The sequence below is a fragment of the Staphylococcus sp. EG-SA-15 genome, assembly GCF_017151895.1.
Lineage (GTDB): Bacteria > Bacillota > Bacilli > Staphylococcales > Staphylococcaceae > Staphylococcus > Staphylococcus aureus.
Genome location: NZ_JACVZN010000011.1, coordinates 13,555 through 71,225, shown reverse-complemented (window position 1 = coordinate 71,225; position 57,671 = coordinate 13,555). Strand labels below are relative to the sequence as shown.

Sequence of the window (57,671 nt, the reverse complement as noted above, 5' to 3'; positions counted from 1 at the left end):
AATGCATCTCTTTTGATATCTTTGAAATTCTCATTTAATTTACTTTGAATCCATTTTTTTATTTCTTCTTCAGACATTTGCTCTATTTTTTTAAGCCTTGCATGCTTTTTTAGAGTTTTAGTTAACTTTTTTCTTTCATCAAGTTTATTTTGATATATCTCAAAGACAATCAAATTTTCGCCATCATATTTTTCAATAAATTCTATTAATTGATTTACATTATGAGCCATATCTTTTGGCGCTTTTTCACCTGTAAATATATATGCATTTTTAACCAAAATTGCTTTTTTATCTGAAAAGAAAGGCAATGTTAATGTTTCTTCAACAATTGGTGCAATCTCTGTTTCGTATAAATTATATTTCACAAAGTTAAAGTCATCTCTATCACTTTTCAAAAATTGTGATATAATTTCTGCACTTTGTTTTTCAACCAATTCAGGCACATCTCCATAAATAGCTACAATATTGTCGCTCATTCATTACATCCTTTCATTCGTTTGACACATCAATAGATTATATCATGTTTCTGTATCTATAAACCACTTGCATTTCCATAAGAGTTTGAATCAACTTTTAAATTATCATCTAAGTCAATTGTAACTTGACCGTTTTGTTGACTATTGTAAATGCGACTGCGAATCCTTTGCAATCGTTTAACAACTTCTATATTAGGAAGATGATACATATTGTTCTTCCCAGAAGAAATCAAACTTATTTTAGGCTTAATCATCTCTATAAATTCTTTAGAACTACTTGTCTTGCTCCCATGATGACCTACTTTTAAAATATCAATCTCCGGCAAGTTATATTTTTTTAGTAGTAAAGATTCATTATTTTTACTAGCATCGCCCATTAATAAAACTTTTTTATTTTGATATGTAATCATAGTAATAATCGAATACTCATTTTTATCTCGGCTATTTGGAATAAAACTATCAAAAAATAGAAAACTACTATCTCCAAGTTTAAAACTACTAACTTGTCTTACATCTATAAGTTTAATGTTGTACTTATGGCTTAATTTCGATAATAACATCAATGTATTACTACTATATCCCTTATTGTATATCACTATATGTTTAATTTTAATATGACTAATAATATATTCCACTTCACCAATATGGTCATTGTGTGGATGTGTTAAAATTAGATACTCTAATTCATTTATCCCTCTTTCATTTAGCGTTGGTAAAATATGATATTTAGAAATTGAATAACTAGGTTGTTTAGTATCATCAATCACTTTCCCACCTGTATCAATCAAGACATTTTGGTTCTTACCGCCTTCATATAAAATACTGTCTCCCTGCCCCACATTTAACATTGTAATTTTGTGATGTGAATTTGTTGGAAACGTTATTAATAATGTCAGAATAATTATAGTCCAAAACGTAACCAATATATATTTACGTTTAGCCAATAACCAAAATATGTAATAAACAGAAATTATAAATATTATAAATATCCAATCATTAAACTTGGGAACAGAAAAATGTGATTGCTTAATTCTTGTGAATAGGTCTAGTAACCAGTCATGAAAATTAAAACTTAGGTCAACCAAGTAATTTAGCGGCGTTAATCCCACAATAAAATGACTTGTAATAAAGAATAAAATAGATAGCGGAAACAATATAATCGAATAGTACGGTACAAAAATCAAATTAGATAAAAATCCCACCCATTGAAGTTGATGAAAGTTTGGAATGGCAACGATAAATGAAGCTAATTGTGCAATAAACGTAATTATGAATAATGATTGTAACTTTGACAATTGCTGTAAAAAAGGAAAAAGTAGCATAATAAAAAATGAAATGATGAATGAAAATTGAAATCCAATATCATAAACAACTAGTGGATTTAAAATAAACATAATTATAAATGCAAATGCTAATAGCTGAATACCCTTTATTTTAATTTGCTTAGTAATAAGCAGTACAAGAGTTGTCATTATTATAGCTCTTACAGCACTAGGTGCATAATTTGTGTATTGAGCAAATAAAGCTAATACAATGATTGTAATTCCTTTAATGACAAATAAAGGTAAATTTAATCGTTTTAAAGGTTTGTAAATTAAGAATACAATTGCAGCTATATGCGAGCCACTAACTGCCAGCAAATGATATATACCTATCTCTTTAACACGTTCCTTAAATTGCTCATTAATTTCTTTTACGTCACCAGTAATCAATGCCATAATACGATCCGGAAACTTAATACCCGAATCATAAATTCGATTCATTATAAACTGTTTATGTTTCTCAATTAAATTAGACCGGTTCGATTCTAGGCAGCTTTGTACAACTATACTTTGTAATTTAAGAGTTACAAACTTATTGTCATTAACTTTGAATTGTCCTTTAACAATACAATTACGACTTTCAATTTTCTTTAAATCAAAATTCTTTTTATTTGTTAAAAAGAAAGGATATATTTCATTTTTTAAACTCAACCTACCTTTATATGTGTCACTACCTTGACGTTGAATTTGGATTACTTGAGCACGCTCATTAAACTGAGAATTACGTTCAATATAATTGATATAATTAAATATTGCTTGTTGTGAATAATGTAAATACCATGAGGAGAAAATGATTAAAAAGAGAGAAATAGGGGCATAAACGATTTTATTTTTACGATAAGTAATATACAAAAGTAAAATGAAAAGAAATGTAGAGAGCACTTTGCTAGAATTCCAAAGCACTCCTACAATCATTGATAACGCGACATACAGCAAAACATTAACCTTTAGTCAGATATTTAGCAACATATTCTGGTGAAAATGGAATTTTTTTAAATTCAATACCAGATTGTTTGAGTAATTTAGTTGCATATTCATGGTTATGATAATCTTCTGCATAGTAGATACGCTTTATACCTGCTTGAATAATTGACTTTGTACAATTTAGGCATGGAAAATGAGTAACATAGATTGTTGCACCTTCAGTAGATACACCTTGTTTTGCACATTGTAATAAAGCATTCATTTCTGCATGTATCGTTCTGATACAATGTCCATCTTCAATTAAACATCCTTCATCTATACAATGCACCTCGCCAGCTACAGAGCCATTATACCCACCAGCAATAATACGATTATCCTTAACAATCGTTGCACCTACAGATAATCTTTGACAAGTTGAACGTAATGCTAGCAAATGACTTTGTGCCATAAAATATTCTTCCCATTTGATTCTTTCCAAGATGTTCACCTTCCATACTTAAAATTTAGTAACATTTTCTAATAATATAAGATTAATCACAAAAAATAAAATTTGCAATTAAAATAATCCATTATGTCGTGAAATAAGATTTCAGTTTATCAAAAGTTTTACTTCCAAAACCTTTTACTTTTTTCAAATCGTCAATTTCTTGAAATGCACCTTGTTGGTTGCGATATTCAACAATTGCATTAGCTTTAGCTTGCCCTACTCCAGGAACAGACATCAATTCTGATACAGATGCCGTATTTAAATTTACTTTAGTATTATTTGTGTTCCCATTTTTTACGTGCACACTGTTTACTTCAATTTGTGGTTCAACATTCTTTTGTCCTTTATGAGGTATGAAAATCATTTTTTGATCTGTTAATTTTTCAGACAAATTAATTCGACTTACATCTGCATCATCCAATAATTGTGCTTTATCAAGTAAATCAACTACTCTATCCTTAGATGTCATTTTATAAACATTAGGATGTTTAACAGCACCTTTTACATCGACATATACAGGACCTTTATTTTTGGAATTATCTCCATCTTTGACCTGGACATCTTCTAATTTGGACAAACTATTATTTTCACTAGTGCTTTGTTTCAGAGCAGTATCTTTATTTTCAAAATTTCTTGAAGTATAATCATCTTGTCTCCAGAATATAAAACCAATTAATACCATAATTAAAACAACAGCACTTATAATATATAACTTCCATTGAGTTAAAAAATCTTTATAGCGTAATAAAAATTGATACAATAAAACCACTCCTCAACTTTATACACGTCTGAGCGAGTGGTTTTACTTTTATTTTTTCGCAATGAAAAACAATCTTTCTGCATCTTCATTATGTTCATCTATATTAAAATCAGTAAATGTTTCAACATGTTTAAAACCAACTTGAGCTAACCAAGACAAATATGTCTTTTCATCAAATGTTCTCTGAAAATGAGACTCATCAAATCTTGAATATGTTTCATCTTCATGTCGAATGAAAAATGTCATATCATGATAAACACTTAAAGGTAAATCTCCTTGCACAGCATCCCATGCTAAAAAAATGTCCCCTTTATCATCAATATAACTTTGATTATTAAACAAAGTCATCATTTTATAAACAGTATGTACATCAAAAATAAATACACCTGAATCAGTCAGATGATGATAAACATTGATGAATGTTTCAATCACTGCAGTTTCATCTTGCAAATAATTTAGAGAGTCACAAAAAATAGTGATGATATCAAATTGTTGTTGCAAATCAAAAGATGTCATATCTCCTTCAAGCCAATTTACATTTGCTGATTTTTGAGCTGCAACAGTCAACATATCAACACTTAAATCCATACCAGTAACATTACCTAAAGCTTCTAATTGAACTGTTAAACTACCAGTACCGCATCCAATATCTAAAATATTTGATTCATCTTTGCAGTGATTTTTTACAATTTCAAACCATTTTTCATATGGTTGATCTTGAGTCAATTGATCGTACACTAGGCTCATTTCTGCATATTGCGACATAATTAATACGCAACCTGACTATATGATTCTAATGGTGCATCTTGATATAACTTTTCAATATTATAATAATTTCTTTCGTCTTTATGGAAAACATGTACCACAACATCAGCTAAGTCAATTAATATCCAACGCGCTTCATTGTATCCTTCCATACGTTTTACTTCTATATTTTGTTCATTGGCTACTTCTTTCACCGCTCTAGCAATCGCTTGAACTTGTCGTTCATTATTTCCGTGCGTTACAACAAAATAATCTGTCATATCGCTGATACCTTTCATTTCTAAAGAAATCGTATCTTCGCCTTTTTTATTGTCAATTGCATCCACAGCAATTGCTAATAATTCTTGTGAATTCATTTAATCATCCTTTATTCTTTCGTCACTATAGTTATAATAATTTAAACAGTCAATCGTCTTATTATATACCGTAATATCTTTCTGTATTAAAAATAGTACTGTGCGTTTAGAAATTTCATAAATTGTCTTATCTAAACTACCTTGATTGTATGCCATATCTCGAATATCATCAACTCCTGGGATTGTTCTTCCAGGTTCGATGTAATCTGCAATAAAAATCAGTTTTTCAGTTTTTGTCATTTGTTGACGTCCAGTAGTATGGTATTTGATAGCCATTAATACTTCCTCATCATTGATACCATATTCATGTTCCATGATTGCTGCACACACAGGGCCATGCAATATTTCACTACCATAACTCAGTAGATCATTACCTAATTCGTATTGTCGAACAATTTGATACATTTTACCTAAATCATCATATTTACAGAAATCATGTAATACACCTGCTAATTCTACTTTACTAGTGTCTCCATCATAAATTTCTGCCAATTTAATCGCTGTTTCTGCAACTCTTAAAGAATGATTATAACGTTTCTCTGGCAGTTTCTCTTTTGCAAGCCGTTTTGCTTTTTCAATGTTCATATAATCCTTCCCCCTTAATATAGTTTTCAACGGATTTAGGAACAAGAACTTGGATAGATTTCCCTTCACTAACTCTTTGTCGAATCATTGTCGAACTTATATCTACCCTAGGTATCTGAATTGCAATCATAGCATTTTCAACATTTTGACTATTTTTGTCTCGATTTACAACTACAAAAGTAACCATTTCTTTTAAGTATTCAATTTGATACCATTTCTCTAGTTGGTTATACTGATCCGTCCCAATAACAAAGTACAACTCACTGTCTTTGTGTTGCTCCTTGAATGCCTTGATCGTGTCATAGGTATAACTTTGACCACCACGTTTAATTTCATCGTCACAAATATCTCCAAAACCAAGCTCGTCGATAATCATCTGTATCATTGTTAATCTGTGCTGAACGTCTATAAAATCATGGTGCTTTTTCAATGGAGACATAAAACTAGGTAAAAAATAAAATTCATCTGGCTGTAATTCATGAAATACTTCGCTAGCTACTATCATATGTGCAGTATGGATAGGGTTAAACTGACCGCCGTAAAGTACTATCTTTTTCATTATTATGGCAATTCAATTTCTTTATTATCTTTAGATTCTCTATAAATCACTATCATAGATCCAATCACTTGCACTAATTCACTACGCGTAGCTTCGCTTAATGTTTCAGCTAATTCTTTTTTATCATCAAAGTTATTTTGTAGTACATGTACTTTAATCAATTCTCTGTTTTCTAACGTATCATCTATTTGTTTAATCATATTTTCGTTGATACCGCCTTTTCCAATTTGAAAAATCGGATCAATATTGTGTGCTAAACTTCTTAAGTATCTTTTTTGTTTGCCAGTAAGCATATGTTATTCTCCTTTTAATTGTTGTAAAACTGCTGTTTTCATAGAATTAATATCAGCATCTTTATTAGTCCAAATTTTAAAGCTTTCCGCACCCTGGTAAACAAACATATCTAAGCCATTATAAATATGGTTTCCCTTGCGCTCTGCTTCCTCTAAAATAGGTGTTTTATACGGTATATAAACAATATCACTCATTAAAGTATTGGGAGAAAGATGCTTTAAATTAATAATACTTTCGTTATTTCCAGCCATACCCGCTGGTGTTGTATTAATAACGATATCGAATTCAGCTAAATACTTTTCAGCATCTGCTAATGAAATTTGGTTTATATTTAAATTCCAAGATTCAAAACGAGCCATCGTTCTATTCGCAACAGTTAATTTGGGCTTTACAAATTTTGCTAATTCATAAGCAATACCTTTACTTGCACCACCTGCGCCCAAAATTAAAATGTATGCATTTTCTAAATCTGGATAAACGCTGTGCAATCCTTTAACATAACCAATACCATCTGTATTATACCCTATCCACTTGCCATCTTTTATCAAAACAGTGTTAACTGCACCTGCATTAATCGCTTGTTCATCAACATAATCTAAATACGGTATGATACGTTCTTTATGAGGAATTGTGATATTAAAGCCTTCTAATTCTTTTTTCGAAATAATTTCTTTAATTAAATGAAAATCTTCAATTGGAATATTTAAAGCTTCATAAGTATCATCTAATCCTAAAGAATTAAAATTTGCTCTATGCATAACGGGCGACAAGGAATGTGAAATAGGATTTCCGATAACTGCAAATTTCATTTTTTTAATCACCTTATAAAATAGAATTTCTTAATACAACATCAACATTTTTAGGAACACGAACGATTACTTTAGCCCCTGGTCCTATAGTTATAAAGCCTAGACCAGAGATCATAACATCGCGTTTCTCTTTGCCTGTTTCAAGTCTAACAGCCTTTACCTCATTAAGATCAAAATTTTGTGGATTTCCAGGTGGCGTTAATAAATCACCAAGTTGATTACGCCATAAATCATTAGCCTTCTCCGTTTTAGTACGATGTATATTCAAGTCATTAGAAAAGAAACAAACTAACGGACGTTTACCACCTGATACATAATCTATGCGCGCTAGACCGCCGAAGAATAATGTCTGCGCCTCATTTAATTGATATACGCGTTGTTTTATTTCTTTCTTAGGCATAATAATTTTCAATTCTTTTTCACTAACTAAATGCGTCATTTGGTGATCTTGAATAATACCTGGTGTATCATACATAAATGATGTTTCATCTAAAGGAATATCTATCATATCTAAAGTTGTTCCAGGGAATCTTGAAGTTGTTACTACATCTTTTTCACCAACACTAGCTTCAATCAGTTTATTAATCAATGTAGATTTCCCAACATTCGTTGTCCCTACAATATACACATCTTCATTTTCTCGAATATTCGCAATTGATGATAATAAGTCGTCTATGCCCCAGCCTTTTTCAGCTGAAATTAATACGACATCGTCAGCTTCCAAACCATATTTTCTTGCTGTTCGTTTTAACCATTCTTTAACTCGACGTTTATTAATTTGTTTCGGCAATAAATCCAATTTATTTGCTGCTAAAATGATTTTTTTGTTTCCGACAATACGTTTAACTGCATTAATAAATGATCCTTCAAAGTCAAATACATCCACGACATTGACGACAATACCCTTTTTATCCGCAAGTCCTGATAATAATTTTAAAAAGTCTTCACTTTCTAATCCTACATCTTGAACTTCGTTATAATTTTTCAAGCGGAAACAACGTCTGCAAATCACGTCATCACGAAACATATTATGCTCTGGTACAAAACCAGGTTTATTTTTATCTTCAGATTGAAGTGGCGCACCACAACCGATACATTTTAAAATGTCAGACAATCAATTTTCCTCCCATGTGATATAACCTTTTTTACTGAAATGACGTAATAATCGTCTTTCAATTAATCTATTAAACTTAGTAATAAAGCCATCAGTTCGTTTAACTGGAACAACCATAATTGTATATAGACCTCGACGATTACCACCAAATACATCAGTAAGCATTTGGTCACCTATAACAACAGTTTGATCTGGTCTGATATTCATCTTAGTTATTGCTTTATCAAACGCTTTCCCCATTGGCTTTCTCGCTTTAAAAATAAAATCGATGTCTAAATGCTGACTAAAACTAGCAACACGAGACTCATTATTATTAGACACGATTGTAATAGTGATTCCTTTTTCATTAGCTTCCTTAAACCATGCTTTAACACGTTCTGTAGGTTCTTTAACATCCCAACCTACTAGCGTATTATCTAAATCTGTAATAATACCTTTAACGCCTTTGTCCACTAACTTGTCTAAATCAATTTGAAATATTGATTGAACATATGAATTCGGCATAAAAAACTTGCGAACTAAACCCATTTAACTCACCTTTACCTTTTTATAATTGAGACACTAATGCTTTAACAGTTTGACTTGATGATACAGCTGCTTTTTCTAAAAATGCTTCGAAGCTCATTTCCGCTTCTCCATTTGCTAAGTCTGAAACTGCACGAACTACAACAAATGGTACATTAAATTGATAACATGTTTGTGCAATTGCAGTTGCTTCCATTTCAACCGCCATCGCATTTGGAAATGCTTTTTTAATTTTTTGGCGTTGTTCAACACTACCGATAAAGCTATCACCACTTACAATTAAGCCTACTTTAGCTGTTAATTGTTGTTGTTGTACAACTTGAGATACTTTTTCTATTAAAGGTTTACTTGATTGAAATGCTACCGGCATCTGTGGTATTTGTCCATATTCATAACCAAATGCTGTTGCGTCTGCATCATGATATTTTACATCATCACTTATAAGAACGTCACCTACATTTAAACTTTCATCTAAAGCTCCAGCAGAACCTGTATTAATAATGACGTCCGGTTTAAACTTATTAATTAATAATGTCGTAGAAATTGCAGCATTAACTTTTCCAATGCCACTTTGGGTAATCACTACTTCTCTATCTTTTAAAATGCCAGTATAAAATTTAACATGTGCAACTGAAATTTCGCTTAATTGTGTTAATTTATTTTTTAATATTGTTACTTCTTCTTCCATGGCACCAATTATACCAATCATCTTTTGATTCACCTCTTTTAAAAAATCCTAGCATTTGTTATTTTATCACATTTTAATCACTACAACGACAAGTATCATGATTTTCATTACTGTATAAAACTTTTGCTTTATTTTTATAAAAAGCTCTCTCAATAACTTGGTATCATAAATAATTATTTTTGAACTCATAACAGTGAATTCGATGCTTCTAATTTGTCTATTTTTCAAAAACTAATCATATCAATTACATCAACCAATCGTGTCAAGAAACTTTATTAAATAACAGGAAAATGATATGTTTAAAATAATAATGATGAAATAAGAGGATTTTACAATGGCTGAAAATAATCAAAATAGTCTCGTAACAAAGATAGCTACATACGGCAGTTTTATTGCAATTGCGTCGTTTGTCATTTTATTTATAAGTATATTTTTAAAGTTTTCATTTAATATCGAGTTTACAGCAACAATTATGAACATATGTCGCTACACTCTAATTCTAGGATTTATACTTATGTCCTTACCTGATGTTGTTGATAAAAACATCAAGAAAATTATATTCGATGCATTTATTATCATCGTCTTTATCTTCTTTTTACTATAGTAGTTTTATTTTGTAATTACACAGTTAATCATATTTGTTTCGTATCGAATTCCTGTGTGCATTAAAGATAATTCTAATAGAAAACAGCAGTAAGACTTTTCTAAGTGTTAGCATCCTTACTGCTGTTTTTATTTGTAACAACATAATGACAGGTACTTTATATTTCACTGTCAAAGATTATTAATGATTAACTTAATTAAATTATGATTTGAATAAATAGATATCTAAATGCAATTTGTCACTATTGATAGTTTTATTATCAGCATACATTTTTAATACCTCACGACCATACTCACCATTTAAATTATAAAAATCATATTCTACATTTTGTTCATCATCATAATGATATTTAACATACCCTTTAACAATGTCGCCACCTTGTTCGTACAACTTATACTTCTCATTCAAATAATTTCTTAATTGAACATCTAATTCTTGAATGGTAACAATTTTCTTTTTCGTTTTTACTGCTGTTAATTCTATTTCTGCTTGATGTCCGTCAATCCATAAATTACAAGGTATATTCTTATAATCATCGTACTTATTATTGTCACTTAAAGTAACACCACCATAACTACATTGCGTTTTATTGGTTGCTCCCCCATGACATCCGTATCCATAATTTCCAGCAAATATATCGATATCCTTATTTATAAATTTCTTTGAAAGTGCCTCATTTTCAAATTCAACTTTAAAATCCTTTTTCCAATCATCATTTACGAACATGTCATGAAATAACAAATCATGCTTCAACAGTCTATCGTTTGTGTTTTTATTTTCAAGCTGATTTGGATTGATGAATGACATCTTAGCATTACTTAGACGCTTTGAATCAAACTTACTTTTATGATGTAAGTCTGAATATTCGATTGCACTTGCTGAATTTGTAAAAATTCCTTCTAACAATAATATTAAAATAAATCCTGTTAAATATTTAACTTCAAACTCCCCCAAAACAATTATTAATTTACATTTGAGAGCGAGACATAAATGATAAAGAACCGCTTATGGTTTATTATGTAGTGGTTCTTGAGCCTACAATTTTGATTATGTATCACGTTCATAATACTTTCCAATTTGAAATACCCTGTTCGCAATTATTAGTTGAGTTATATCAACCAATACAGTGTAAACATAAAAATTCCAAACCGTTTAACAGTATATCAGAAAAAATGATAATCATTTCTTTTATTTTTATTAAATTTCATAATGATTCATATAATATTCGCATTAAAACATCACAATACTGATACACAACAAAAAGAGCAGTACATTTGTCATGCACCACTCTCAACAAATATATTTTTCAATGAAGCAATTACGCGATCTTACAAATACTATAAGTATAGCTGAATCACATATTATATTTATTTTATAATCGAATTTAGAAATTCATCACTTATCTCATAAATTGTTGGTCTACTTTTAATTTTAACTAAGTAGTTATCATATTTTTTAATTGTATTATTAATTTTTACTCTTCCTACTCCCAATATGTTTTCTAAATCAATTAATGTTAATCTATTTCTTTTATTTCCAAACAATTTATCCATTGAAAGGAGATACAAAAATTCATAATCTATCTGTTTATAATGACTAGTTAAATAAAGCGTTAATTTTTCAGTCGCATCCATTTTTGGTATTAACTCATCAAGTATTCTTTCTTGTCCTGCTATCAATAGCTCAAGCATTGTGTCAATAAATTCCGTCAAATCACCACAATTCAAATAATTTGAAGCAGTCATAAACGCCTTGTAATATTTCGATTTATTTCTATTTATAACATATGAAAATGTCAAAGCAGTATAATTATCATAATAATCACTCAAGAGCTTGGCAATTATAAATCTTCCAACTCTACCATTGCCATCATAAAAAGGATGTATATATTCAAACAGATAATGACTAGCCATGATTTTGAACGGCTGAGGCGCATCAAAATATTTTAAAAATGTTAGCATTTCACCTATATATTCAACAATTTTGGTTTCAGGTTGTAACCCAACATGTATATATTTATTCGTTGACCCATCATGCACACCGACAAAATTTTTACGAAATAGCTCTCCATCTAACTTATCTTGTTCGTTAATTTCATTTGAAACTAATTTATCATAAATCGCTCTAATGTCTCTTACATTATCAACTTTAATTTTTTTATTAAGTTCTATCTCTTTATATTGATCCACGAGGCCTCTGAACTTAAGAAATTCTGATGCTTGGTTATTTAACGCATGTGCAATCTCTTGTTTAGTACTAAATACATTTTCAATTTCATTAGTACTTTGTAATTCATCGATTAATAAATCATTAAAATATTGTTCTCTAGCTGCATATGGTAAAGAATTAAGTGCTCTATCAATTTTTCTACTATTAATTGATATTAATTCTTGTTTTTTTGATAGATTTTTAGTCACCATAAAGAATAGAGGATATTCCAAATCATTAACTTTTTTTCCATTTTCCATAGGTATGATATTAATATTAGTATTGAAAGAAGCTAAAGAATTAAATCTTTTAGTATACTCTTCCTTCATTTTACTTTCATTGTGTTCATGAAAAATACTTTTTAAAGTTCTGTAACCCATTTGCAGCCTCCTCTACTCATTTAAAATGTATTTTTTGTCCAATAAATCCATTTTCATTAGATTAGCTAAATATTATCACTTTTTTTCTTTAAAAACTATATAAATATCTATTTATCCAAACAACAGAAACAGAAGTTTCATCATAACAAAAAAAGAGCAGTACACTTGTCATGCACCACTCTCAACAAATATATCTAATTATGCTTTATAAATGAATCACCGGAAATCAAAATACATCTTGCCTAATACTAACAACATTTACAGTAATGCTATTAGTCGAAATGTCTTTTAAAATAACTGAAGTACTTCTTTGAATGAGAATATACCTGTCAATATTGTAACAAGTACTGCAACGATACCAAAGATGAACATCCAATTTGGGTGTTTATAATCACCAACAATTGATTTCTTTTTACTTGCAATCAAAATTGCACCTAACGTAATAGGTAAAATCCATCCATTTATCGCGCCTGCTATAATTAAAAGGCTGATTGGTTTTCCAATAAATAAGAAAATCATTGTTGAAATAACGATAAACACAATCACAATTAAATTACTTCTTTCGTTAAGTGATTTATGAAGTGTTTTTAAAAATGTTGCGCTTGTGTATGCTGAGCCAATTACTGATGACATAGCTGCAGCAAATAACACAATACCAAAAATATTCTTTCCAATTGGTCCAATTGCGTGTTCAAAAACTGACGCTGGTGGATTTTCAGAACTTAGTGTCACACCTGTTACAACAACTCCTAATACCGCTAGGAATAGTAACGTTCTCATAATACCTGTAGTTAAAATACCAGCAATTGCTGATTGATTTACAAATGGTAAATATTGCTTACCTTTAATGCCAGAGTCTAATATACGATGTGCACCTGCAAAGGTAATATAACCACCTACAGTTCCACCAACTAACGTAATGATTGGCAAGACTAATTTCATTGGATGTTCTGGCGCAAATGTATGCACAAAAGCATCACCATAAGGTGGATTAGAAACAAACATCACATATGCCACAACTAAAATCATCACAATACCAAGAATCATTGAAACAACGTCCATAATTTTTTGGCCACTTTTACTTACAAAGATTAATATTGCAAAGATTGCAGTAATAGCTGCGCCCCATTTTACATCTAATCCAAAAATTGCATTTAAACCTAAACCGGCACCAGCAATATTACCAATATTAAAAGCTAGACCACCAAATGCAATCAATATTGAGATAACAGTACCAAGCCCAGGAACAACTTTATTTGATATTTCTTGACCTCTTAAACCAGTTACAACTAATATGCGCCATATATTAATTTGTGCACCAATGTCAATGATGATAGACAGTAATATGGCAAATGCGAAACTTGCAAAAAATTGTGATGTAAATACTGCTGTTTGCGTTAAAAATGCTGGCCCAATTGCAGAAGTTGCCATCAAAAATACAGAACCTAATAATAACCTTTTATGATTTTTTGTGAATTCAAAGTCACTTTCTTTTTTAAGCTTTAAATTTCTCCCCATTTTTTAGCCCCCTATAAGGATTGAATATCAATGCCTTCTTTCATTAAAATTTCTCTAATTTTCGAAACAAATAATAATGCATGTTCTCCATCACCATGCACACAAATTGTATCTGCTTGTAACGTTACTTCCTTATTGTTTTTTGAAATAACTTTATTTTCCTTCACCATCTTTAAAACCTGCTTAAGTGCTTCGTCAGTATCAGTAATCACAGCATCACTTTCTTTTCTACTAACGAGCTGCCCATCATCTTCGTATCGTCTATCAGCAAACACTTCAGAAGCTGTAATTAATCCGACATTCTTTGCTTCTGAAATTAGATATGAATTTGCTAATCCTACTAACACTAGTGATGGATCAAAGTCATAAACAGCTTGTGCTATAACGCTTGCTATTTCTCTGTCTTTTGCACCCATCTGATACAACGCACCATGCGGTTTAACATGATTAATTTTAACTTGATGAATGCGACAAAACCCTTGTAATGCACCTAATTGATAAATCATCAAATTATAAATCTCGTCGTTAGAGATATCTATATTTCGTCTGCCAAAGCCTTTCAAATCAGGTAAACCAGGATGTGCACCTACTGCAACATTATGTGCTTTGGCAAGTTTTACCGTTTCATTCATTACATTTTCATCACCAGCGTGAAAACCACAAGCAACATTCGCACTTGTAATTAACGGAATAATTTGATGATCACCACCAAAGGAATAATTTCCAAATGCTTCGCCTAAATCACAATTCAAATCAACTCGCATTATAATTCCACCCCTTTAACAATTTGATGTTTTTCTAAAAATTTAATATCAACATCTTTTGCATCTCCATCACGATATAGTGGATAATTTAAAACTGCATATAAAAAATCGGCAGTTGTAGAAAATCCATCTATCACCATTTCATCTAAGGTGGCTTTCAACTTATCAATTGCTGAAGCTCTATCATGAGATTTTACAATTACTTTAGCTACTAAAGAATCATAATATGGTGAAACTTGATAACCGTGATATAGTAAAGAATCGACTCGCACATTAAAGCCTTGAGGTAAATGTAACGCTGTCACTTTACCTGGTGTTGGTTGAAATTTCTTTTCAGGATTTTCGGCATTTATTCTCGCTTCTATCACATGACCATTAAATTGAATATCGCTTTGTGAAAAAGGTAAATGATTATGTTCCAATAAATACAATTGTGCTGCAACCAAATCACGTTCTGCTCGCATCTCTGTAACAGTATGTTCAACTTGTATTCGAGCATTCATTTCAATAAAGTAATGTGCGGTATCAGTTACTAAAAATTCAATCGTACCTGCACTTCTATAATTTGCTGCACGTGCAACTTTAACAGCATCGTTACATATTTGTTGTCGTCTTTCTTCAGTTAATGCTGCACAAGGAGATTCTTCGATTAATTTTTGATTTTTACGTTGTACAGAACAATCACGTTCCCCTAAATGTACAAAATTATCCTGCCCATCTCCCATAACTTGAACTTCAACATGTTTTGCAACAGGTATAAAAGCCTCAACATAAACACGATCATCATCAAAGTATTTTTTTCCTTCACTTTTAGCTTCTTTAAATGCCTTTTCTAAATCTTCAGCTTTCTTTACAATACGTATACCTTTACCACCACCGCCACTGGCAGCTTTGATAACAACTGGATAACCGATGTCTTTGGCAAGCTTCTCAATTTCAGACACATGGTTCACAGCACCATTTGATCCTGGAATCACAGGAACACCTGCATGATGAACTGTTTGTCTTGCTGTTATTTTATCCCCCATCATTTCCATCGTTTTTTTAGTAGGCCCTATAAACGCTATGCCTTGTTCCTCAACGGTTTGAGCAAATTTTGTTGATTCTGATAAAAAGCCATATCCTGGGTGAATTGCATTAGCACCAGTGATTTGTGCAGCAGATATGATGCGGTCAATATTTAAATAACTATCTAAAGCATTAGCTTCCCCAATACATATAGCTTGATCTGCTAAATGTACATGCAAGCTTTGCTCGTCCCCTTTTGCATAAACTGCTACAGTTTCAATCCCATATTCTCTGCAAGCTCTTATAATCCTTACAGCAATTTCACCTCTGTTCGCAATTAAACAACGAAGCATTTACTTACCCCCTTTACTTAATACGTACCAAAACTTGGTCGTATTCAACATTTGTGCCATGATCAGCTACTATTTCAGTAATTTCTCCAGCAACATCTGTTGTTACCTCGTTTAATACTTTCATCGCTTCAACATATCCTATAATATCTCCCTTGTTAACTTTGTCACCGACATTCACAATTGGTTCATTTAATTCTTTACTATCTTGTAAAAAGAATGTACCTACCATTGGTGATTTAATGTCATGATAATCATTTGTCGAAACATCGGAGTTATCATTCGCTTTTGAAGCTGTCAAATCATTATTGTTCATACTTTGATTTGATTGATTACTGTGTGCAGCCAAATGATTCGAGTCAGTGAAGTCAATTTCTATTTCATCTTCAAAATTTTTATATTTAAATTTCTTAACATCATTTTCCTTCACTAATTTGATTATTTGTTCGATTTTTTCAATATTCATTTTACAAATCCCCTTTTAAAATTGTTGCTAATTTTTTCGAAGTATGTCGCAAGCTAGATGTTTCAAAAATTGGAGTCTTTTGATGACTCTTAAGAATTTCATTAAACAGAGACATTTGTTCCCGATTCTTATCTACAGCTTCTTGGAATGATATCCATTTAAATTGAATTGTATCTTGTGGTTTCATCTGTGCTAACTTTGGCAGATCAAATTTGCATACAGTTGCAATTTTGGTATAACCACCTATCGTTTGTTTATCATTAAGCAGAATAATAGGTTGACCATCATTTGGTACTTGAACACTACCAAGAGCAACCGGTTCAGAAATGATATCTGCTTGATTAATTGGTGCAACGCTGTCACCTTCCAAACGATAGCCCATACGGTCTGATTGTTCAGTAATTAAATATGGATGATTTACAATTTTCGCTCTAGCCTCTTCAGAAAATGCCTCGAATTGAGGTCCTTGAAGAATGTGTATAATATTATTTTCTGGCAATAAATCGTCCTGTAAATGAATAGTCTTTCCAATGTTTTCTTTAAAGTCATTATTTATTTTCACTGTTATTACATCATTAGCTAATAACTTTCTACCTTTGAATCCTCCTATACTGCTTCGGGTATGTGTTGCATAACTTTCAGCAATAGAAGGTACGTTGATAGAATGACCAAAAGTAAGATAACCGCGTGCACCTTTGGTTATAGCACCTATTTTTAAAATGTCACCTTTCTCAGCTAATATGACAGAATTCATTGATATAGTTTTATTATTTAGCGAAGCATTAATACTACCACCGGTTATAACAAATGTATTTTGCGTATTAAATTGAATGGTAGGACCAATCAAAGTATATTCAATCGCTGGACCATCATTGTTAATTAATGACTGCGCAACCTTAAAACTAAATTGATCCATGGCACCTGCGCCTGAAAATCCAATATGTTCATAACCTTTTCTTCCTAGATCTTGTACCGTTGAAAAGAGACCTGGTTGTAAAATCTTAATTGACATTTTCAATCACCACCCAGTCATCAACATTAAAGTTGCCATCTGATATATCTCTTTCGATTTGTATAAATTTCTGTTCATCTATTGCATAAAATTGTATCCATTCTCCTGCTTCGTACATTGACATTGGTTCACGCTCGCTGCTAAATACTTTTAACGGTGTGCGTCCAATAATTTGCCATCCGCCAGGAGAATCTGATGGATATAGTCCTGTTTGATTATTCGCAATACCTACAGAACCTGCATGAATTTTTAACCTTGGCTGATTACGTCTAGGTGTATGTAGTTGTTCATCAAGTCCGCCTAAGTATGGAAATCCTGGCATAAATCCTAGCATATATATTAAATAAGGTTTACTTGTATGTTTTTCAATAACTTGCTCAACAGTTATTCGATTATGCTTTGCTACTTCTTCAATATCTGGTCCATATGTACCACCATATTGAACAGGTATTTTAATAATACGATTGGTTTGATTCACAGCATGAACATTTTTTTCATTAAATTTGTTAAGTTCTAAATTTTCAATTAATTTAGAAGATGTTATAGCTTGTTCATCAAAATATATTAGAACTGCTCGATACGAAGGGACAATATCTTGAATTTCTAATATTTCTTTTTCTCGTATCCACCGTACCATTGCTGTGACATTACGATATGTCTCTTCGGATATTTTATTTTCAAAATAAATCATAATTGTCTGCTCGTTAATAAATCTTACATCCACTTTAAATCCCCCTTTGTATTGCAATAAACCAGTATTGAATACCTTTTCATTGTATCATTGAGAAGCACAAGTTGTTTAATAAGTAATTCAAATCGCATACAATAACAAATGATAATCAATTTGTTTTCTCGGAAATATTTTGCTTTTTTAAAATGGAGTAGTTAATATTGTAACTCTTACACTAATTTAGGTTCTGCTATCATTCGGTCTGATGGAAAATTTTTACTTTTCATCTGTCCGATTTTTTGATTTTGAATATAAAAAAGCACGACCGAAGTATCATTAACACACTTCAATCGCGCAATTAAACAATCTATTTGATCATTTATTGGATATTAACAATTTTTACGTTCATTTCGCCACCATTAGGTAGTGGAACACGAACTTCATCATCTAAACCTTTACCAATTAACGCTTTAGCCATTGGTGATTCATTTGAAATCTTACCATTAAATGCATCTGATTCAGCTGAACCAACGATTTGATAACTTTCCTCTTCATCACCTGGTAATTCTACAAACGTTACTGTTTTACCAATTTTAACAATGTTGTTATCTCCAGTATCTTCAATGATTAATGCATTTCTTAACATATGCTCAATTCTTTGAATATCTTGTTCGATGAATCCTTGTTCATCTTTTGCTGCATCATACTCAGAGTTCTCTGATAAGTCACCAAATGAACGTGCAACTTTAATTTTCTCTACAACTTCAGGACGCTTAACTGTTTTTAATTCTTCAAGTTCACGCTCTAATTTTTCAAAACCTTCTTGAGTCATTGGATATTGCTTTTGATTTTCCATATTGTCATCTTCCTTTACTGAATTATACTATTGCTTGCTAACTAAAGACTGAATTTTTGTTGTCATAATATCTATTGCAACTTTATTGCTCCCACCTTCAGGAATAATTATATCAGCATATTTCTTAGTCGGTTCAATAAATTGGTCATGCATAGGTCTAACAACACTTAAATATTGATTGATAACAGAGTCCATTGAACGCCCACGCTCTTTAGTATCTCGTGTTAAACGGCGTAATATTCTCAAGTCTGCATCTGTATCAACATATATTTTAACATCCATCATATCACGTAATACCTTATTTTCTAAAGCGAAAATACCTTCTACGATAATAACATCTTTAGGTTTAAAATCAATGGTAATGTCACTTCTTGTATGACTAGCATAATCATATGTCGGTACTTCTACTGCTTTACCATTTTTCAAGTCTTTAAGATTTTCAATTAATAAATCATTATCGAATGCAAATGGATGGTCATAATTGGTTTCTAGGCGCTCGTCGAAAGTCAAGTGCTTTTGATCTTTATAATAGTAATCTTGAGCAAGTAAAGCGACACTATGACCTTCTAAGTTTTTCATAATTTCGTTAGTTACAGTTGTTTTTCCTGAGCCAGATCCACCAGCTATGCCAATGATTGTAGTAGCTTTCATTAGCCAATTTCCTTTCTCATCATGTTGTTTGGATATATCGGGCGATCCACTTTAATTTGAACGATTTGTAATGGATGGCGCGCCGCGTCTAAGCTGTTACCTTCTTCATCATAAATTGCTTCTACTACTTGTGTAAATGTTTCAATTTCTGGACCAAAGAATTCTATTTCTTGACCTGGTTTAAAGTTATTTCGTTGTTGAATAGTCGCAATTTTTGTATCTTCATTATAGTCTAATACCAAACCACAAAAATCAAATGGTGATTTTTTAGATTGTTGTTGACCAAACATCTGTTCTTCATAACCAGGTGTTCCCTCAAAGAATGCTGGTGCAGTGTCTCTATTTGCACATTTATCTAACTCTATTAACCATTCCGGATTAATCTTAAAGTTGTCAGGATCTGCCGCATACGCATCAATGACTTTACGATATACTGAGACAACTGTTGCAATATAATGAATTGACTTCATACGTCCTTCAATTTTTAATGAGTCCACACCAATATCCATCATTTGAGGAATTGATTCGATTAATTTTAAATCTTTAGGACTCATCGCAAACGGTGTAACTTCACCTTGATTATAAAATACATCAAGTTCACCATTATCATCAACTTCTAATAATTCATAATCCCAACGGCAACTTTGACAGCAACCGCCTCTGTTGGAATCCCTTGCAGTCATATGATTACTTAATGTACATCTACCTGAATAGGCGATACACATAGCACCATGAATAAATGCTTCGATTTCAATATCTACTTTTTCCTTCATTTCACGCATTTCCATCGCGCCGGTCTCACGTGCTAATACAACACGATCCAATCCTTCTTCTTTCCAATATTCTACAGCTTTGTAATTAGAAAGTGATTGTTGAGTAGATAAATGAATTTCAAGTTTTGGCGCAACTTCTTTACATGTTTCGATAATTAAAGGATCTGCAACAATGATACCTGTCGCACCAGTCTTTTCCAAATTACGCAAATATGATTCTAGACCTTCAATATTCTCATCATGTGCAATAATATTTGTCGTAACATAAATTTTGGCACCGTAACGGTTCGCAAATTCAACACCTTCAGCTATTTCTTCCATCGTGAAATTATCAGCATTTGAACGTAATCCATATTCTTGACCACCTAAAAATACGGCATCAGCGCCATAATGTACTGCTATTTTTAACTTTTCTAAGTTTCCAGCAGGTGCTAATAATTCTGGTTTCTTCATAACTGTTTTAGGAGTTGATTTAATCTCTTCTATTGTCTTCATGATTAACCTCCTTAATATACTGTTTGTTTATATAAGAAACCTTCGTCAAATGGTCGATGATCAGGTTGAATTTCTTCAATTGGATCAATCAACATAAATTTCTCATCTTCATAGATTTCAGGATCTTCATTGTACAAATCTATCGCTTGACGATACTGTTCCGTTACCACATTAATATATTCTTCCGTTTGTAGAATACCATCGATTTTAAATGAATCTATACCCGCCTCAAAAAATGGTGCTAATTCTTCAATTAAACAAATGTCGTTTGGTGACATAATGTGCGTACCATTGTAATCTTCGTAAACTGGGTAATTATTTTGTCTTTCTTCATCATAAAGTAATAAAGATTGTTCATCATTGCGACGTTCAATTTTCATTTGGCGATCTTGGAACGTATAATAATTGCCTAGTAGCATACGCTTTGATTGGAACATACAAGTCATTCCTTGAACTTGCACCTCAATTTCCACATTTGAATTTTCTTTTATATTAATAATTTCATCCAAATTCAGCTCACGTGCTAAGACAGCTCTTGATGCGCCTCTTTTACCCCAGTAATTACATTGAAAATGATTAGTTACTAACGTCTCTGCATTCCAATGAAGTGGTATTGGATTTTCTTGCGCCTTCACATACATTACTACTGCTGGATCCCCGAAAATAATTCTGTCAACTCGTATTTCATGTAAAAAATTAATATAATCTTCTACAGCATCTAAATGATAATTATGAAATAATCCATTCACTGCCGCATATACTTTTTTATCGTTTTTGTGAGCTAATGCGACAGCCTCTGTCATTTGTTGTCTATTGAATTCCCCTGGAAGTCTTAAACCAAACTTTTGCTCGCCAATTACAAAAGCATCTGCACCTAAATCAATAAGTGTTTCCATATGGCTTAATGACTTGGGTGTGACAAGTAATTCTGTCATAGTCATTCTCCTTTAATTGAAATCGCTAATCCATCGTCTATATTTAAAAAATTCGTTGTATATCCTGGTTGCTTTATTAACCACTCATTATAATCTTGAACCTTTTTAACCATTTGTCTTACATTTCTCGATCTAACAATCCCAATATCCGATACAAAACCGTGATATAAAACATTATCTGTAATTACGAGACCTTGGTGCTTTAAAAGTGGTGTATATATTTCAAAAAATTTCTTTGATTGCGCTTTTGCTGCATCAATAAATATCATATCATAAACTTTGTCATTTACATTTTCAAATTGCTCTAAAGCATTACCTTCAATAATTCGAACCTGGTTTTCAAAATGATAAGTAGCTAAATTTTGTTTAGCATATTGAATCATCGTTTCATTACGCTCTATCGTTGTGACATGAATGTCATCAGATATAGAAGCGAATTGCATAGAACTATAGCCGATTGCTGTACCAATTTCTAAAATATTTTTAACATTATTCATACGAATTAATTGCTTAATTAAATCTAATGTTAAACGATCTACAATTGGCACTTCATTTCCCTCGGCAAATTCACGCAAAACTTCGATTGAACTATTTTGATGTTGATGTAAATCTATTAAATATTTTTTATTTAGGTCATCCATGTTTTAAACTTCCTTTATGTAAAATAAGTCAATATGATTATGACAATAAAATAAATCAGCCTTCACAATTGATTATAATTTTGCCAACCAATTAAATGACTGATTTCGTGTTAGACGCAAAGCTATTTTATTTATAGAAGCGAATCATTCATATAAAATTTAACTTTAGATATTTTACCATATTTTCAATAAAATTATAAGCGTTAATTATTTATACATTGCTTGACTTAAAAAAATACTCTTGCCTCCCCATCTTAAGGTTAGCAAGAGTAAAATCTTTTTAATTATTCTTCCATTTCAGTATTTACAACTTCTTCAATCATGTCCCATTCTTCATCAGTTTCGATTGGTACTAACTTACCACCGTCACCTGACTCATCTGGTTCATTGATCATTGGTACAAGCTCAATCATATCGTCTTCATCTGATTGAGCACCTTCTTCAGCTAAGATAACATACTCTTTTTTGAATTCAGGATGATAAAATTCTAAAACTTTTCGGTATAAAACTTCATTTCCCTCTTCATCGAATAAAGTTAATAATTCTTCTTCGTTATTAATTTCTAGTTGTGAATCATGATTATGTTCAGTCATAGTAAAATCTCCTTTTAATGTAGTGAATCTAAATAGCCTTGTAAAATAAATACCGCTGCCATTTTATCAATCACTTGTTTTCTTTTTTGTCTTGAAACATCTGCTTCTAATAATGATCGTTCAGCAGCCATTGTGCTTAATCTTTCATCCCACATCACAATCTCAATAGAAGGATAAGCTTCTAATAATTTTTCTTTATATGTTAACGAAGCTTCGCCTCGAAATCCTATTGAATTATTCATGTTTTTAGGTAGTCCTATTACGACTGTACCCACATTATGTTTTTTAATAATGTCTACTAATTGGTCAATACCTAATTCATTATTTTCTTCATTGATTCGGAGTGTGTCTAATCCTTGTGCCGTCCAACCCATTATATCACTAATTGCAATTCCTACCGTTCTACTACCGACATCGAGTCCTAAAATTTTATGTTGTAACATAAATTATTTATTTTGCTCTTTTAAATAGTAAGAAACAAGCTCTTCCATAATAACATCTCTATCAATATGACGAATTTGATTTCTTGCTTCATTTTGGCGTGGAATATACGCAGGGTCACCTGATAATAAATAACCTACAATTTGGTTTACGGCATTATATCCTCGTTCATCTAATGTTCGATAAACATTATTTAAAACATCTCTTACATCTTGCGTTGGAAGTTCTTCATAGTCGAATTTCATTGTTTTATCAAAGTTTTCCATTTGCGACACTCCTTTAATTACAAATATAACTCACTATCATCATACAATATTATGGCTTTAAATTATAGATTTTTAATGTAATCTTTAATAAAGCTTAATGATTTTGAGATATTTTCAGGTTGTGTACCGCCACCTTGAGCCATATCTGGACGACCGCCACCTTTACCACCAACGATTGGTGCCATTTGTTTGATAAGATCACCGGCTTTAACGTTATTTGTTAAAGATTTAGGGACAGTTGCAACCATCGATACTTTATCATCAACATTACTTGCAAGAATGATAATTGTATCTTGTAGTTTAGATTTAAAATCGTCCATTGTCGAGCGAATTGCTTTCGCATTTGGTACATCCACTTCAGTAACCAATACTTTATAGCCATTGATTTCTTCAACTTGATCTTCAATATTACCCATTTTAAGTGATGTGATTTCTTTGTCACGTTGCTCTAATTGTTTTAATAATGCTTTTTCTTCATCTTGTAATTGTGTTAACTTATCGACTACTTGATCATCAGATTTCACTTTCATCTGTGATTTCATCGTATTAAATTTCTCTTGAATATCTTCTAAATATAAGAAAGCTGCTTTACCTGTTAATGCTTCAATACGACGCACACCAGCTCCTGTACCTGACTCACTTACTATTTTGAATAAGCCAATTTCAGAAGTATTGCGGACATGAATACCACCACATAATTCAATTGAAAATGGTGCCATATTTACTACACGCACAACATCACCATATTTTTCACCGAATAATGCCATTGCGCCCATTTCTTTAGCTGAAGCAATATCCATTTCTTGAATGTTAACGTCAATACCTTTCCAAATTTCTTCATTTACTAAGCGTTCAACTTGATCAATTTCATCATTAGTCATTGGACCAAAATGAGAGAAATCAAAACGTAAACGATCTGCTTCTACTAGTGAACCAGCTTGGTTAACATGATCACCCAGTACTGATTTCAACGCTGCATGTAATAAATGTGTTGCACTATGGTTCTTTTGAATGTCACGTCGATCATTTTGGTTCACTTCAGCAGACACTGTAGCGCCAACATTTACTTGGCCAAATTGTACTACTCCTTTATGCAAGTTTTGACCATTTGGTGCTTTGGTTACTTCACTAACAGCAATTTCAAAATTGTCATTATAAACAATACCTGTATCCGCAACTTGTCCACCACTGACTGCATAAAATGGTGTTTCCGTTAACATGAAGTATACTGTTTCACCCGCTTCAACTTGTGAAACTTCTTCACCATTATATATCAAGTGTGTTAGTGTTGTTTGAGCTGTCGCAGTATCATAACCAACAAAAGTACTTGCAGATGTAATATTTTTCAATACTTCACTTTGAACTTGCATTGATTGAGAATTTTGACGTGCTTGACGTGCACGATCACGTTGTTGTTGCATTTCTGACTCGAATGTTGTCATATCAACTTTCAATCCTGCTTGAACTGCTATTTCTTCAGTTAATTCAATTGGGAACCCGTACGTATCATACAATTTAAATGCATCTTTCCCATTAATTTCATTTGTTGTCGCTTTAGCTTTTTTAATTAATTCATTTAAAATCGCTAAACCATCTTCTAATGTTTCATGGAATCGTTCTTCTTCAGACTTTATAACACGCTTAATGAAATCTGCTTTTTCCTTAACATTTGGATAATATGGTTCCATAATGTCTGCAACAATATCAACAAGTTTGTACATAAATGGCTCATTGATTCCTAACGTTTGACTAAAACGAACGGCACGACGTAACAATCGACGTAATACATATCCTCTACCTTCATTGGCAGGTAATGCACCATCAGAAATTGCAAATGCAATCGTACGAATGTGGTCAGCAATTACTTTAAATGCCACATCTTGTTCGTTGTTTACTAAATATTGTTTACCTGATACTTTTTCGATTTCATTCATTATAGGCATAAATAAATCTGTTTCATAGTTAGTACGTACATTTTGAGAAACTGAGGCCATACGCTCAAGCCCCATGCCAGTATCAATGTTTTTATTAGGTAATGGTGTGTAACTATGATCTTTATTATGATTGAATTCACTAAATACTAAGTTCCATACTTCAAGATAGCGTTCATTTTCTCCACCTGGATACATTTCTTCTGCCGGATCGTCTTGTCCATATGCTTCTCCGCGATCATAGAAAATCTCAGTGTTTGGTCCTGAAGGCCCTTCACCAATATCCCAGAAGTTACCTTCAATGCGAATAATACGACTTTCTTCAAGCCCAATATCTTTATGCCAAATGTTGTATGCTTCCATATCTTCCGGATGAATCGTAACGTACAATTTATCTGGCTCCATACCCATCCATTTATCACTCGTTAAAAATTCCCAAGCAAATTCAATCGCTTCTTGTTTAAAATAATCACCAATTGAGAAGTTACCTAACATTTCAAAGAATGTATGGTGACGCGCTGTGAAACCAACATTTTCAATATCATTTGTACGAATAGCTTTTTGAGAGTTTACAATTCTTGGCTTTTTAGGTGTTTCACGTCCATCAAAATATTTCTTTAATGTTGCTACACCTGAATTAATCCATAATAATGTATCATCATCAATTGGCACTAATGGTGCAGAAGGTTCAACCATATGTCCTTTTTCAACAAAGAAATCTAGATATTTTTGTCTAATTTCACTCGCTTTTAACTTTTTCATCTTTTACACATCCTATTTACTGTTTTTAAATTACCATTCCATAAAAATTGATGACACAGATAGTCGATTTGAAAAACTAGTATAAATCAATATCATTTTTTATTATTAAAAAATAAAAAACGCCCATCCTCAAAAGGGACGAACGTTATCGCGGTACCACCCTAGTTATAAATGCAATTCAACACATTTATCACTTTAAATCGACTATACAGTTGTGCATAAAGTAGCGTTCACTAATGTTTGTTGTACTTTTCACCAACCAGTACATCTCTGATAAACAAATCATTAACTACTCATCTTTATACGAATTTAATTCTATTTTAGTTACATTTACGCTTGTTGTCAACGTTCTATAAAGTCATACGGCGTGATTTCTCCCATATTAATCATTGGGTCAATTTTAAACATTGTAGCTTCCGTTAATACATTTGTATCTGTTTTTGTTGAATCAGACATAACTTCTTCACTATCATTCGATGACATTGGCGCTTCTACTTGATCATCTATTGTCGTTTGTGAAGCTCCTGTATCATTAGTTGCTGTGTTTTCCAGCATTTCTTCATCTTCTGAATTAAAATAATTTTTCAACAATGTACATAATTGTGTTAAACGCGCTTGACCATTTGTTTTTAATCCAATATCAAATGCTTCTGGATCACCAAGTAGAACTAAACTCGTTTTCGCTCTAGTTAAACCAGTATATAATATCGGTCTTTGTAACATTCTAAAATACTGTTTAACAATAGGCATGATAACAATAGGAAATTCTGAACCTTGTGATTTATGGATTGATGTACAATAAGCATGTGTTAATTCCATCATATCTTGTTTCGTAAATGTAATTTCATTACCTTCAAAATCCACAACAAGTACATCTTTATTAAGGGCATTTTCTTTCGCCCAAAAAATACCAACAATAACTCCTATGTCACCATTGAATATATTATCATTTGGCCTATTAACAAGTTGTAATACTTTGTCACCTTTTCTAAAGACTACATCACCAAACTCAATTTCTCGTGTGTCTTTCTTTTTAGGGTTTAAAATATCTTGTAAAACTTGATTTAAACGTTTAATACCGGCATTTCCTTTATACATTGGTGCAAGCACTTGAATATCAGCCATAGTATACCCTTTATTAACAGCACTAGTAACTACCTTCTCTACAACTGTTGGTATTTGGTTTGCCTGACAGTTAATAAAACTTCTATCATGAAAACGCTGTGTAATATCAATTTTCTGACCCAACTTCATTCGATGTGCTAATTCTATAATGCTTGAACCATCTTGTTGACGATATACTTCAGTCAGATTAACTCGTGGTATAGCTTTCGATTCAATTAAATCTTTAAATACTTGACCAGGACCTACAGAAGGCAATTGGTCCTCATCACCTACAAATATCAATTGTGCATCTAAAGGAACTGCACTTAAAAATTGGTGGAACAACCAAGTATCTACCATAGACATCTCATCAATGATTATGAGTCGTGCGTTTATTTCATTTTCTAATATATCCTCTGGCTTTGTGTCTTGATTCCAACCTATTAAACGATGAATCGTCATAGCTTCTAATCCAGTTGACTCTTGTAGTCTCTTGGACGCTCTTCCTGTTGGCGCTGCTAATACAACTGGATAATCATCATTGACATAATCATCATAATCTAATGATAAGCCATGAATCTCAGCATATAATTCAACAATACCTTTAATTACTGTCGTTTTTCCTGTTCCCGGTCCACCGGTTAATAGCATCACCTTAGAATTGATAGCCGTTTGCAAAGCTTCTTTTTGTGAAGCTGCATAGTTCACTTGATTCGCATCTTCTATTTCACCAATATGCATTTGTAAATCTGACTGTTCAATTTCTGTAAGTTTATTTGTATGCGTCTTTATTCTGAATAAGTTTTGAACACTTTTGATTTCAGAATAATACAAACTTGGAATTGCAACTTGTTCATTGTCAATAATTAGTCGTTTTTCCTCATTTAAGTATTGCAACATTTCGTCTAATTTTTCAGGTTCGATGACCTCTTCATCTTGATAATTTAATACATCAACCGTTAAATCTATAACAACATTGATAGGCAAATATGTATGTCCCTGTTTAATACATTCTTCTTCTAACGTATAGAGCAACGCAGCTTTTAATCGTTCATTATCGTTATAAGCGATACCAATATTTCTAGCAAGTTGATCTGCTTTATTAAAACCAATACCTTTAATATCATAAATCAATTGATATGGATTTCGATCTAAAATAGTCAGTGTATCGCCGAGATAAAACTGATAAATTGCCATTGAAAGTTTAGGACCAAACCCTAAATCATGTAAACGAATCATTATTTTTTCAGATTCTTGATTTGCTGAAATTTGTTCTGCAATTTGTTTCTGTTTCTTTTTAGATAATCCCGAAACTTTTTCTAGCACTGAATGGTCATCTAATATATCATTTATCGCATTGTCACCTAATGTATTAACAATATTTTGAGCTGTCTTTTTACCTACACCTTTAAACAAATCACTAGATAAATAACTTATAATTGCTTCTTTCGTTTGTGGCATTTCTTTTTCAAAAGTCTCTGCTTTTAATTGTTTACCATAACGTGGATGATCAACAACTTGCCCTTTAAATGTGTAGACATCGCCTTCAACAATATTCGGAAGAAACCCTACAACAGTTGGCATTGTATCAAAGTCTTCATTTGTTTCAATAGTATCTACTTTAAGCACTGTATAAAAATTATCACTGTTTTGAAACAATATCGCTTCAACAGTACCTTTGATCATTGAATAATCAAATAGTGTAGGGTCTGACATGTTACTCCTCCTCTTTCATTTTAGTGAATGTTTTCAGCGCATGCTGACTTAATAAGTGTTTAGGGTCGATAGTCACAGCTTCTTTAAAATGAGTTATTGCTTCATCAATATCTTCATTTTTCATAAATAACGCTAAGCCCAAATTGTATCTTGCATCAACATGATTTTTATCAATCGTTAATACATGTTTAAGTTGAGTTATGGCTTCATTAAACATTTCTAATTGACATAATACAAGACCATATTGAAATTGAACTTCTGCATCTTTGTCTTTATCTAGTTCCGCAGCAGTCATTAAATACGGCAATGCCAGCTTAAATGATTCTAACTGATTAAACGCCATACCGATCATATAATTACAATCAACTTGTTCAATCTCTGTTTGTAATGCTTGTTGATATAATTTAATAGCTTCTTGATAACGTTGCTGATTATAATATACATTTGCTAGATTATAAAATACGACGCCATTCTTCGGATCTATTGTTAAAGCTTTTTGGAAAAAACGCTCTGCCTTTTCAATCTCATTCGCATCAGCAAGTACAATACCAGCATTAATATAATTTTCAATAATTGTAGGATCTTCTTCGATATTTCCGAACAATGCTTGTAACGCTTCTTCTATTTTTCCATTTTGTATGTATTGATAAATTGTTTGTTGATCTATCATTTACGAACCTCATTTCTCATCAATTATAACATCTTGATAAATTGTATGTCTCGAATCACTTAACAACGAATAAAATATAATCTAATATCATTTTCATTCATGAAAAAGCGGGAATGGAATAGAAATGCTAAAGAACCATTAACGGTTTATTATGTAATGGTTCTTCCACATTAGCCACCACTATTATGTACTTAAAAATAGGAATACATAATTAGATTCATGCATAGGGAGTGGGACAGAAATGATATTTTAACAAAATTAAATTCGTTATCCCCAACTTGCATTGCCTGTAGAATTTCTTTACGAAATTCTCTGTGTTGGGGCCCCATCCCCAACTTGCACATTATTGAAAGCTGACTTTTGGTCAGCTTCTGTGTTGGGGCCCCGTCCCCAACTTCCATTGCCTGTAGAATTTCTTTACGAAATTCTCTATGTTGGGGCCCCGCCAATATAACATTGTAGAGCCTAGGACATTGTGATGTCCCAGACTCTATCATCATGAATTATTCTCATCAAAAACTGTCTTTCGTCATTTTCGACGTTGAAACTTCAAATAAGTAATTTATTGTTGCCATTGTTTATACAACATAATTTAATTGACCTTCATTTTTGAACACATCGTCAATTGTTGCACCACCAAGACACACATCACCTTGATAAAAAACAACTGCTTGTCCAGGTGTGATTGCTCTTACTGGCTCAGCAAAAGTAACACGTAGTGCATGGTCGTTTTCACGTTTCACAAAAACTTTCGTATCTTTTTGGCGATATCTAAATTTAGCTGTACATTCAAAACCTTGATCTAAGTCATTATCTTCTGGATTTACAAATGAATAGTCTGAAGCAATTAAGTAATCACTGTATAATGCATCGTGATGGAATCCTTGTTCTACATATAAAACATTATCTTTTAGGTTTTTACCGACAACAAACCAAGGATCGCCATCTCCACCTATACCTAATCCATGTCTTTGTCCTATTGTGTAATACATCAAACCACTATGTTTACCCATTTTCTTACCATCAAGTGTTATCATATCACCCGGTTGTGCAGGTAAATATTGTGATAAAAATGTTTTAAAGTTTTTTTCGCCGATAAAACAAATGCCTGTAGAATCTTTTTTCTTAGCAGTAACAAGTCCTTGTTCTTCAGCAATTCGACGCACTTCACTCTTTTCGATGTCGCCAATTGGGAACATCACTTTTGAAAGTTGTTGTTGAGATAATTGATTCAAGAAGTATGTTTGATCTTTATTATTATCTACACCACGTAACATTTCAACATGACCATCTTCATGACGATGTATGCGTGCGTAATGTCCTGTTGCTACATAATCTGCACCTAAATTCATCGCATGATCTAAAAAGGCTTTAAACTTAATTTCTTTATTACACATAACGTCTGGATTTGGAGTACGACCTTTTTTGTATTCATCTAAGAAATACGTAAAGACTTTATCCCAATATTCTTTTTCAAAATTAACAGCGTAATATGGAATGCCAATTTGATTACACACTTCAATAACATCGTTGTAATCTTCAGTTGCAGTACATACGCCATTTTCGTCAGTGTCATCCCAGTTTTTCATAAATATGCCAATGACATCATAACCTTGTTCTTTTAAGACGTGGGCTGTTACAGAACTATCTACACCGCCTGACATACCAACGACAACACGTATATCTTTATTTGACAATTATGACTCCTCCTTAAATTTAAAATATATTTTATGAATTTCAGCTACAATTGCATTAATTTCATTTTCAGTAGTCAATTCGTTAAAACTAAATCGAATCGAATGATTTGATCGCTCCTCATCTTCGAACATTGCATCTAAAACATGCGACGGTTGTGTAGAGCCTGCTGTACATGCAGATCCAGACGACACATAGATTTGTGCCATATCCAACAATGTTAACATCGTTTCAACTTCAACAAACGGAAAATATAGATTTACAATATGGCCTGTAGCATCCGTCATTGAACCATTTAATTCAAATGGAATCGCTCTTTCTTGTAATTTAACTAAAAATTGTTCTTTTAAATTCATTAAATGAATATTGTTATCGTCTCGATTCTTTTCTGCTAATTGTAATGCTTTAGCCATCCCAACAATTTGCGCAAGATTTTCAGTGCCTGCACGGCGTTTCAATTCTTGTTCACCGCCAAGTTGAGGATAATCTAGTGTAACATGGTCTTTAACTAGTAATGCACCGACACCTTTTGGTCCGCCAAACTTATGAGCAGTAATACTCATTGCGTCGATCTCAAATTCGTCAAACTTAACATCAAGATGTCCAATTGCTTGAACCGCATCAACATGGAAATATGCATTTGTCTCAGCAATAATATCTTGAATATCATAAATTTGTTGCACTGTGCCAACTTCATTATTTACAAACATAATAGATACTAAAATCGTCTTATCTGTAATTGTTTCTTCAAGTTGGTCTAAATCAATAGCACCTGTATCATCAACATCTAGATATGTTACATCAAAACCTTCTCGCTCTAATTGTTCAAAAACATGTAACACAGAATGATGTTCAATCTTCGATGTGATAATGTGATTACCCAATTGTTCATTTGCTTTTACTATGCCTTTAATTGCCGTATTATTCGATTCTGTTGCGCCACTCGTAAATATAATTTCATGTGTATCTGCACCAAGTAATTGTGCAATTTGACGTCTTGACTCATCTAAATATTTACGCGCATCTCTTCCCTTAGCATGTATTGATGATGGATTACCATAATGCGAATTGTAAATCGTCATCATCGCATCTACTACTTCAGGTTTTACTGGTGTGGTCGCAGCATAATCTGCATAAATTTCCATGTTTGGACACTCCTCACAATTTTATCAATGTTCCAATAATAGCACCTTACATACTATTTTTCTACTTTTCTGTTTAACTTTATTTATAATGTTTTTAATTATATTTTACCATTTTCTACACATGCTTTTCGATAGGCTTTTTTAAGTTTATCGCTTTATTCTTGTCTTTTTTATAAATTTTAGTATTTGCAGATATTTTTTTATTTGTAAAATGTAACGTACTATTATTTTGGTTATGAGCAATTTAATATTTATCTGGTTATTCGATTGGTATACTTCTTATATCATAAAAAAGGAAGGACGATATAAAAATGGCGATTAAATATTCAGCATTAAACCTTGTCCCTATTCGAGAAGGTGACGATGAACAAACAGCAATTAATGATATGGTTAATCTCGCACAACATTTAGACGAATTATCATATGAAAGATATTGGATTGCTGAACACCATAACGCTCCCAACCTAGTAAGTTCAGCAACTGCTTTATTAATTCAACATACGTTAGAACATACGAAACACATACGTGTAGGTTCTGGAGGCATCATGTTACCTAATCATGCTCCATTAATCGTTGCGGAACAATTTGGCACGATGGCAACATTATTTCCAAATCGTGTCGATTTAGGATTAGGACGTGCACCTGGAACAGATATGATGACCGCAAGTGCATTAAGACGAGATCAACATGATGGTGTTTATAAATTTCCAGAAGAGGTTTCATTATTACAACAATATTTCGGCCCTGCTCACCAACAAGCATATGTTCGTGCTTATCCAGCAGTAGGTAAAAATGTGCCTTTATACATTCTTGGTTCTTCAACAGATTCTGCACATTTAGCTGCTCGCAAAGGGCTTCCATATGTGTTCGCTGGACATTTTGCACCTCAACAAATGAAAGAAGCTATCGAAATTTACAAAACGTTATTTGAACCTTCTGATGTATTAGACGAACCTTACGTTATTGTATGTTTAAATACAATCGTTGCTGAAAATGATGACGAAGCACAATATTTAGCTTCATCTATGGCACAAGTAATGGTTAGTATCACTCGTGGCAGAATGCAGCCCGTTCAACCGCCAACACATGAACTACAAAATATATTAACGCCGAGAGAATACGCGATGGCTATGGAAAGACAGAAAATATCATTAATAGGTTCAGAAAATACTGTTCAACAAAAAATTCAAGATTTTATGGAAACTTATGGTGAAGTCAACGAAATTATGGCAATAAGTTATATTTATGATAAAGATATGCAATTAGACTCTTATCGTCGGTTCAAGAATGTTATAAATCAGATAAATGAAAAAAACACTTTATAATGTGATAAATAAACTAAGTGAAAGTATGTATCCATAATATTAATAAAAATATACAGTAACAGCATTTTGAATGAAAGATGTCTTTATTGTTCAATCATTTATTTTAGTAATGATTCAAATTCACTTAAAATTCTAATGCAAATATGAAAGCGCCCCTTCAACTTTACACTGTGTAAGTGTTTATTTGATGGGGCGCTTTCAAAATATTGAAAAGCATATCCAAAATTTAAAGAAATTTATTTCTCTTTATCTTCATTTTCTTTTTTCTCTTCGTTATTCGATCCTGTATATTCATTTATCTTATCTTTTACATTTTTAACTTGTTCATTATCGCTATTTTTAAATTTTTCTACTGCGTCTTTAGCTTTATCCATAAAACTCATATTAATCGCTCCTCTTATATTTGATTAGTTTAATTGAACTTATTTTTTAAGTTTATCAATTGCATCAGTTATTTTGTTTTTAGCATTTTCAACAACTTCTTTTGCTTTACCAGTCGCTTTATCTTGCTGACCTTCTTTTTCTAATTCTTTGTTATCAGTAACGTTACCTACTGTTTCTTTAACATTTCCTTTAAATTGATCGAACTTACTTTCGTCTGCCATAGTGAAACCTCCTTGGATGTATATATTTATATACCACTAAGGAGGTTCGCTAAACATTATAATATGAAGTTTTTATGTTATAGTATAGTATTTATACGATTAAATATAAAACATGTATCCGTCTAAATCTTCACTTGTATCTACATATTCCGCTAAATATTTCAATGTTGTATTATCTAAAACATCTCTCACTGCATCTCTCATGCGAATCCATAGTTGTTTTTGCGCAGGTGGTTCTGATTCAATACTTTCAACAAATGTAATTGGACCTTCTAACAGTCTTATAATATCCCCTGCTGAGATTTCTTCCGCTGGTACTCTTAATTGGTATCCACCTTTAGCACCGCGTACACTTCGAATTAACCCCGCATTTCTTAAAGGACCTACAAGCTGTTCTAAATATAAATCACTCAAATTATTTTCTTCAGCAATTGACTTTAATGATATACATCCTTGCCCCTCTTTTTTAGCAAGAGAAATCATCAATGTAAGTCCATATCTCCCTTTAGTAGAAATTTTCATTGTATAACCTCACTTAATTCGAATATTGATATTCCCATTTTAGCATTTTTTGAGTTAAGATAGTATAAGAAAGGTGTGACAAATGTGAGTACAGAACCATTAGCATCGAGAATGCGCCCAAAAAATATAGATGAAATCATTTCCCAACAACATTTAGTTGGACCAAGAGGCATTATCAGAAGAATGGTTGATACAAAAAAATTAACTTCAATGATTTTTTATGGTCCACCTGGTATAGGCAAAACAAGTATTGCCAAAGCAATTTCGGGCAGTACGCAATATAAATTCAGACAATTGAATGCTGTAACTAACACTAAAAAAGATATGCAACTTGTTGTTGAAGAAGCTAAAATGTCTGGTCAAGTTATCTTGTTATTAGATGAAATACATCGACTAGATAAAGCTAAACAAGACTTTTTATTACCTCATTTAGAAAATGGCAAAATCGTCTTGATCGGTGCTACAACTTCAAATCCTTATCATGCTATCAATCCAGCGATTCGTTCAAGAGCGCAAATTTTTGAGTTATATCCTTTAAATGATGAAGATGTGCGCCAAGCTTTAACTCGTGCAATAGAAGATGAAGAGAATGGTTTGAAAACATATCAACCCAAAATTGATGAAGATGCCATGGCCTACTTTTCTACACAAAGTCAAGGTGATGTTCGTAGTGCGTTAAATGCATTGGAATTAGCTGTATTAAGCGCAGATAATGACAAAGACGGTTATCGACATGTTACATTGCAAGATGCTAAAGACTGTTTACAAAAAGGTGCATTTGTAAGTGATAAGGATGGTGACATGCATTACGATGTTATGAGCGCTTTCCAAAAATCTATCCGTGGTAGCGACGTCAATGCCGCTTTACATTATTTAGCACGATTAATTGAAGCTGGAGATTTACCTACAATAGTTCGACGATTACTTGTAATTAGCTATGAGGATATAGGCTTAGCCTCACCTAATGCTGGTCAGAGAACACTTGCTGCTATTGAATCAGCAGAACGTCTAGGTTTACCAGAAGCTAGAATCCCACTAAGCCAAGCAGTAATCGAACTATGCTTATCACCTAAGTCAAATTCAGCAATGAGTGCCATTGATAGTGCATTGTCCGATATTAGAAACGGTCATGTGGGTCAAATTCCAAACCATTTAAAAGATGGACATTATCAAGGTGCTAAAGATCTAGGCCGATCTATTGGTTACAAATATCCACACCAATATGTTAATGGCTATGTTTCACAGCAATATTTACCTGATAAACTAAAAAACAAAATTTATTACGAACCAAAAACGACATCTAAAAGTGAACAACAACTCAAAGAAATATATAACAACTTACTTAAACAAAGGCCGTAAAAATAAGATTAAATCGATTACCTTTGATATTTTAGCTATAATCAAATCAAAACTGACTAGTACACGAGGCATATTCTACTATGCTTGCGAACTAGTCAGTTTTAGTTTTATGGTGTGGTTACACTTGCCTTACGTTGAAAATTATCCCTTTCAAAATTAATTATTGCCCTTTGTCTTTAATGCGACGAACTGGAATATCTTTTAATACGTCATTCACCACATAACTTGCACAAATTAATCCAACAACACTTGGTACAAAGGCATTTGAAGAAGGTGGCATTTGTCCTTTTCGATTGATAGCATTTTTATCTCCAACTATATCTTTTACATCTTCTCTTATGACAATTGGACTTTCATCTGAAAATACAACTGGAATCCCTTTACGAATTCCTAGTTTTTTCAATTTTTGACGAATAATTTTGGCCATTGGATCGGTATGTGTTTTAGAGATATCTGAAATTGTAAAACGTGTTGGATCTGTTTTATTTGCAGCACCCATACTGGAAATCACTTTAATCCCTCGGTCAAGACACTCTTTCATTAAGTGTACTTTGTACATTATTGTATCACTTGCATCTACAAAATAATCTATATCGTAATTATCGAAAATTTCTTCATATGTCTCTTCTGTATAAAACAAATGTAAAGGCGTGACTTTACAATCTGGATTAATTAATTTAATACGTTCTTCCATCAAAGAAACTTTACTTTGTCCTACTGTTGTAGTTAAAGCGTGTAATTGTCTGTTTACATTTGTAATATCAACATCATCTTTATCTATTAATATAATATGACCAATATTCGTTCTTGCTAATGCTTCAGCAGCAAATGAACCAACACCTCCAACGCCAAGTATGACAACAGTTTGTTGCTTCAATAAATCTAAACCTTGTTGTCCAATCGCTAGTTCATTTCTTGAAAATTGATGTTTCATTATTTTACCTCTTTCACTGATTTATACATAAGTACATAGTAACTTAAAATTTTATGTTTAGCATTATCGCTTTGATTATTTTTCCAAAATTCAACGAGGAAACATTTATTAAACCCTATTAAACCCAACTAATTCTTTATTAAAAACTTAAAGAAAAGCATAAAAATACGCAAGACAAAGTCTTGCGTATCGATAGAGTCCGTATTGCCGTAGTTATAATAGCTTGATCATTCGGCCTGTTATATACAGGTGGGTGCCCTGTTTCTTGTTTTGTACGTCCTTCATATAAGGCGTGTACGCTGCAAGAAAACCCATTGGGCTCCCTTGATCAAAGAGTGTTAGGCCCAAATTAAAAAGCAAACTTACGAACAACTCAGATGACTATCTTATGATGTTATATTACCACATAATTAAAATTAATGAAATTATAACAAACCAAAGTTTATTGATTTTTTAAAATTTAGTGACGAATTCGCAAAGAAAGTTCTTCTAATTGTTTATCAGAAACTTCACCAGGCGCATTCGTTAATAAACATGTAGCAGATGCTGTTTTAGGGAATGCGATTGTATCTCTCAAGTTTGTTCTATTAGTCAATAACATGACTAATCGGTCTAATCCTAATGCAATACCGCCATGTGGTGGTGCACCATATTTAAATGCATCTAGTAAGAAGCCGAACTGTTCTTGTGCTTGTTCTTTAGTAAATCCAAGAACTTCGAACATTTTTTCTTGTAACTCACCATCATGAATTCTGATTGAACCGCCACCTAATTCATAACCATTTAATACTATGTCATAAGCATTTGCCTCAGCTTCTTCTGGCGCAGTGCCAAGCTTAGCAATATCAGCTTCTTTTGGAGATGTAAATGGATGATGTGCTGCAACGTAACGTTTCGCATCTTCATCATATTCTAATAATGGCCAATCTGTCACCCATAAGAAGTTTAATTTTGTTTCATCGATTAAACCTAATTCTTTAGCTAATTTGACACGTAATGCACCTAAACTTTGTGCAACGACATTTGGTTTGTCTGCAACAAACATTACTAAGTCACCAGCTTCAGCACCAGTTAATGTAAGTAATGTTTCAACATTTTCTGTTTCAAAGAAACGTCCAATTGGACCTGTCAAACCATCTTCCACAACTTTAACCCACGCTAATCCTTTAGCACCATAGATGTTTACAAATTCTGTTAAAGCATCCATATCTTTACGAGTATATTGTTCAGCTGCACCTTTAGCGACAATTGCTTTAATTTCACCATCATTTTCAACAGTATCTTTAAATACTTTAAAGTCCATATCACGTCCTAATTGAGAAACGTCAATTAATTCCATTTCAAAACGTGTATCTGGTTTATCAGAACCATAGCGACGCATCGCTTCTTTATATGTCATGCGTGGGAAAGCGCCATTAATTTCAACGCCTTTAACTTCTTTAACAACTTTTTTAAGCATTTCTTCACCCATTTGCATCACATCTTCTTGATCTACAAAACTCATTTCAATATCGACTTGTGTAAATTCAGGTTGACGATCTGCACGTAAATCTTCGTCACGGAAGCATTTTACGATTTGGTAGTATTTGTCAAATCCACTAATCATCAATAATTGCTTAAATAATTGTGGTGATTGTGGTAATGCATAAAATTCACCATCATGAACACGAGATGGTACTAAATAGTCACGTGCACCCTCAGGTGTTGACTTCGTTAGTACTGGTGTTTCGATGTCAAAGAACCCTTCATCATCCAAATATTGACGAATAGAACGTGTAATTTGATGTCTCATTTTAAATGTTTGCGCTAACTCTTGACGACGTAAATCTAAATAACGGTATTTTAATCGAATATTTTCATCAACGTTAACATTTTCTTCATTTATAGAAAATGGTGGTGTCTCAGATTTATTAATCACTTTAATATTTGTAACTTGTACTTCAACTTGGCCAGTTTTAATTTTAGGATTAACTGTTTCAGGGTCACGCTTCGTAACTGTACCTTGAACTTCTACAACATATTCAGAACGTACTGTTTCAGCAATTTTCAATGCCTCTTCTGAAAATGCAGGATTAAACACGACTTGTACAATTCCTTCTCTATCTCTTAAATCAACGAAAATCAATCCACCTAGGTCACGACGATTGTTAACCCATCCTTTTAATGTAATTTCTTGTCCTAAAAATGCTTCAGTAACTAATCCACAATAAGTTGTTCTCTTACTCATATTTTAACGCCCTCTCTACTTCTTAAAATATTCGACTAATGCGTCTAATTCAATTGTTTCAGATTCACCAGTTGTCATATTTTTAACATCGATTTTATTATTTTCTAATTCTTGATCACCAATAACGATTGTAAACTTGGCACCTAAACGGTCTGCTTGTTTCATTTGTCCTTTAATTTTACGCTGTAAGTAGTCTTTATCTGCTTTAATACCATTATGTCTCAAATGATTTAATAACTTCACAGCATATCGATCTGCTTGATCACCCATTGTAACAATGAATAAATCTAAGTTTTCTTCAATATCTAATTCGATACCTTCTTCTTCAAGTGCAAGCAATAATCGTTCTATACTTAGCGCAAAACCAATACCTGTTTCACTTGGACCATCTAGCAATTCTAATAAACCATTATAACGGCCACCACCACAAAGCGTTGTAATGGCACCATCATAGTTAGGGTTATCCATCATTAATTCAAATGCTGTATGTGTATAATAATCCAATCCACGAACTAAGTTAGGATCTTCAATATATGGAATACCTAAATCATCTAAATAAGCTTTTACTTGTTCATAATATGCCTTTGATTCCTCATTTAAGAAATCAGTGATTCTAGGTGCAGTCTTAATCGCTTCTTTATCACGGTCAACTTTACAATCCAAAATTCGCATCGGATTTGTATGCAAACGTGATTGACAATCTGAACAAAATTCATGAATTACTGGTTCAAAGTGTTTCACTAACGCTTCGTTATATTCTTTTCGAGACGCCATATCCCCTACACTATTAATAACAAGCTTTAAATGTTTTAATCCAAATGATTGATAAATATGCATAACCATAGCTAATACTTCTGCATCTACGCTAGGATTTTCAGCACCAATAGCTTCTACACCAAATTGATTAAATTGACGATAGCGCCCTTTTTGCTTACGTTCATATCTAAACATCGGTCCATTGTAATAAAGTTTAATTGGTTGGTTTGGATTACCTTGCATTTTATGTTCAATATATGAACGCACAACTGCAGCTGTTCCCTCAGGTCTTAATGTAATACTTCTATCGCCTTTATCTTTAAATGTATACATTTCTTTTTGTACGACATCGGTTGAATCACCAACACCTCTTGCAAAAAGATCTGTACTTTCAAAAATTGGTGTTCTTATTTCTTTATAATTATAAAATGTCATTAATTCATCTAATTGATTTTCAATGTAACGCCATTTCTTTGAATCTTCAGGTAAAATATCCTGCGTCCCTCTAGGTATTTTAATCATTTTGACATCTCCCTCGGCAAACTATTTTATTTAATTACCTTTTTAAAACTAAAACTATATACGATCACTTAACTTTGCATGATAAATCATAATTTTAAAAGCAAAAGAAAAAGCCCTTGCACAGCCTGAAACTGCACAAGGGACGAATATCCGTGTTGCCACCCTCATTGGTTTAAAAAACATGCCTAATTGTAATCATCATTACTTTTTATAAGCGTGCATTAAATAAACCCACTCAAAACGTTTAACGTACGTTTAACGGCTTTACTTTTCATAAAGCACCTCTTCTTGTGTTCAATGTATATAAACTACTCAGCATAATCTTTCAGTCTATGGATTATATTCCTACACAATCTTAGTTAGATTGCTACCTATTTCATTTACCATTTCAAGAATACTAACGGTTTTAGTTATAAAATTCAATATCAATGATAACTACTTTCACATATTTTTGCAAGCCCTACGCAGAAAAATAAATTTTAAGGCCATCAACAATTGCTTGTTCTAAAATTTGTCTATGTAATTGATCTTTAATCATCGTTTCATCAGTTGGGTTACTAATATAACCTAATTCTAATAAAACAGCAGGAACTTTTGTTTGTCTTAACACTTGATAATTTTCTTGTCTTGAACCGCGATTAGAAAGTAGACCTTTCTTCTGAATCGTAGCGTCTAACGTATCTGCTAAAGCTCTTTGATTATCATGATACCAATAAACTGTCATTCCATTTGCATTAGATGATTCTAACGCATCATTATGTATACTCAAATAGGCATCGCCTTTGATATCACGATTTTCTAGTGAAACATATGTATCGTCTGTTCTTGTCATCTTAACAGTTGCGCCTTCTTTTTCTAAAGTACGCTGCAATTCTTTTGCTGTTTTCAACGTATAATCTTTTTCTAAACTTTTATATTTAGTATTGCTTGAAGCACCCTGGTCACTACCTCCATGACCAGGATCAAGCACTATTGTTTTACCTTGCAAAGGATTTTTCTCCTTCGTATTATCCGCGACAATATCTAAATTTGTGTGCCATCCAGCTATCCAACCTTTTTCATTACTGGATGTATCTTCAACTTCAATCCATTTACCTACTTTACCAATCTTTTTAAAATGGTCACCTTTTTCAACTTTATATATGACTGGATACGCAGCGTTTGGACCTGTACGTAATTCAGCATTTTCAGTTATCGTGATGTTCCCACTATCTTCACTATTGCTATTCAGCAATAAAAATAAAAAGATGATAAATAAGACAAAGGCAATCACTACTATTAGAGTACGTTTATTTTTAAGACCCTTTTTAGATAACCATGCCTCTATTTTTTTCATTGAATTTTGCCGTCCTGACTTTCATAAATAATAGTGACTGGACCATCATTATTTATGCTAACATTCATGTGTGTTCCAAATTCACCTGTTTTCACAGTAAGACCATACGCTCGTAGCGCATCATTAAAATACTCATAAATTTTTACCGCTTGATCAGGATTTTTAGAATTTGAGAAACCTGGACGGTTACCTTTTTTTACATCTGCATAGAGAGTAAATTGTGAAACTGATAGTATTTCACCATTCATTTGTTGGATATTAAAGTTTAATTTATTATTGTCATCTTCAAATAATCTTGCATTAGCAATTTTCTTTGCAATTACATCTGCATCTTGCTCTGTAGAGTTCTGACCGATACCGACTAATAAACAATATCCTTTTTTGATTTGATTATTTAATGTATCATTCGTCACCGATGCTTCTTTAACTCTTTGTACAACTACTTTCATATTTTGCACCTCTAGTTCCAAACTCTTGTTACTGTATAAACATCACCAAGTTGTTTGATCTTTTCTACCACACGATAAACATCATTCACGTTTTTCACCATGACACTAATATTTATTATTGCATTTTTATCAATATCTGAACGTCCTGAAACTTTAATTAAATTGCCGGCTGTCGAGCTAACAGCTTGTAGTACTTCATTCAACAAGCCATTTCGGTCATACGCAGTTACCTCTAAATCAACCTGATATTTTTGAGTTGCGTCTTTTGATTTTACCCATTCAACATTAATTAGTCGTTCAGTTTCGTTCTTAATATTTGGGCAATCAGTGCGATGTACTTTAATACCGTGACCTTTGGTGATATAACCTACAATATCATCACCTGGTATAGGATTACAACATTTTGACAACTTGATAAGTACATTTTCTAAACCTTCTACATAGACACCACTATCAGTAATGATGTTGTCTTTAATAGGCAATGATTTCGTAACTTCTTGTGCTTCATTTAAAGCACGTTGTTTATCTAAAATACGTTGTCTTTCAGTTAATTTATTAACAATCTGTAAGGATGTCACGCCGCCAAATCCTACAGCTGCGAATAAATCATCTTCATTTGCAAAGTTATATTTTTCATTAACAACCTGAATATTTTTCTCTGTCAAAATATCTTCGACTCTAAATCCTTGCTCTTTTATTTCAGCTTCAACCATCATTCGGCCTTTTTCAATATTAGATGAACGATCTTGTTTTTTGAAGAAACTTTTAATTTTACCTTTGGCACTAGACGATTTAACAATTTTCAACCAATCACGACTTGGTCCATATGAATGTTTACTAGTACGTATTTCAACAATATCGCCTGTTTGTAAAATATAGTCAATTGGTACAATTTTGCCATTCACCTTGGCACCAATCATCTTATTACCTACTTCACTGTGAATCGCATAAGCAAAATCAATCGGCACAGCACCATATGGCAACTCAATAACATCACTCGCTGGGGTAAATGCGTATACTTTGTCACTCTGTAAGTCATATTTTAAGGTTTCCATAAATTCTTGAGCGTCAGACGATGTATGATCCGCTTCAGCTAATTCTTTTAACCAATTTAACTTATTTTGATAAGTTTGATCTTTTTCACTTACTTTTTTACCTTCTTTGTAAGCCCAGTGTGCTGCAACACCATGCTCAGCAATTTCGTGCATATCAAACGTTCGTATTTGGATTTCGAGCGGGTCTCCATTTGGGCCTACTACTGTAGTATGCAATGACTGATACAAATTTTGTTTAGGCATTGCAATATAATCTTTAAAACGTCCTGGCATCGGTTTCCATAACGTATGCACCAACCCAAGTATCGCATAACAATCATTAATAGAATTGACAATAACACGTATCGCCAACAAATCAAAAATTTGATCAAATTGTTTTTTCTGCTTCATCATTTTCCGATAAATACTGTAAATATGTTTAGGTCTACCATTTATATCGCCTTCGATATTCATTCGGTCCATTTCAGTACGTATTCTATCAATAGCCGTTTCGATATACGCTTCACGTTCACTACGTTTCTTCTTCATTAAATTGACTATTCTAAAATATTGCACATTATCAATATAACGAAGAGCCGTATCTTCTAGTTCCCATTTGATTGTATTAATACCAAGACGATGTGCTAATGGTGCATAAATTTCTAATGTTTCTCGAGAAATTCTAATTTGTTTTTCGCGCGGCATGGCTTTCAAGGTACGCATATTATGTAATCTGTCTGCTAATTTCACCAAAATTACGCGTACATCTTTGGCAATCGCAATAAATAACTTGCGATGATTTTCAGCTTGTTGTTCTTCTTTTGAGCGGTATTTTACTTTTTTAAGCTTCGTCACACCATCAACAATTCGAGCAACTTCTTCATTGAACATTTCTTTTACATCTTCAAATGTATACGGTGTATCTTCAATTACATCATGCAAAAAACCTGCGACAATCGTCGGTCCGTCTAATCGCATTTCTGTTAAAATACCTGCAACTTGTATAGGATGCATAATGTATGGTAATCCGTTTTTTCGGAACTGACCTTTATGTGCTTCATAAGCAATATGATAGCTTTTTAAAACATACTCATATTCATCTGCTGACAAATATGATTTTGCTTTGTGAAGAACTTCGTCTGCACTATATGGATATTCGTTGTTCATTATATGATACACCCCATTCATATTTATTACTTCGCCTTAAACAATGATTTAGGTACTCTTGTTGAATAGTATTTGTCCCACACCAATCATACGTCCGTCGACGATAAATATTTATCCTGTCGTCATTAATCGTAATATTAATTTTACTTGAGCGAGTTTAATTTGTATACTATTCCTACTTTTAAAACTTTTACAAAAATTCGACCTAAATCTACTGTTTCATTTTTTAAATATTAGTTCTATGATACTACAATTTATGAAATAAATAAACGATGTTATTAAGGTATAATGCTCAATCATCTAACATTTTCAGTAAATAAAAAATCCTAACATCTCATGTTAAGAAAACTTAAACAACTTTTTTAATTAAGTCATGGGTTCTTATACATTTGATGAAGGATTTCATTTGATAAAATTATATTATTTATTATTCGTCGTATGAGATTAAACTCATAACATCGTAATCTTTAATTTTTTCAATACCATTTAAATATTTCAATTCAATTATAAATGCAATACCTACTACGATACCGCCTAATTTTTCAACTAATTTTATTGCTGCTTCAATCGTACCACCAGTAGCTAATAAATCATCTGTAATTAACACACGTTGACCTGGTTTAATTGCATCTTTGTGCATTGTTAAAACATTTGTACCATATTCTAGGTCATACTCATAACGAATGACTTCACGAGGTAATTTCCCTTCTTTTCTAACAGGTGCAAAGCCAATCCCCATTGAATAAGCTACAGGACAGCCAATGATAAAGCCACGCGCTTCAGGTCCTACAACGATATCAACATCTCTGTCTTTTGCGTATTCTACAATTTTATCTGTTGCATAGCCATATGCTTCACCATTATCCATAATTGTAGTAATATCCTTGAAACTAACACCTGGTTTCGGCCAATCTTGAACTTCTGATACGTATTGCTTTAAATCCATTAATATTTCCTCCTAAATTGCTCACGACAATTGTGACTTTATCCAATTTTTTATTTCTGAAAAATCTTGATATAATAATTGCTTTTCAACATCCATACGTTGTTGTCTTAATTGATATACTTTGCTGGAATCAATCGATCTTTTATCAGGTTGTTGATTGATTCGAATTAAACCATCTTCTTGTGTTACAAATTTTAAGTCTAAGAAAACTTTCAACATGAATTTAAGTGTATCTGGTTTCACACTTAAATGTTGACACAATAACATACCCTCTTTCTGGATATTTGTTTCTTGTTTAGTTATTAATGCTTTATAACACTTTTTAAAAATATCCATATTAGGTATACCATCGAAGTAAATCGAATGATTATGTTGCAAAACTATATAAAGTTGAGAAAATTGCAGTTGTTGCAAGGAATTAGACAAGTCTTCCATTGACGTTGGTAAATCTCTTAATACTACTTTATCAGTTTGTTGTTTAATTTCTTCACCATAATAATATTCATTCGCATTTACTTTATCACTTTTAGGATGAATAAGCACGACAATATTTTCATCATTTTCTGTAAAAGGTAAACTTTTTCGCTTACTTCTATAATCTAATATTTGCTGTTCATTCATCGCAATATCTTGAATAATTAATTGCGGTGATTGATTACCATTCCATTCGTTGATTTGAACAGATCCTAATATATTAATTGGCTGTTCATCTTGTAACTCAGGTTCTAAGTGACCATTTTGCCAAAATAGCGCGGCGATATTACTTTCACCAAGTGTCAATTTTAGATGATTTTTTTGTTGACCTATCGCCTTAACTGAAGAAACTGATAAATCATCCATTTCAAAAATAGGTCTAGAAAAATCTGTTCCGAAGGGTCTTAAACGATTCATATCACGAATATTTTTAATCGTTATATCATTTTCTGTTAATAATACATCTACTTGCTTTACGGGATCTAACGAAGTTGTTTTAGATAATTCTTTCATCCATTTATTTAAACCTTCAGCTAACGATTCTATATTTTCAATATCCATCGTCATACCTGCAGCCATATGATGGCCGCCAAATTTAGCGATTAACTCTTGATGTGCTGATAGTATTTCAAACATCGACACTTGATCAATTGATCTGGCGGAACCTTTTGCATGATTTTGCTCCCTATCAATATTTAAAATTAATGTTGGCAAAGCAAATGTTTCGACAATTTTCGAAGCAACAATACCTAAGACACCTTCATGCCAATTTTCTTTTGCTAAAAGTAAAAATAAATCTCCCTTTTTAACTTTCGTTTCTGCCATAGCCATTGCTTCTTCTGTGATAGTTGCTACAATATCTTTTCTTTCACGGTTAAAATGTTCAACTTGTTCTGCTAAAAATGCAGCTTCTTCTTCGTCGTCAGTCATCAACAATTCGCAAGCTAATGATGCGTCATCTAAACGACCTACAGCATTAAGTCTAGGTCCAATAATAAAACCAATTGTTTCTTCATCAATATTGTCATTGTATCCCGCTTCTTTTAGCAATGCTTTAACAGAGGTCGGACATTGATCATTCAAGACTTTTAATCCTTGTTTCACTAATGATCGATTTTCATCAGTTAAGGATACTAAATCCGCAATGGTACCTATCGCAACTAATGCTTTAAAATAATCAGGTACATTTTCAATCAATGCTTGTGCTAATTTATACGCAACACCTGCACCACACAATTGTTGGAACGGATAATTAAACGATGGATGCATTGGATGTACGATTGCATATGCTTCTGGTAATGTACTACCAATTTCATGATGATCAGTTACAATGACATCAACTCCTAAATCTTGAACCATTTTAATTTCATTATGACCTTGTATGCCATTATCAACAGTTATGATTAATGTTATGCCTTCATCATGAGCATTTCTAAATGCTAGTTCGTTTGGTCCATATCCTTCGGTAAAGCGGTTAGGAATATGCCATCCTACTTGTGCACCTAAAAGTTGTAATGTTGTCACTAAAATTGTAGTTGAGGTAACACCGTCGGCATCGTAATCACCATAAACTAGGATTTTCTCATCATTCGCTATCGCTCTTTTAATTCTTTCAATAGTCTTAGTCATATCGCTCAATTGCAGTGCATCATGATTGATATCTGTATCTGAAATGATGGATTCTATTGCTTGTTCATCAATAATCGATTTACTTTCTAATATTTTTTTTACGATTGGCGTTAACTTTAATTTTGATGTTAATTCATCACTTATGTATTCAGCTGGTTTAGTTAATTTCCACTTATACTTCGGTTTAATCATATATATTTACGCCTCATTTCCAAAAGACATTATATCTAAAATTACTTTAAATAAAAAGCACTTATCTAAATAATCAAGACTTTAATTATACCATTTTTTAAAAATGAATGCGGGAACTTATTTATATATATTTTGTTAAATTTAAATAAAGTAAAAAGCGGTATGTGAACTCTTTATTGTTTCACATACCGCTTAATTCATTTTAAACTAAAATCTTTTCATCGTTCGATTTCTTTTCTTTATATACAACTAATTTGTGTTTCGGCGATTTTTTCAACTGACGTTTTTTCATTATTCCCCATAGCGGAACGGCAATGAAGATTGAAGAGAATACACCAGAAATCAATCCGATAAATAATGCTAAAGTAAAGTTGAATATCGTAGGAGCACCGAAGAATAGTATAGCAACTACTACTACAATAACTGTTAATACTGTATTAATTGAACGCGTCATTGTCTGTCTAATTGATCTATTAACGATATCATCAATTTGTTCTGTTGTCGTAATCACTTTAACCTTTTGTAAGTTTTCACGTACACGGTCAAACGTTACGATTGTATCATTAATTGAATAACCGACAATTGTTAATACAGCGGCGATAAATGTTAAATCTACTTCAATTCTAAATAAACTGAAAATCGCTACTATAATGAATACATCATGTAATAATGCCAATACAGATGAAAGACCCATGCGCCATTCAAATCGTAATGATACATAGATGATGATACCTATCGATGCATAGATTAATGCAAGCATTGCATTTTTTGCTAATTCCTGTCCAATAATTGGTGATACAGTATTAATTTGAGGTGTGTCACCGAATTTCGATTTAATATTATCACTCAATTTATTATCTTGAGCACGCGTTAAATCGTCTTTAAATTGAACAGTTGCTACTTTATTATCTTTACCATTGATTTGAATTTGATCCGCTTTAAGTCCACTATCTTTTACAACTTGCTCAACCTTTTGTTGAGTAATTGCTTGTTTAGATTGGAAATCTACACGTGTACCACTTGAGAAATCAATTCCTAAGTTTAACTTGAAGATATAAAGAATAACTAAACCGACAACTACAATTAAAATACTTACTCCAATTAATGGCTTAGCTAATTTAACAAAATTCCATTTCTCGAATGAAGTTTTAAGGTCATGAACATCTACACCTTCATTAATATCATGTCGTTTATTCTTTTTAACACCAAATAACCAAAATTGATTTTTGAATATATTTGATGAAACAAGTAATGATAATAAGAATCTTGATAAGAACACGGCTGTAACAAAGATCATTAGAATACCTAATAATAACATTGTCGCGAAACCTTTAACTGAACTTTCACCGAAGAAGAATAATACTGCTGCGGCGATAACTGTTGTTAAGTTAGAATCAAAAATTGTTAGGAATGAACTTTTGTTTGCTTTAGAAAAGGCTTGCTTTATCGTTCTACCTATTCGAAGTTCATCCTTAATACGCTCATACATGATAATATTGGCATCTACAGCCATACCTACACCTAATACCAACGCCGCTAATCCTGGTAAAGTTAGAACCCCGGAAATGAAATTAAATGCTACTAACGTTAGATAGATATAAGTTGTCAATGCAATAATCGCTACTAAACCAGGTAATCGGTAGAATCCAAGCATGAATAAATAAATTAATGCTACACCAATAAACGATGCAAACACAGTTTTATCTAATGCATCTTGACCAAATTGGGCACCTACTGAGTTTGAATAAATTTCTTTCAAGTCAACTGGTAAAGAACCTGCATTTAACAATTCGGCGATTTGTTTTGCTTTTTTAACGCCTTCTTGTCCTTTAAATCCACCCGAGATTTCTACGCTATCAGAATTGATTGGTTGATCAACACTTGCTGCAGAAATAAATTTAGGGTTTTTCTTTTGTGCTTCTTTTTTATAGCTGTCACCTTTTTTGAAATCTAACCAAACAACCATGACATTATCACGTTTCTTAGAGATTTCTTCCGTTACTTTTTTAAATTTGTTTTTGTCTTTTACTTTAAAAGTAACTGTAGGCTGGTTTGTTTCCTGTTTAAATTCTTGTTTGGCAGATCCCTGTTTAATATCAGAACCGCTTAATTTTACTTTATCTTCTGCATCGCGAATTGTTAAATTAGCTTGAGAAGATAAAATTTTACGTGCTTCATTCTGGTCTGTTACACCAGCAAGTTGAACTCTAATTCTATTAGGTTCTTCAACTTGAATTTTAGGTTCCGAAACACCTAAAACGTTAACACGATTTTCTAATGTTTGCGCTGTTGATTGTAAGGCTTTTTTATCTATTTTGTCGCCTTTATTTAAAGGATCGACTTGATAAAGCACCTCAAATCCACCTTGCAAATCAAGTCCTAAATTGACATTCTTTATAACACTTTTATAAGTTGCAGCCATTCCGGCAAACAACAATACGACTAAAAGCAAGAACGCAATTATTCTACTACTTTTCTTCACATGAACACCTCATTATTTACGTATGTATTTAGAATACTTGAATACTATTTTATAACGCAAGTTAAATCTTTCTTACAAAATTTATTAGCCTTATACATATTAACATACTAGAGCAGGGAGTAAAAATAATCATAGATATATTTAATTTAAATTTAACAATTATTATGTATCACAATTTCTTTTTTTGGAATAAAAATAAGCTATTCTACATACTACTTATAACTTAAAAAGGATGAAACGCTATTCGTTTCATCCTTTTTAATACCACTTCTCATTATGAAGGGTCAACTTGTTTAATAGCAGGTTTTTCGAAAGTTAATTCAGTACCATGACCATTAACTGTAATAACAACAGTTGTTTCATCTACTGCTTTAACAGTACCTTTAATACCACCAATAGTTGTAATTCTTTGACCAGATTGAATGTTATTAATCAACTCACGATGCTGTTTCGCACGTTTTTGTTGTGGTCTGATCATCAAGAAATACATAACCGCAAAAATTACGACTATATATATTAGTAATGAAAATTGCATTTTATACGCTCCTCTTGCTTAAAAGTTTTTTGGGTTCTCAACATTTAATCCATATTGCTCGAAGAATTCTTCTTTGAAATCTAAAAGACGATCTTCTCGAATGGCTTGTCTTATATCTTCCATTAATTTTAGCAGAAAATGTAAATTATGAATAGTAGTAAGACGAATACCAAAAGTTTCCTCTGCCTTGATTAAATGACGTATATACGCTCTTGAATAGTTTTGACATGTATAACAGTCACAATTCTCATCTAACGGTCTTAAATCATCTGCAAATTTTGCATTTTTAATAACTAAACGACCTTGCGATGTCATACAAGTACCATTTCTGGCAATACGTGTCGGTAAGACACAATCAAACATATCCATGCCGCGAATACTACATTCGATTAACGCATCTGGAGATCCTACACCCATTAAATATCTTGGTTTATCTTTAGGCATAAACTGCTCTGTATGTTCAACCATTTTATACATAACCGGTTTAGGTTCACCAACTGACAAACCGCCGATTGCATAACCAGGAAAATCTAATTCTACTAAATCCTTTGCACTTTGTTCTCTTAAATCTTCATATTCGCCACCTTGTATAATGCCGAACAATGCTTGATCTTCAGGTCTTTGGTGTGCATCTAGACATCGTTTCGCCCAACGTGTTGTACGTTCAATAGATTTTTTTACATAATCATATTCAGCCGGCATCGGTGGACATTCATCAAATGCCATCATAATATCAGAACCTAAATCATTTTGAATTTGCATTGATTTCTCAGGACTCAAAAATAATTTAGACCCATTAGTATGATGTCTAAATTCCACGCCTTCTTCTGTAATTTTACGTAAATTACTTAAACTAAACACTTGGAAACCGCCTGAATCTGTAAGAATCGGACCATCCCAATTCATGAATTTATGTAATCCCCCAGCGTGTTTGATAATATCATTTCCGGGTTGTAACCACAAATGATATGTGTTGCCCAAAATGATTTTTGCTTCAATTTGTCTTAACTCTTCTGGACTCATTGTTTTAACGGTTGCTTTAGTACCAACTGGCATAAACATAGGTGTTTCAAATGAACCGTGTGGTGTGTGCACGATACCTAAACGCGCACCTGATTGTTTACAAGTTTTAATGTGTTCGTATGTTACTGCAGGCATATTCAAAATCCTCACATTCTTTTTATATAATTAACATTGCATCGCCAAAACTAAAGAATCTATATTCTAAATTTACTGCCGTTTTATAAGCATTCAGAACATTTTCACGAGTACTAAACGCTGATACTAGCATAACTAATGTTGATTTTGGTAAATGAAAATTAGTAATCTGGCCATCAATTGCTTTAAAATCAAATCCTGGATAAATAAATATATTAGTCCAGCCACTCGTTTCAACAAATTTATCATGATCGCGTCGAATTGTTTCAAGTGTACGTGTTGAAGTTGTACCAACTGATATAATGCGATGTCCTTTGGACTTAGTATCATTTAATAAATCAGCTGTTTCTTGTGTCATTTGATAATATTCACTATGCATTTCGTGGTCATTCACATCATCGACGCTCACCGGTCTAAACGTACCTAACCCAACATGTAATGTAACAAATGCGATATTAACACCTTTATTTTTAATTTCAGTTAATAACTCATCAGTAAAATGTAATCCTGCTGTTGGTGCTGCCGCTGAACCACTTTCTTTAGCGTAAACTGTTTGATAACGATCTGGATCATCTAAACGTTCTTTGATGTATGGTGGCAGTGGCATTTCCCCTAATTCATCTAATCTTTCTTGTAAAATACCTTCATAATGTAAACGCATGATGCGTCCACCTTGATCCATTTCTTTTATGCATTCAGCTATAATTTTGCCATTACCAAAATTCAATTTATTACCAACTTTAATACGCTTAGCTGGTTTCAGTAAGACTTCCCAATCATTACCTTCAATTTGAGTTAACATTAACATTTCAACTTTTGCACCAGTTTCTTCTTTTAAACCAAAAAGTCTAGCTGGCATTACTCGCGTATCGTTAAGCACTAATGTATCACCAGGTCTAAAATACTCAATGATATCTTTGAAATGTAAATGTTTCATTTCACCAGTTTCTCTATCCATGACTAATAAACGACTATGATCACGATCTTTTAAAGGCGTTTGAGCAATTAATGATTCTGGTAAGTCATAGTCAAATTCTTCAATATTCACGTTATTCTCTCTCCTCATTCGACTTTGCAAAATGTTCATAAGCTAATGGTGTTGCTTTTCTGCCACGTGGCGTACGTTCTAAAAAGCCTTTCTGAATAAGAAATGGCTCATAAACGTCCTCAATTGTAATACGTTCTTCACCAATTGTTACGGCAATCGTATCTAAACCAACAGGTCCACCATTATACTGCTTAATAATACAGTTCATCATTTTATGATCAATGTAATCTAGTCCGTGTTGATCAACTTGAAGTAAACCTAATGCGTGCTTCGTTGTTTCAATGTATATTTGTTCATCTTCATTCACTTGCTGGAAGTCTCTTACCCGCTTCAATAGTCGATTTGCTACTCTTGGAGTCCCTCTAGAACGTTTAGCAAGTTCAATGGCACTTTCTTCATCAATACCTGTGCCTAAAACCTCAGCTGTTCTAATAATGATTTCTTTTAAATCTGATTCATTATAATATTCTAATCTTAAGTGCACACCAAATCGATCCCTTAGTGGACCTGTTAAGCTGCCAGCTCGCGTTGTTGCACCTACCAAAGTGAATGGAGGTAAGTCGATACGGATACTTCTAGCCTCATCGCCTTTACCAATGATAATATCTAAAAAGAAATCTTCCATTGCAGGGTATAACACTTCTTCAACAACACTACTCAGTCTGTGTATTTCATCAATAAACAAAACATCTCCAGGTTGAAGTCCTGATAAAATTGCAGCCAAATCACCAGGTCTTTCTAATGAAGGCCCTGATACTGTACGTATATTAACTTCCATTTCATTGGCAATGATATTAGATAATGTTGTCTTACCTAATCCAGGGGGGCCAAAAAGCAATACATGATCTAATGGTTCATGACGAAGTTTAGCCGCTTTAATAAATACTTCTAAATTACTTTTTATTGAATTTTGACCAATATATTGTCGTAATCTCGTAGGTCTAAGCGACAATTCGAAATCAGTTTCTTCACTATGCATTGATTGATCAACCATACGCTCATTCATGACAACACTTCCCCTATTAATCTATTTAAAATTAAGATACAACTAATTGAAGACCTGCCTTAACAGCTTCATCAACTGAGTCATATTTATTTTTATTTAACGTTTTCTCAACTTTTGCAAGCTCTCGTTTAGAATAACCTAATGCTTCTAACGCTAACATTGCTTCTTGCACGAATTGATCTTGCACCGTCGAAGTAGCGTCTACTTGTAATAATGAATCGCTATCTTCTTCAGTAATTTTCACTTTACCTTTTAAATCTAAGACAATCTGTCTTGCCGTTTTCTTACCAATTCCTGGGAATTTAGTTAAATACGTATCATTTTCATTTTCAATGGCACGTTTTACTTCATTAGGCGTACTTGTCGCTAAAATAGCTAAAGCTGATTTCGGACCAATACCAGTAACTTTAATTAAACTCAAGAACATATCTTTCTCTTCTTCACTACTAAATCCATACAATAATTGTGCATCTTCACGAACAATTAAAGATGTATGAATTAAAACTTCATGATCTAAATGCTTTTGAAAACGATAAGAATTTGGTGTTTGAATTTCATAACCAACACCAGCAGTTTCAACAACTACGTGTGTAGGATATAAATGTGTTAACTTACCTTTGACATACGCGTACATTATAGGCACATCCTTACATACTCATACTAATTAATTCTACTTTTGATACATAATCTAAATTTCTCAAAGCGCCAATAACATCTTCTACTGAAGTTTCTTTAGATTTAGCATTCAGTGATAATGTTATTGTTGCTTTTTCTTCCATTGGAATACTTTGATGAATCGTTAATACAGATAGTTCTAACTTTGATATAACATCTAGTACACGTGCCAACATACCCACAATATCAGTTACATATAAAATTAATGTAAATTCTCGATGGTCAAGCATTTTATCGTCTACTGGAAATATCGTTTCTCTATATTTATAAAAAGCACTTCTAGATAGATCAAACTGTTTAACGGCATCATAAATGGACAATGTCGGATCACTTTTTAAGGCATCTTTAATCTTCAATGTTTTAACCACGGATTCAGGCAAGACATCTTCTCTAATTAAATAAAACTTTTTATAATCTTTATTGTCCATCATGTTACGCTCCTATTCAACGAATTCAAATTCTCCGCCAAGAATTCTAACGATATCACCATTTTTACAACCACGTTCTCTAAGCGCATCATCAATACCCATCGAACGCATTTGACGAGCAAATCGACGTACTGCTGGATCACTGTTAAAGTCAGTCATTTTAAACATTCTTTCAATAGCATTACCACTTACCACATAAGCACCATCATCATCTCTTGAAATTGTAAATTTATCTTGTGACGGTGTATGTTTATATAATACTCGGTTAATGCCAACTGACTCCTCTTCTTCAACTGTGAAGTCAACATCTTTATATTCTTCTAATTTATCTGCTATTGCATATAATAATTGATCAATATTATCACGCGTTATTGTTGAAACTGGAATAACTGGCACATCTTCGCCAATTTCTTCTTTAAACAAGTTTAAATTATCTTGTGATTCAGGTAAATCCATCTTGTTAGCTACTACGATTTGAGGTCTATCTTCTAAACGTTGCTCGTACGCGGCTAATTCTTGATTAATAACTTTATAATCTTCAATAGGTTCTCTACCTTCAGAACCACTCATATCAATCATGTGAACAATAACTTTTGTTCTCTCTACATGTCTTAAAAATTGATGTCCTAATCCAACGCCATCAGATGCACCTTCAATTAAACCTGGTAAATCTGCCATAACAAAACTACGTTGATCAGGTGTTGAAACAACACCTAGATTTGGTTTAATCGTTGTAAAATGATATGCCCCAATTTTAGGCTTAGCTTTTGAAACGATAGATAATAAAGTCGATTTACCCACACTAGGGAAACCTACTAATCCTACATCAGCTAATAATTTCAATTCTAAAGATACATCTAATTCCTCACCTGGTTCACCTTTTTCACTGAAGTCAGGTGCAGGGTTTCTAGGTGTTGCAAAACGTGAATTACCTCGGCCACCTCGACCGCCCTTCGCTACTACAGCTCTTTGACCATCTTCAACAAGATCTGCTAACACTTCGTCTGTTTCAACATTTTTAATAATTGTACCAGGTGGAACTTTTAATACTAAATCTTCCGCATTTTTACCATGCATATTACTACTTTGGCCATTTTCACCTTTGCTTGCTTTAAAATGACGTTGATATCTAAAATCTAATAACGTTCTTAAACCTTCATCCACTTCAAATACGACTGAAGCACCTTTACCACCGTCACCGCCAGCTGGTCCACCAAATGGTACATATTTTTCTCTTCTGTATGCGGTAATACCATTACCACCATCACCGGCTTTAAGAGATATTTTGACTTGATCGACAAACATATATCTCACCTCTTTTACATATAATTTTCATTTTCCCAATAATTATAGCATATTAGAGCCCCTTATATATTGTAAATAATTAGGGGCTCTTATGCAGTTGCTTTTAAATTTACTTTACTCAAATTGCTGATATTTCCGAATACCAAATATGATACTTTTTTTGCTTTTTATACTGCAACTGTATTCTTTTGTCCCCTTATAGTTTAGCGATTAGGGGCTCTTATGCAGTTGCTTTTAAG

Annotated in this window: 57 protein-coding genes, 1 other RNA gene and 1 other annotated feature (1 of these 59 running past the window's edge); of the genes, 3 read left to right on the top strand and 55 right to left on the bottom strand. The window is 32.6% G+C overall.

What is annotated here, in order from left to right; translation table 11 throughout:
* The 13 genes from holA to mtnN form a co-directional block, all read right to left on the bottom strand.
* On the bottom strand, positions 1 to 476 hold the beginning of the coding sequence (gene holA / locus IDG64_RS07070) for a DNA polymerase III subunit delta (protein WP_001282568.1). 499 nt of this gene lie to the left of the window's left edge; the window shows 476 of its 975 coding nt (coding positions 1-476); its start codon is at positions 474 to 476; the stop codon falls past the left edge of the window.
* Between the two features lie 56 nt (positions 477 to 532).
* Complete coding sequence (locus tag IDG64_RS07065; RefSeq protein WP_024937009.1) at positions 533 to 2,734, bottom strand: DNA internalization-related competence protein ComEC/Rec2; 2,202 nt, start codon at positions 2,732 to 2,734, stop codon at positions 533 to 535.
* A gap of 4 nt (positions 2,735 to 2,738) precedes the next feature.
* Positions 2,739 to 3,200: a ComE operon protein 2 gene (locus IDG64_RS07060; protein WP_000439693.1), complete on the bottom strand. Its 462-nt coding sequence runs from the start codon at positions 3,198 to 3,200 to the stop codon at positions 2,739 to 2,741.
* A 91-nt stretch (positions 3,201 to 3,291) separates the two neighbouring features.
* Positions 3,292 to 3,978, bottom strand: a complete 687-nt coding sequence (locus tag IDG64_RS07055; RefSeq protein WP_001788928.1) for a ComEA family DNA-binding protein — start codon at positions 3,976 to 3,978, stop codon at positions 3,292 to 3,294.
* A gap of 39 nt (positions 3,979 to 4,017) precedes the next feature.
* Complete coding sequence (locus IDG64_RS07050) at positions 4,018 to 4,734, bottom strand: class I SAM-dependent DNA methyltransferase (protein ID WP_000084829.1); 717 nt, start codon at positions 4,732 to 4,734, stop codon at positions 4,018 to 4,020.
* Between the two features lie 2 nt (positions 4,735 to 4,736).
* On the bottom strand, positions 4,737 to 5,090 hold the full coding sequence (gene rsfS, locus IDG64_RS07045) for a ribosome silencing factor (RefSeq protein ID WP_001088022.1): 354 nt from the start codon (positions 5,088 to 5,090) through the stop codon (positions 4,737 to 4,739).
* Entirely contained in the window at positions 5,091 to 5,675 is a 585-nt protein-coding gene (gene yqeK / locus IDG64_RS07040; RefSeq protein WP_001019324.1) for a bis(5'-nucleosyl)-tetraphosphatase (symmetrical) YqeK, read from the bottom strand.
* Entirely contained in the window at positions 5,665 to 6,234 is a 570-nt protein-coding gene (gene nadD / locus IDG64_RS07035) for a nicotinate (nicotinamide) nucleotide adenylyltransferase (RefSeq protein ID WP_000725162.1), read from the bottom strand. The genes yqeK and nadD overlap by 11 nt, the downstream gene beginning before the upstream one ends.
* A 2-nt stretch (positions 6,235 to 6,236) precedes the next feature.
* Positions 6,237 to 6,527 (bottom strand): ribosome assembly RNA-binding protein YhbY, encoded by a 291-nt coding sequence (yhbY, locus tag IDG64_RS07030; protein ID WP_000955234.1) that lies wholly within the window; start codon positions 6,525 to 6,527, stop codon positions 6,237 to 6,239.
* Between the two features lie 3 nt (positions 6,528 to 6,530).
* Entirely contained in the window at positions 6,531 to 7,337 is an 807-nt protein-coding gene (gene aroE / locus IDG64_RS07025; RefSeq protein WP_000666761.1) for a shikimate dehydrogenase, read from the bottom strand.
* Between the two features lie 13 nt (positions 7,338 to 7,350).
* Positions 7,351 to 8,451: a ribosome biogenesis GTPase YqeH gene (gene yqeH, locus IDG64_RS07020; protein WP_001280141.1), complete on the bottom strand. Its 1,101-nt coding sequence runs from the start codon at positions 8,449 to 8,451 to the stop codon at positions 7,351 to 7,353.
* Entirely contained in the window at positions 8,452 to 8,979 is a 528-nt protein-coding gene (locus IDG64_RS07015) for a YqeG family HAD IIIA-type phosphatase (protein ID WP_000524902.1), read from the bottom strand.
* A gap of 19 nt (positions 8,980 to 8,998) precedes the next feature.
* Positions 8,999 to 9,685 (bottom strand): 5'-methylthioadenosine/S-adenosylhomocysteine nucleosidase, encoded by a 687-nt coding sequence (mtnN, locus tag IDG64_RS07010; RefSeq protein WP_000579276.1) that lies wholly within the window; start codon positions 9,683 to 9,685, stop codon positions 8,999 to 9,001.
* A 313-nt stretch (positions 9,686 to 9,998) separates the two neighbouring features.
* Here mtnN and IDG64_RS07005 point away from each other — a divergent pair, with 313 nt between their 5' ends.
* A complete protein-coding gene (locus IDG64_RS07005; protein ID WP_000829750.1) occupies positions 9,999 to 10,268 on the top strand; it encodes a hypothetical protein in 270 nt (89 codons plus the stop codon).
* A gap of 201 nt (positions 10,269 to 10,469) precedes the next feature.
* On the opposite strand, the gene sel26 is transcribed toward IDG64_RS07005, so the two are convergent.
* The 21 genes from sel26 to IDG64_RS06900 form a co-directional block, all read right to left on the bottom strand.
* On the bottom strand, positions 10,470 to 11,222 hold the full coding sequence (sel26, locus tag IDG64_RS07000; RefSeq protein ID WP_001813896.1) for a staphylococcal enterotoxin type 26: 753 nt from the start codon (positions 11,220 to 11,222) through the stop codon (positions 10,470 to 10,472).
* A gap of 413 nt (positions 11,223 to 11,635) precedes the next feature.
* Positions 11,636 to 12,856, bottom strand: a complete 1,221-nt coding sequence (locus tag IDG64_RS06995) for a Fic family protein (RefSeq protein ID WP_000542321.1) — start codon at positions 12,854 to 12,856, stop codon at positions 11,636 to 11,638.
* Positions 12,857 to 13,144: 288 nt separating this feature from the next.
* The gene (locus IDG64_RS06990) at positions 13,145 to 14,374 is read right to left on the bottom strand and encodes an NRAMP family divalent metal transporter (protein WP_000533238.1); all 1,230 of its coding nucleotides are present in this window, start codon (positions 14,372 to 14,374) and stop codon (positions 13,145 to 13,147) included.
* A gap of 11 nt (positions 14,375 to 14,385) precedes the next feature.
* Entirely contained in the window at positions 14,386 to 15,138 is a 753-nt protein-coding gene (gene pxpA, locus IDG64_RS06985) for a 5-oxoprolinase subunit PxpA (protein ID WP_001261797.1), read from the bottom strand.
* On the bottom strand, positions 15,138 to 16,499 hold the full coding sequence (locus IDG64_RS06980; protein WP_000942733.1) for an acetyl-CoA carboxylase biotin carboxylase subunit: 1,362 nt from the start codon (positions 16,497 to 16,499) through the stop codon (positions 15,138 to 15,140). The genes pxpA and IDG64_RS06980 overlap by 1 nt, the downstream gene beginning before the upstream one ends.
* Before the next feature lie 13 nt (positions 16,500 to 16,512).
* Positions 16,513 to 16,962 carry an acetyl-CoA carboxylase biotin carboxyl carrier protein gene (locus IDG64_RS06975; protein WP_001019338.1) on the bottom strand — a complete coding sequence of 150 codons (450 nt, stop codon included), beginning with the start codon at positions 16,960 to 16,962 and terminating at the stop codon, positions 16,513 to 16,515.
* A 1-nt stretch (position 16,963) separates the two neighbouring features.
* Positions 16,964 to 17,974 (bottom strand): 5-oxoprolinase subunit C family protein, encoded by a 1,011-nt coding sequence (locus tag IDG64_RS06970; protein ID WP_000023326.1) that lies wholly within the window; start codon positions 17,972 to 17,974, stop codon positions 16,964 to 16,966.
* Complete coding sequence (gene pxpB, locus IDG64_RS06965; protein ID WP_000383180.1) at positions 17,964 to 18,698, bottom strand: 5-oxoprolinase subunit PxpB; 735 nt, start codon at positions 18,696 to 18,698, stop codon at positions 17,964 to 17,966. Before pxpB ends, IDG64_RS06970 begins: the two co-directional genes overlap by 11 nt.
* A 325-nt stretch (positions 18,699 to 19,023) precedes the next feature.
* Entirely contained in the window at positions 19,024 to 19,500 is a 477-nt protein-coding gene (gene greA / locus IDG64_RS06960; protein WP_000431309.1) for a transcription elongation factor GreA, read from the bottom strand.
* Positions 19,501 to 19,527: 27 nt separating this feature from the next.
* Positions 19,528 to 20,151 carry a uridine kinase gene (gene udk / locus IDG64_RS06955; protein ID WP_000648617.1) on the bottom strand — a complete coding sequence of 208 codons (624 nt, stop codon included), beginning with the start codon at positions 20,149 to 20,151 and terminating at the stop codon, positions 19,528 to 19,530.
* Positions 20,151 to 21,419: a peptidase U32 family protein gene (locus IDG64_RS06950; RefSeq protein ID WP_000848304.1), complete on the bottom strand. Its 1,269-nt coding sequence runs from the start codon at positions 21,417 to 21,419 to the stop codon at positions 20,151 to 20,153. The genes udk and IDG64_RS06950 overlap by 1 nt, the downstream gene beginning before the upstream one ends.
* Before the next feature lie 11 nt (positions 21,420 to 21,430).
* A complete protein-coding gene (locus IDG64_RS06945) occupies positions 21,431 to 22,354 on the bottom strand; it encodes a peptidase U32 family protein (RefSeq protein WP_000137774.1) in 924 nt (307 codons plus the stop codon).
* A 2-nt stretch (positions 22,355 to 22,356) separates the two neighbouring features.
* A complete protein-coding gene (locus tag IDG64_RS06940; RefSeq protein WP_000342258.1) occupies positions 22,357 to 22,995 on the bottom strand; it encodes an O-methyltransferase in 639 nt (212 codons plus the stop codon).
* A 284-nt stretch (positions 22,996 to 23,279) separates the two neighbouring features.
* Positions 23,280 to 23,588: a DUF1292 domain-containing protein gene (locus tag IDG64_RS06935; protein ID WP_000134779.1), complete on the bottom strand. Its 309-nt coding sequence runs from the start codon at positions 23,586 to 23,588 to the stop codon at positions 23,280 to 23,282.
* A 14-nt stretch (positions 23,589 to 23,602) separates the two neighbouring features.
* Positions 23,603 to 24,031 carry a Holliday junction resolvase RuvX gene (ruvX, locus tag IDG64_RS06930; RefSeq protein WP_000939059.1) on the bottom strand — a complete coding sequence of 143 codons (429 nt, stop codon included), beginning with the start codon at positions 24,029 to 24,031 and terminating at the stop codon, positions 23,603 to 23,605.
* Positions 24,032 to 24,034: 3 nt separating this feature from the next.
* Entirely contained in the window at positions 24,035 to 24,295 is a 261-nt protein-coding gene (locus tag IDG64_RS06925; RefSeq protein ID WP_000426912.1) for an IreB family regulatory phosphoprotein, read from the bottom strand.
* Positions 24,296 to 24,357: 62 nt separating this feature from the next.
* Positions 24,358 to 26,988, bottom strand: a complete 2,631-nt coding sequence (gene alaS, locus IDG64_RS06920; protein WP_000734074.1) for an alanine--tRNA ligase — start codon at positions 26,986 to 26,988, stop codon at positions 24,358 to 24,360.
* Between the two features lie 131 nt (positions 26,989 to 27,119).
* Positions 27,120 to 27,297: a binding site (T-box leader), on the bottom strand.
* Positions 27,298 to 27,330: 33 nt separating this feature from the next.
* A complete protein-coding gene (gene recD2, locus IDG64_RS06915; protein ID WP_001283311.1) occupies positions 27,331 to 29,808 on the bottom strand; it encodes an SF1B family DNA helicase RecD2 in 2,478 nt (825 codons plus the stop codon).
* Position 29,809: 1 nt separating this feature from the next.
* On the bottom strand, positions 29,810 to 30,478 hold the full coding sequence (locus tag IDG64_RS06910; protein WP_000567017.1) for a tetratricopeptide repeat protein: 669 nt from the start codon (positions 30,476 to 30,478) through the stop codon (positions 29,810 to 29,812).
* A 578-nt stretch (positions 30,479 to 31,056) separates the two neighbouring features.
* Positions 31,057 to 32,175 carry a tRNA 2-thiouridine(34) synthase MnmA gene (gene mnmA / locus IDG64_RS06905; protein ID WP_000066097.1) on the bottom strand — a complete coding sequence of 373 codons (1,119 nt, stop codon included), beginning with the start codon at positions 32,173 to 32,175 and terminating at the stop codon, positions 31,057 to 31,059.
* Positions 32,176 to 33,318 carry a cysteine desulfurase family protein gene (locus tag IDG64_RS06900; RefSeq protein WP_000409167.1) on the bottom strand — a complete coding sequence of 381 codons (1,143 nt, stop codon included), beginning with the start codon at positions 33,316 to 33,318 and terminating at the stop codon, positions 32,176 to 32,178. It abuts the gene before it with no gap.
* 311 nt (positions 33,319 to 33,629) lie between these two features.
* Here IDG64_RS06900 and IDG64_RS06895 point away from each other — a divergent pair, with 311 nt between their 5' ends.
* Positions 33,630 to 34,643, top strand: a complete 1,014-nt coding sequence (locus IDG64_RS06895) for an LLM class flavin-dependent oxidoreductase (RefSeq protein WP_000985872.1) — start codon at positions 33,630 to 33,632, stop codon at positions 34,641 to 34,643.
* A 236-nt stretch (positions 34,644 to 34,879) separates the two neighbouring features.
* Here IDG64_RS06895 and IDG64_RS06890 read toward each other — a convergent pair whose 3' ends face one another.
* From IDG64_RS06890 to cymR, 3 genes are all read right to left on the bottom strand, one after another.
* Positions 34,880 to 35,026, bottom strand: a complete 147-nt coding sequence (locus IDG64_RS06890) for an SAS049 family protein (protein ID WP_000009238.1) — start codon at positions 35,024 to 35,026, stop codon at positions 34,880 to 34,882.
* Positions 35,027 to 35,065: 39 nt separating this feature from the next.
* Entirely contained in the window at positions 35,066 to 35,248 is a 183-nt protein-coding gene (locus IDG64_RS06885) for a CsbD family protein (RefSeq protein WP_000752909.1), read from the bottom strand.
* 99 nt (positions 35,249 to 35,347) lie between these two features.
* Complete coding sequence (gene cymR, locus IDG64_RS06880) at positions 35,348 to 35,770, bottom strand: cysteine metabolism transcriptional regulator CymR (RefSeq protein ID WP_000704122.1); 423 nt, start codon at positions 35,768 to 35,770, stop codon at positions 35,348 to 35,350.
* Positions 35,771 to 35,854: 84 nt separating this feature from the next.
* Between cymR and IDG64_RS06875 the strand changes: the two genes are divergently transcribed.
* Positions 35,855 to 37,129, top strand: a complete 1,275-nt coding sequence (locus tag IDG64_RS06875) for a replication-associated recombination protein A (protein ID WP_000102738.1) — start codon at positions 35,855 to 35,857, stop codon at positions 37,127 to 37,129.
* Between the two features lie 160 nt (positions 37,130 to 37,289).
* Here IDG64_RS06875 and IDG64_RS06870 read toward each other — a convergent pair whose 3' ends face one another.
* From IDG64_RS06870 to obgE, 18 genes are all read right to left on the bottom strand, one after another.
* Positions 37,290 to 38,063 carry a tRNA threonylcarbamoyladenosine dehydratase gene (locus tag IDG64_RS06870; protein WP_000682642.1) on the bottom strand — a complete coding sequence of 258 codons (774 nt, stop codon included), beginning with the start codon at positions 38,061 to 38,063 and terminating at the stop codon, positions 37,290 to 37,292.
* Positions 38,063 to 38,191: a hypothetical protein gene (locus tag IDG64_RS06865; protein ID WP_031864484.1), complete on the bottom strand. Its 129-nt coding sequence runs from the start codon at positions 38,189 to 38,191 to the stop codon at positions 38,063 to 38,065. Before IDG64_RS06865 ends, IDG64_RS06870 begins: the two co-directional genes overlap by 1 nt.
* Before the next feature lie 64 nt (positions 38,192 to 38,255).
* Positions 38,256 to 38,446, bottom strand: a non-coding RNA gene (gene ssrS / locus IDG64_RS06860) — 6S RNA.
* A gap of 77 nt (positions 38,447 to 38,523) precedes the next feature.
* Complete coding sequence (gene aspS, locus IDG64_RS06855; protein WP_000044799.1) at positions 38,524 to 40,290, bottom strand: aspartate--tRNA ligase; 1,767 nt, start codon at positions 40,288 to 40,290, stop codon at positions 38,524 to 38,526.
* Between the two features lie 15 nt (positions 40,291 to 40,305).
* Positions 40,306 to 41,568, bottom strand: a complete 1,263-nt coding sequence (gene hisS, locus IDG64_RS06850) for a histidine--tRNA ligase (RefSeq protein ID WP_000590826.1) — start codon at positions 41,566 to 41,568, stop codon at positions 40,306 to 40,308.
* A 460-nt stretch (positions 41,569 to 42,028) separates the two neighbouring features.
* The gene (locus IDG64_RS06845; RefSeq protein WP_000717800.1) at positions 42,029 to 42,904 is read right to left on the bottom strand and encodes an N-acetylmuramoyl-L-alanine amidase family protein; all 876 of its coding nucleotides are present in this window, start codon (positions 42,902 to 42,904) and stop codon (positions 42,029 to 42,031) included.
* Positions 42,901 to 43,353, bottom strand: a complete 453-nt coding sequence (gene dtd, locus IDG64_RS06840; RefSeq protein ID WP_000869983.1) for a D-aminoacyl-tRNA deacylase — start codon at positions 43,351 to 43,353, stop codon at positions 42,901 to 42,903. The genes IDG64_RS06845 and dtd overlap by 4 nt, the downstream gene beginning before the upstream one ends.
* Positions 43,354 to 43,364: 11 nt before the next feature.
* Positions 43,365 to 45,554, bottom strand: a complete 2,190-nt coding sequence (locus IDG64_RS06835; RefSeq protein WP_001058583.1) for a RelA/SpoT family protein — start codon at positions 45,552 to 45,554, stop codon at positions 43,365 to 43,367.
* A gap of 427 nt (positions 45,555 to 45,981) precedes the next feature.
* Positions 45,982 to 46,500, bottom strand: coding sequence for an adenine phosphoribosyltransferase (locus IDG64_RS06830; protein WP_000364542.1), 519 nt, complete (start codon positions 46,498 to 46,500; stop codon positions 45,982 to 45,984).
* 21 nt (positions 46,501 to 46,521) lie between these two features.
* Complete coding sequence (recJ, locus tag IDG64_RS06825) at positions 46,522 to 48,795, bottom strand: single-stranded-DNA-specific exonuclease RecJ (RefSeq protein ID WP_000594999.1); 2,274 nt, start codon at positions 48,793 to 48,795, stop codon at positions 46,522 to 46,524.
* 202 nt (positions 48,796 to 48,997) lie between these two features.
* On the bottom strand, positions 48,998 to 51,277 hold the full coding sequence (secDF, locus tag IDG64_RS06820; RefSeq protein WP_000749795.1) for a protein translocase subunit SecDF: 2,280 nt from the start codon (positions 51,275 to 51,277) through the stop codon (positions 48,998 to 49,000).
* A 274-nt stretch (positions 51,278 to 51,551) separates the two neighbouring features.
* Positions 51,552 to 51,812, bottom strand: coding sequence for a preprotein translocase subunit YajC (gene yajC, locus IDG64_RS06815; RefSeq protein ID WP_001160682.1), 261 nt, complete (start codon positions 51,810 to 51,812; stop codon positions 51,552 to 51,554).
* 18 nt (positions 51,813 to 51,830) lie between these two features.
* Entirely contained in the window at positions 51,831 to 52,970 is a 1,140-nt protein-coding gene (tgt, locus tag IDG64_RS06810) for a tRNA guanosine(34) transglycosylase Tgt (protein ID WP_001112045.1), read from the bottom strand.
* Between the two features lie 22 nt (positions 52,971 to 52,992).
* Positions 52,993 to 54,018, bottom strand: coding sequence for a tRNA preQ1(34) S-adenosylmethionine ribosyltransferase-isomerase QueA (queA, locus tag IDG64_RS06805; protein WP_001019178.1), 1,026 nt, complete (start codon positions 54,016 to 54,018; stop codon positions 52,993 to 52,995).
* A 1-nt stretch (position 54,019) separates the two neighbouring features.
* The gene (gene ruvB, locus IDG64_RS06800) at positions 54,020 to 55,024 is read right to left on the bottom strand and encodes a Holliday junction branch migration DNA helicase RuvB (protein WP_001005767.1); all 1,005 of its coding nucleotides are present in this window, start codon (positions 55,022 to 55,024) and stop codon (positions 54,020 to 54,022) included.
* A 31-nt stretch (positions 55,025 to 55,055) separates the two neighbouring features.
* The gene (gene ruvA / locus IDG64_RS06795; protein WP_000271547.1) at positions 55,056 to 55,658 is read right to left on the bottom strand and encodes a Holliday junction branch migration protein RuvA; all 603 of its coding nucleotides are present in this window, start codon (positions 55,656 to 55,658) and stop codon (positions 55,056 to 55,058) included.
* A gap of 13 nt (positions 55,659 to 55,671) precedes the next feature.
* Positions 55,672 to 56,127 carry an ACT domain-containing protein gene (locus IDG64_RS06790; RefSeq protein WP_000368902.1) on the bottom strand — a complete coding sequence of 152 codons (456 nt, stop codon included), beginning with the start codon at positions 56,125 to 56,127 and terminating at the stop codon, positions 55,672 to 55,674.
* 12 nt (positions 56,128 to 56,139) lie between these two features.
* On the bottom strand, positions 56,140 to 57,432 hold the full coding sequence (obgE, locus tag IDG64_RS06785) for a GTPase ObgE (RefSeq protein ID WP_000496100.1): 1,293 nt from the start codon (positions 57,430 to 57,432) through the stop codon (positions 56,140 to 56,142).
* Positions 57,433 to 57,671: the final 239 nt, after the last annotated feature.

Coding starts and splice junctions, on each gene's coding strand:
- ruvX (WP_000939059.1), bottom strand. CDS start 24,031: ATGTTACAACATAAAATTTTAGGACTCGATGTCGGTAGTAGAACGGTA.
- nadD (WP_000725162.1), bottom strand. CDS start 6,234: ATGAAAAAGATAGTACTTTACGGCGGTCAGTTTAACCCTATCCATACT.
- IDG64_RS06870 (WP_000682642.1), bottom strand. CDS start 38,063: ATGAAACATCAATTTTCAAGAAATGAACTAGCGATTGGACAACAAGGT.
- IDG64_RS06975 (WP_001019338.1), bottom strand. CDS start 16,962: ATGAATATTGAAAAAATCGAACAAATAATCAAATTAGTGAAGGAAAAT.
- IDG64_RS06990 (WP_000533238.1), bottom strand. CDS start 14,374: ATGGGGAGAAATTTAAAGCTTAAAAAAGAAAGTGACTTTGAATTCACA.
- IDG64_RS06900 (WP_000409167.1), bottom strand. CDS start 33,318: ATGGAAATTTATGCAGATTATGCTGCGACCACACCAGTAAAACCTGAA.
- IDG64_RS06890 (WP_000009238.1), bottom strand. CDS start 35,026: ATGAGTTTTATGGATAAAGCTAAAGACGCAGTAGAAAAATTTAAAAAT.
- IDG64_RS06995 (WP_000542321.1), bottom strand. CDS start 12,856: ATGGGTTACAGAACTTTAAAAAGTATTTTTCATGAACACAATGAAAGT.
- yhbY (WP_000955234.1), bottom strand. CDS start 6,527: ATGCTTACTGGCAAACAAAAAAGATACTTAAGAAGTTTAGCACACAAT.
- aroE (WP_000666761.1), bottom strand. CDS start 7,337: ATGAAATTTGCAGTTATCGGAAATCCTATTTCACATTCCTTGTCGCCC.
- pxpA (WP_001261797.1), bottom strand. CDS start 15,138: ATGCGAGTTGATTTGAATTGTGATTTAGGCGAAGCATTTGGAAATTAT.
- udk (WP_000648617.1), bottom strand. CDS start 20,151: ATGAAAGCTACTACAATCATTGGCATAGCTGGTGGATCTGGCTCAGGA.
- IDG64_RS06940 (WP_000342258.1), bottom strand. CDS start 22,995: ATGGATGACCTAAATAAAAAATATTTAATAGATTTACATCAACATCAA.
- IDG64_RS06885 (WP_000752909.1), bottom strand. CDS start 35,248: ATGGCAGACGAAAGTAAGTTCGATCAATTTAAAGGAAATGTTAAAGAA.
- dtd (WP_000869983.1), bottom strand. CDS start 43,353: ATGAAAGTAGTTGTACAAAGAGTTAAAGAAGCATCGGTGACGAATGAT.
- recD2 (WP_001283311.1), bottom strand. CDS start 29,808: ATGTCAGACCCTACACTATTTGATTATTCAATGATCAAAGGTACTGTT.
- IDG64_RS06910 (WP_000567017.1), bottom strand. CDS start 30,478: ATGATAGATCAACAAACAATTTATCAATACATACAAAATGGAAAAATA.
- IDG64_RS06830 (WP_000364542.1), bottom strand. CDS start 46,500: ATGGATTTAAAGCAATACGTATCAGAAGTTCAAGATTGGCCGAAACCA.
- ruvA (WP_000271547.1), bottom strand. CDS start 55,658: ATGTACGCGTATGTCAAAGGTAAGTTAACACATTTATATCCTACACAC.
- yajC (WP_001160682.1), bottom strand. CDS start 51,812: ATGCAATTTTCATTACTAATATATATAGTCGTAATTTTTGCGGTTATG.
- yqeK (WP_001019324.1), bottom strand. CDS start 5,675: ATGAACATTGAAAAAGCAAAACGGCTTGCAAAAGAGAAACTGCCAGAG.
- greA (WP_000431309.1), bottom strand. CDS start 19,500: ATGGAAAATCAAAAGCAATATCCAATGACTCAAGAAGGTTTTGAAAAA.
- IDG64_RS07015 (WP_000524902.1), bottom strand. CDS start 8,979: ATGGGTTTAGTTCGCAAGTTTTTTATGCCGAATTCATATGTTCAATCA.
- IDG64_RS06925 (WP_000426912.1), bottom strand. CDS start 24,295: ATGGAAAACTTTGATAAAACAATGAAATTCGACTATGAAGAACTTCCA.
- IDG64_RS07005 (WP_000829750.1), top strand. CDS start 9,999: ATGGCTGAAAATAATCAAAATAGTCTCGTAACAAAGATAGCTACATAC.
- ruvB (WP_001005767.1), bottom strand. CDS start 55,024: ATGAATGAGCGTATGGTTGATCAATCAATGCATAGTGAAGAAACTGAT.
- IDG64_RS06845 (WP_000717800.1), bottom strand. CDS start 42,904: ATGAAAAAAATAGAGGCATGGTTATCTAAAAAGGGTCTTAAAAATAAA.
- IDG64_RS06970 (WP_000023326.1), bottom strand. CDS start 17,974: ATGTCAATTAAGATTTTACAACCAGGTCTCTTTTCAACGGTACAAGAT.
- hisS (WP_000590826.1), bottom strand. CDS start 41,568: ATGATTAAAATACCTAGAGGGACGCAGGATATTTTACCTGAAGATTCA.
- alaS (WP_000734074.1), bottom strand. CDS start 26,988: ATGAAAAAGTTAAAAGCGAGTGAAATTAGACAAAAATATCTAGATTTC.
- rsfS (WP_001088022.1), bottom strand. CDS start 5,090: ATGAATTCACAAGAATTATTAGCAATTGCTGTGGATGCAATTGACAAT.
- IDG64_RS06950 (WP_000848304.1), bottom strand. CDS start 21,419: ATGAAGACAATAGAAGAGATTAAATCAACTCCTAAAACAGTTATGAAG.
- IDG64_RS06835 (WP_001058583.1), bottom strand. CDS start 45,554: ATGAACAACGAATATCCATATAGTGCAGACGAAGTTCTTCACAAAGCA.
- obgE (WP_000496100.1), bottom strand. CDS start 57,432: ATGTTTGTCGATCAAGTCAAAATATCTCTTAAAGCCGGTGATGGTGGT.
- IDG64_RS06935 (WP_000134779.1), bottom strand. CDS start 23,588: ATGACTGAACATAATCATGATTCACAACTAGAAATTAATAACGAAGAA.
- tgt (WP_001112045.1), bottom strand. CDS start 52,970: ATGCCTGCAGTAACATACGAACACATTAAAACTTGTAAACAATCAGGT.
- IDG64_RS06790 (WP_000368902.1), bottom strand. CDS start 56,127: ATGGACAATAAAGATTATAAAAAGTTTTATTTAATTAGAGAAGATGTC.
- mtnN (WP_000579276.1), bottom strand. CDS start 9,685: ATGATTGGTATAATTGGTGCCATGGAAGAAGAAGTAACAATATTAAAA.
- aspS (WP_000044799.1), bottom strand. CDS start 40,290: ATGAGTAAGAGAACAACTTATTGTGGATTAGTTACTGAAGCATTTTTA.
- IDG64_RS06945 (WP_000137774.1), bottom strand. CDS start 22,354: ATGACAGAATTACTTGTCACACCCAAGTCATTAAGCCATATGGAAACA.
- cymR (WP_000704122.1), bottom strand. CDS start 35,770: ATGAAAATTTCTACTAAAGGGAGATATGGACTTACATTGATGATTTCT.
- IDG64_RS06980 (WP_000942733.1), bottom strand. CDS start 16,499: ATGCTTCGTTGTTTAATTGCGAACAGAGGTGAAATTGCTGTAAGGATT.
- recJ (WP_000594999.1), bottom strand. CDS start 48,795: ATGATTAAACCGAAGTATAAGTGGAAATTAACTAAACCAGCTGAATAC.
- IDG64_RS07050 (WP_000084829.1), bottom strand. CDS start 4,734: ATGTCGCAATATGCAGAAATGAGCCTAGTGTACGATCAATTGACTCAA.
- IDG64_RS06895 (WP_000985872.1), top strand. CDS start 33,630: ATGGCGATTAAATATTCAGCATTAAACCTTGTCCCTATTCGAGAAGGT.